The sequence below is a fragment of the Nocardia arizonensis genome (assembly GCF_001310275.1).
Taxonomy (GTDB): domain Bacteria; phylum Actinomycetota; class Actinomycetes; order Mycobacteriales; family Mycobacteriaceae; genus Nocardia; species Nocardia arizonensis.
In genome coordinates this window covers 115344-172721 of sequence record NZ_LGYZ01000088.1, presented here as the reverse complement: position 1 = coordinate 172721, position 57378 = coordinate 115344, and the positions used below count along the sequence as shown (strand labels likewise).

Below are 57378 nucleotides of genomic sequence, written 5' to 3'. Positions count from 1 at the left end.
GCATTCCCGAGGTACGGGCGCTCGGTGCACGCCGATCTGGCCGCGGAGGCGCTGCGCGGCGGGCACGGCGATCTGGTCGACTCCGTGCACGGTATGGCGTTGATGTTCGCTCTCGACCGGGCCGACGCGCTCCCCGAGCTGTCGAAACTGCTGGCCGACAACGACATCGTCGTACTGGATCGCTACGTCGCCTCCAATGCGGCGTATTCCGCGGCGCGCCTGAAGGAGTCGGCGGACGGTGAGATCATCTGCTGGGTGGGCGAATTGGAATTCGACCGGTTCGGCTTGCCGGTGCCCGCGTTGCAGGTGTTGCTCGAGGTGCCCACCGAGGTGGCCGCCGAGCGCGCGCGCCTGCGGGGCGAGTCGGATCCGACTCGCGCGCTCGACGCCTACGAACGCGATGGCGGACTACAGGATCGAACGGCGGCGGTATATCGTGGCCTGGCCGATCGGAACTGGCGCGGACCGTGGTGGGTATTCCGCTCCGGTGACGATCCGGCATCACTGGCCGCGCGTTCGATCGAAATTATTGCCGGATAAGGTTGGATGTGCGGCGGGTTCGCACAATTAATGGCGTGGCGGCCCGATCCTGGCCTGGGAGATGACAACATAGTAATTATGAAGCCGAAGATTCTGGTCGTCGACGACGATATGGCGCTCGCGGAGATGCTCACGATCGTCTTGCGCGGGGAAGGGTTCGACCCGCATGTGGTCGGCGACGGCACACAGGCCCTGACGGCGGTGCGCGAGATCAGGCCCGATCTCGTCCTGCTCGACCTGATGCTGCCAGGTATGAACGGTATCGATGTATGCCGTGTACTGCGGGCCGACTCCGGGGTTCCGATCGTGATGCTCACGGCCAAGACCGACACGGTCGACGTCGTGCTCGGTCTGGAGTCCGGTGCCGACGATTACATCGTCAAACCCTTCAAACCCAAGGAGCTGGTCGCCCGGGTCCGCGCTCGATTGCGCCGCACCGAGGAAGAACCCGCCGAACTGCTGTCCATCGCCGATATCGTCATCGACGTGCCCGCGCACAAGGTGAGCCGGGCGGGTTCGCAGATCTCGCTGACCCCGCTGGAGTTCGATCTACTGGTCGCCCTCGCGCGTAAGCCGCGCCAGGTCTTCACCAGGGAAGTGCTGCTCGAGCAGGTATGGGGCTATCGGCACGCGGCGGACACCCGCCTGGTGAACGTGCACGTGCAGCGGCTGCGCGCCAAGGTCGAGAAGGATCCGGAGAATCCCGAGATCGTGCTCACCGTCCGCGGGGTCGGCTACAAGGCCGGACCACCGTGACCGATGGCTCGGAGCGTCCGCGGGACGTTCGGGGGGACCAAGACCGATCTCGCGCGCCGCGTGGGGTCGGTCGTCACGTCGAACACGCGTTGACCGCGGTCGCGACGTGGTTCAAGGACGTGGGAACCGCCCTGGGGCATCTCTGGCGGCGGTCCCTCCAGCTGCGGGTCATCGTCTCGACGCTGACCCTGTCGCTGATCGTCATCACCATTCTCGGCGTCGTGCTGACCAGCCAGATCACCGATCGGCTACTCGATGCCAAGATCAACGCGGCCGTCGAGGAGATGGACCGCGCCCGCAATACGGTGGAGAGCCAGCTCTCGGGCGTGCACGACGTCGGTACCCAGCAGCAGCGCCTCGCCGATGCGCGCAACGCGCTGTCCAGTCGCGGCGGCACCGGACAATCCAGCGGGGTGGCGGGCAGTTTCGATTCCGCGCTGACCATCGTCGGCGGTACGCCGCAGCAGCAGACCTCGGTGGGCCCGATCGACGAGATTCCGGAGGAGCTGCGCCGGTTCGTGCAGCGCAATCAGGTCAGCTACCAGTTCACGACGGTCGCCGATCCCGACGGCTACCACGGTCGCGCTCTGATCATCGGCAGTCCGAGCGCCGAGATCCCGACCTTGGAGATCTATCTGATCTTCCCGCTGGCCAACGAGGAGCGCAGTCTCGCGCTCATGCGCGGCACCATGATGATCGGCGGATTGGTGCTGCTCGTCCTGCTGGCCGCGATCACCGCCCTGGTCACGCGGCAGGTCGTGCTGCCGATCCGCTCGGCCGCGCGCATCGCGAGCCGTTTCGCCGACGGCAGGCTCAAGGAGCGCATGCTGGTCCGCGGCGAGGACGATATGGCGCGGTTGGCGCAGGCATTCAATGAAATGGCCGAAAGTCTGTCGAATCAGATCACCCAATTGGAGGAATTCGGCAATCTGCAACGTCGATTCACCTCCGATGTGAGCCATGAATTGCGCACCCCGCTGACGACCGTGCGTATGGCCGCCGACCTGATCCACAGCAGCAGCGACGAACTCGATCCGGCATTGGCGCGCAGCGCCGAACTACTCGTCACGGAATTGGACCGTTTCGAAGGTCTGCTCAACGATCTGCTCGAGATCAGCCGCCATGACGCGGGTGTGGCCGAATTGCAGATCGAATCACTGGACGTGCGGATGTGCGCGCGGGCGGCCATTTCCACCGTGCGCCATCTGGCCAAGGACGCGGGCATCGAAGTGGTCGTCGACCTGCCCGAGGAACCGCTGGTCGCGGAGGTCGATCCGCGCCGCGTGGAACGGGTGCTGCGCAATCTGCTCGCCAACGCCATCGACCACAGCGAGGGCAAACCCGTGCTGATCCGCATGCGCGGCGATGTCGAGGCCAACGCGGTCGCGACGGTGGTGCGCGATCAGGGGATCGGCCTGCGGCCGGGCGAGGAGAAGTTGGTATTCAATCGCTTCTGGCGATCGGATCCGTCGCGCATGCGCCGCTCCGGCGGCACCGGACTCGGGTTGTCCATCAGCGTCGAGGACGCGAACCTGCACGAGGGCAGGCTCGAGGCGTGGGGCGAGATCGGCCTCGGCGCCAGTTTCCGGCTGACGCTGCCGCTGGTGCGCGGCAAGAAAATGGGCGTGAGCCCGCTGCCCCTGGAACCGGTCGCGCGCAAGTCCTCGCGTCCGGTCGAACCGGACCTCACCGACGCCGAGGCGCCGGCGATGCCGTACCGATCCGCGGGCACGGAGTCCTCGGCCGGAGCCGGCGACGGGATGCTCACCCCGGCGGCGGAGCCCCCGCGGGCGCCCGAGTCCGACGGCGGTGACCGTATCCGCGAATCCGGAGACGTACAGTCATGACCGTGCACCACCGACAGCCGCGCCGATTACCCCTGCTCGTAGGCGCGTCGATACTCATCGCGGCGGTGCTGAGCGGCTGCGCGAGCCTGCCGGAGTCCTCCGCGCCGCAGGCGCTCGGCACCATCAACCAGCAGCCGACCTCCGAGGGGCCGCTGCCGCCCGCGACCGGGCGCGACCCCGGTCCGCTGCTGCGCGATTTCCTCCAGGCCACCGCCGATCCGGCCAATCAGCACGCGGCCGCGCGCCAGTACCTCACACCCGACACGGCGCAGCGCTGGGACGACACCACCGGCACCGTCATCGTCGACCGGCCCGACACCCTGCTCGAGTCGCGGGTCGGTGACACCGCCACGTACCGCATCCGCGCGCAGAAGGTCGCCGAGATCGCCATGGACGGCGGCTACCGGGCCATCGAGGGGCCGCCGCTGGAGTACAAGATCGAGATGAGCCGGGCCGGCGGAGAATGGCGCATCACCGACCTGCCCGACGGCGTGGTCATGGACGAATCGGCCTTCGCCAAGTCCTACCGGCGCTACGTGCTGTATTTCGGCGATTCGAGCAGTGCCTCGGTGGTGCCCGATCTGCGGTGGGTGTCCGCGCCGAAGAATCAGCTGACCCAGCGTCTGCTCGGGCTCATGGCCGACGGACCGCAGCCGGGACTGGCCTCGGTGGTCCGCAACAACCTGGCGCCTCCGGTCTCGCTGCGGGGACCGATCACCAAGGCCAATGGCGATCCGGCGGAGGTCGGCGTCGGACTCGGCGGCGTACGACTGGATTTCGCGGGTGCCTCCGCGCTCGCCCCGCGCGACAAGGAATTGCTCGCCGCACAGGTCGTGCTTACCCTCGCCAAGGCCGACGTGCTCGGCCCGTACGTGCTGCTCGGCGACGGCAAACCACTCGACGACCGGTACGCCGCCAATGGGTGGTCGGCGGCCGACGTGCAACAGTTCAGTCCCGAGGTCCTTGCCCAGAACCGGGTCGGTCTGCACGCCCTGCGCGAGGGCGGGCTGGTCCAGGTCGGCGCCGACGTCACCGCGGCCCCCGGTTATTTCGGCGCGGTCAGCAATCTCCAGTCGGCGGCCCTGACGCCGGACGGCCAGTTCGTCGCGGCCGTGGCCGACGCGGGCCGCCCGGCCCCCGAGCCGCCGCGCACGCTCATGGTCGGCAACTACGGCGGCACCCAGTTCCCGGTCGCCGAGGGCACCACCATCAGCCGACCCTCGTGGGCGGCCGACGGCAGTTCGGCCTGGGCCGCGATCGACGGTGAACGAATCATCCGGGTGGTCAACGACCGCAGCACCGGCACGGTCTCGCTCCAGGACGTCGACATCTCGGGTCTGACCGGCGGCTCGAACGCGCTGCGGCTACCGATCACCGAGGTCAGGGTCTCCCGGACGGGGGCGCGCGCGGTCCTCATCGCCGACGGCAAGGTCTACGTGGCGATCGTCGTGCGGCAGCCGGACGGCAAGTACGCGCTGACCTCGCCGATTCCGGTCGCGGTGGACGTCAGCACGCCCGCGGTCTCGGTGAACTGGCTGGCCGGGGACACCATCTTCATGGCCTTCCAGGGCAATGTCGACCCGGTGCGCACGGTGCAGATCGACGGGTCGGGGCTGGTGCCGCTGACCGGCCGTAATCTGACCGCGCCGGTGCGCTCGGTGAGCGTCTCGCTCGAGCACCAGTACGTCGCCGATTCGCGGGCCGTGCTCGAGCTCACCAGCAATCCCGACGGCGGCGAGCCGTACTGGCGGGAGGTGCCCGGTCTCGGTGCGAACGCGGTGCCGGTGTTGCCCGGCTGAGGTACGGATGTCGGTGCGCGGGCGCAGACTCGGGCGATGCGAACGCTACTCGACCTGATTCTGCCCGTGACCTGCGGCGGCTGCGCCGCGGCGGGCACGCCGTGGTGCGCGGACTGTGCGGCGGCGCTCGGCCGCGGCCCGATGCGCGTACGGCCGCGGCTCGATCCCGGAATTCCGTGCTGGGCACTGGCTCCCTACCGGGGTCCGGCCCGACGCGCGGTGCTCGCGGCAAAGGAGCGTGGCCGCCGGGACCTGAGCGAACCGCTCGGCCGTGCCACGGCGCTCGCGCTCGCGCGTCTGCGGTCACCGGACCGAACGCTGGTGCTGGTGCCCGCGCCGAGTCGGGCTTGGGCAGCGCGGCGGCGCGGAGGTGATCCGGTACTGCGGGCGGCGGCGGTCGCGCGGCGGTGGCTACCCGATAGCCAAGTGCTGTCGATCCTGCGTATGCGGTCCGGGACACGCGATTCGGTCGGCTTGGGAGCGGTGGCGCGCCAACGTAATCTCCGTGACCGGATCGAGGTGCGCGCACCCCGCTCACAGGTGCCGACACACGGCGGAAACATCGAGGTAGTCCTGCTCGACGATGTGCTGACCACCGGGGCGACGGCGTGCGAATCGGTGCGCGCGCTCGGCCGTGTCGGGATGGTTCCTCGTGGCCTGCTGGTGACGTGTGCCGCATGAATCCGGGAAATTTGCGTGAACACTGGCGGACTGTCCGTCTGCGTACTAGCGTCGCGGTCACACATCCGAACCTGGAGTTGGGAGGTGGCGCCTCGGACAACAACGTGCCGGGCACCGCCGCACGGCGGACCACGATACGCGCCCGAGCACGGCTCAACCCCCGCCGCACGTGACGTCGATCGGTGCGGCCAGATCCGGGAGGTACGCGTGACGACTTCTGCACGACCTTCAGTGAATGACGCAGTTCCCGCCGCACCGTCGGTCGGCGTGGTGGAGACTACGGAACAACCGGCGGCGGAACCGCCCCGGGCCACGCGCGCCGATGTTGTGGTCAAGGGCCGCAACGTCGAAGTGCCCGATCACTTCCGCGTATACGTCGCGGAGAAACTCTCTCGTCTCGAACGATTCGACCCATTGATCTTCTTGTTCGACGTCGAGCTGTTCCACGAACGCAATCGCCGTCAACGCAAGAGCTGTCAGCGCGTCGAAATCACCGCGCGCGGTAAGGGTCCCGTTGTTCGGGCCGAAGCCTGCGCCGACAGTTTCTACGCCGCGTTCGAATCGGTCACCTCGAAGCTGGAGAGCAGGCTGCGCCGCACCAAGGACCGCAGGCGCGTCCACTACGGGGAGAAGACCCCGCTCTCGGTGGCCGAGGCGACCGCGGACCTGATCGATGATCGGCTGTTCGCTCTGACCGACGGCGCGGGCCCGGCCCACCAGCACCCGGGTGAGCGCGCCGCCGATTCCGCGGGATCGCCGGACTACGCGGCCGGACCCGGCCATATCGTGCGCACCAAAGTGCACTCCGCGACCCCGATGTCGGTCGACGATGCCCTCTACCAGATGGAACTCGTCGGCCACGATTTCTTCCTATTCCAGGATCGTGAGACCGACCGACCCTCGGTCGTCTACCGCAGACATGCCTTCGACTACGGCCTGATCAGGCTCGCCTAGTCGCGCGTACCCGAACCCGGCCGGATCCGATGTCCGGCCGGGTTCGCCCTGTCCGGGCGGTCCTTCGCATGCCACGGCGTCGTCGGGTCACCCGGCGGTCGATCGCGTATTTCCGTGGACCTTGAACTTACTTTGAAGTAAGTTGGGGGCAGGTCTCTCGGAAGGAATTCGCATGGCTACCAAGGGTGCTCGCCGTGCCGTCGTCGTCTCCGGTGCTCGCACGCCGTTCCTGCGGGCCTTCACCGACTACACGCGGATGGACTCCATCGCGTTGGCGGGCGCCGCCGTGCGCGGTCTGCTCGATCGGACCGGATTGGCGGACGAACGGGTGCAGGCCATCGTCTGGGGCGGGGTGATCCTGCCCAGCGCGGCGCCGAACATCGCGCGCGAGATCGCGCTCGATCTGCGACTCGATCCGGGATGCGAAGGCTACACCGTCACCCGCGCGTGCGCCTCGGGTCTGCAAGCGGTGACCTCCGCGGTCGCCGCCATCGAACGCGGCGAATACGACGTCATGATCGCGGGCGGCAGTGATTCGACCAGCAACGCCGAGGTGAAACTGCCGCAGAAACTCGTGCACGCGGGCGCGCCGCTGGCACTGGGCAGGCCGAAACCGGGCGACTACCTGTCCGCGATCCGGCAACTGGCCCCCTTCACCGATCTGCTGCCGACCAGGCCGCGCATCGCCGAACGCACCACCGGCGAGGTGATGGGCGAATCGGCCGAGAAGATGGCGCGCATTCACGGGGTGACCCGCGCCGAACAAGACGAATTCGCGGCGCGCTCGCATCGGCGGGCGGCCGCGGCCATCGATACCGGACGCTTCGACGACGAGGTGCTGCGGGTGCGTACCCCGCAAGGCGTCGATATCGACCGCGACGGATTGGTCCGCGCAGACACGAGTGTCGAGAAGCTGGCACGGCTCGCGCCGGTGTTCGCCGCGGACGGCAGTGTCACCGCGGGCAATGCCAGTCCACTCACCGACGGCGCGTCGGCGGTGCTGCTGATGAGCGAGGACGCCGCGCGCGCCCTAGGTTTCCGCCCGTTGGCCGCATTCCGCTCGTGGAGCTACGTCAGCGTCGACCCCGCCGATCAGGTACTCATCGGCCCGGCCATCTCCATGCCGAGGGCACTGGACAAGGCCGGGATGTCGCTCGCCGACGTCGATCTCGTGGATATCCACGAGGCGTTCGCCGCCCAGACCCTTGCGGTGCTGCGCGCGCTCGGCAGCGACGAGTGGGCCAAGAGCCGCCTCGACCGGGATACCGCGGTCGGCGAAGTGGATACGGAGATCCTCAATGTGCACGGCGGCTCGGTAGCGCTCGGTCACCCGTTCGGCGCCACCGGAGCCAGGATGGTCACCACCGTCGCCAACGAATTGGCGCGCGGGGACAAGTCCGCCGCACTGCTCGGCATCTGTGCGGCGGGCGGCATCGGCGCCTCCGCGGTCATGGAACGCGTCTGAACGCCTAGCCGGTCCCGCGCGGACCGAAGGTCTCGCGGTGTACCGCGTCGGTCAGCGGGCGACCGGCGCGCCACCCGAAGCGTTCCAGATCGGGCACGGTGCGGAAACCGTGCACCGGGCCGACGCACAGCCAGGCGACCGGGCGGATGTCGGCGGGCAGCCCGATCAACTCGGCCAGGAACCGCGGATCGTAGAAGGACACCCAGCCGACGCCGACGCCTTCGGCCGTCGCGGCCAGCCACAGATTCTGGATGGCCAGAACCGCGGAGTAGACGCCGGTTTCGGCGACGGTGGCGCGACCGAGCACATGTGGACCGCCGCGCGCGTCGTCGTAGGTGACCACGATGCCGGTGCCGCTCTCGGACACACCCTCGATCTTGATCGGCTCGAAGGTCGCGGCGCGCTCGGAAGGCAGCGCGTCACGGAAGGCGACGCGCTGTTCGCCCACGTGCGCGGCGAATCGGCGCAGCGTCTCCGGTTCGCGAACCACCACGAAATCCCACGGCTGCGAATTGCCCACGCTCGGCGCGCGATGGGCGGCATCGAGTATGCGCCACAGCGTGGCCTCGTCCACGAGTTCCCCCGTGAATTCCGCGCGCACGTCGCGGCGCGTCCGAATGGCTTCGTAGACGGTCATCTGATCGGCATACACGCGCCAAGTCAATCAGGCGCGGGTGCGGATCAGCCGATGGGGACCGCGCGGGCGATGCGGCGGCGGCCCTGCGCCAGCGCCGTGCGCAGTCCGCGCCGCTTGCCGGTGACCGGATCGAAACTTGGGGCGGTGTCGCCGCCGAATCTGCGTTCCGAGGCGGTTTCGGGTGCGTCGTCGGCGGTGTGGTGAAGGTACTTATTCGGCAGGGCCAGTTTGAGAATCGTGCGCCATGCCTTGAAGTACTGCACCGGCAACGATCCGGTGGTGTAGGGCAGATCGTATTTCTCGGCCAGTGCCCGCACCCGCACCGCGATATCGGCGTAGCGATTGCTCGGCAGGTCGGGGAACAGGTGGTGCTCGATCTGGTGGCTGAGATTGCCGGTCATGAAATGCATGACCGGTCCGCCGGAGATATTGGCGCTGCCCAGCATCTGACGCAGGTACCACTCGCTGCGCGTCTCGCCGTCGATATCGGCCTTGGTGAACTTCTCGGCGCCGTCCGGGAAATGACCGCAGAAGATCACCGCGTTGGTCCACACATTTCGCACCATATTGGCGGCGATATTCGCGGTGAGGGTGGTGAAGAAGGCCGGTCCGGTCAGCAGCGGGAACAGCAGGTAGTCCTTGCCGACCTGCTTGCCGATCTTGACGAGCACCTCACCGCGCTTACGTTCGAATTCGGCGCGTTCGGGCGACCCGTGCGGGTACCGGCCGGCCGCGAGCTTGCCCAACTCCAGATGCTGGATGGCGACGCCGTATTCGAAGAACAGTTGCAGCAGCAGGTTGTAGACCGGGTTGCCCAGGTTGAACGGCTTCCACCGCTGGTCGCGGGTGACGCGCAGCAGGCCGTAGCCGATGTCGTCGTCCATGCCGAGGACGTTGGTGTACTTGTGGTGCAGGTAGTTGTGGGTCTGCTTCCAGTGCTTGGCCGGGCCGGTGTTGTCCCATTCCCAGGAGCTGGAATGGATTTCGGGATCGTTCATCCAATCCCATTGACCGTGCATCACATTGTGCCCGATCTCCATGTTCTCGATGATCTTGGCGGTGCTCAGCAGGGCAACGCCCGCCAGCCAGGCGGGCGGGAGGAAACTGGCGAAAAGAACGGTGCGCCCACTGATCTCGAGTGCGCGCTGCAATCGGATGACATTGCGGATGTAACGCGCGTCCCGCGCGCCGCGCGAGGATTCGATCTCTCTCCTGATCGCGTCGAACTCCGCACCGAGCGCCTCCACATCGGCCTCGGTGAGATGCGCGTACTCCTTGACATCGGATATCGCCATGCCGGTTACACTACCGTAGGTTACGGTGGCGTAGGTAATGGCGTGGCAATCACCGCGCCTTGCGCCGGCCGCCTGATTTCCGGCGCCGGGCGGCCTGCTCGGTCGCCCGCTCCTGCCAGGCCGCTCCTGCCTCGCGCAGCAGCTCGCCTTCCTGGCGGGCCTTGTCCTTCAGCGCCTGCTTCGCCTCGCGAAGTACCTGCTTCTCGTGCTCGGCCTTCTCACGCAGCACCGCCTTCACCTCGGCCAGCGCCGAGCGCAGCCCGCGCCGCCGCCCGGTCTCGCCATCGACCACGACCCGGTGATTGTCCGACAGCGAGGGCAGGGTGATCCCGGCGAACTTGCGTTCGGAGGAGGTCTCGGGGGCGTCGTCGGCGGTGCGCTTGAGGAAGCGATCCGGCAGGGCCAGCTTGTGAATCGTGCGGAATGCCAGCAGATACTGCTTGCCGAGGGACCCGGTGGTGTAGGGCAGATCGTACTTGTCGCACAGTTCGCGCACCCGCGTCGAGATCTCGGCGTAGCGGTTGCTGGGCAGATCCGGGAACAGGTGGTGTTCGATCTGATAGCAGAGGTTGCCGCTCATGAACGCCATCGCGGGGCCCGCGTCGAAGTTGGCGCTGCCGAGCATCTGCCGCAGATACCATTCCGCCTGGGTCTCGCCCTCGAGTTGCTCGACGGTGAACTTCTCCGCGCCGTCGGGGAAGTGGCCGCAGAAGATGACCGCGTAGGCCCACAGATTGCGCACCAGGTTCGCCGTCGCGTTGGCCTTGAGCGTCGACTTCCACGCCGGACCCGTCAGCGCCGGGTAGATCACGAAGTCCTTGCCGACCTGACGGGCGATCTTGCGGCCGAACTCACGATTCGGCACGGACAGCAGATCTCGGCGAGGCACGTTCGACAGGTCCTTGTCGATGCTCCAGTCGTGCAGCGCGATCCCCCACTCGAAAGTCGCGGCGAGCACCAGATTGGCCACCGGCTGCGCCAGGTGCAGCGGGCGCCACTGCTCGTCGCGGGTCATGCGCAGGATGCCGAAGCCGAGATCCTCGTCCTTGCCCAGCACATTGGTGTAGGTGTGATGGGAGTAGTTGTGCGCGCGCCGCCACTGCGCCGACGGGCCGGTCTGGTCCCACTCCCAGGTGCCCGAGTGGATCTCGGGATCGTTCATCCAGTCCCACTGGCCGTGGCTGATGTTGTGGCCGAGCTCCATGTTCTCGATGATCTTGGCCACCGACAGCATCGCGGTGCCCGCCAGCCAGGCCCAGCGATTGCGGCTGCCGAACAGGATCGCGCGCGCGGCCACTTCGAGTCCGCGCTGCGCCGCGATGGTGCGGCGGATGTATCTCGCGTCGCGTTCGCCTCGCGACAGTTCGACCGACCGCCGGATGCTGTCGAGTTCCTGCCCGAGGGTCTCGATGTCGGCGGCCGTCAGGTGGGCGAATGCTTTGATGTCGGTGATGGCCACCGGAGTCCCTTCTCTGGCTCGGATACCACGAGGGTACCCGTGGTCACGGTCGACGGCGGGTCGCGCGGGCACGGTGTCCCGCGGCAGGCCCGGCACCCGGCGATCGGTGTCAGATATCGAGAGCGCAATCACCCGCGGCGGCGGAGATGCAGGTCTGGACCTTGTCGCCCTCCCTGCGCTCGTCGCCGTTGCGCAGGTCGCGCGTATGGCCGGAAGTGATTGTGACCACACAGGTTTGACAGATGCCCATGCGGCAGCCGAACGGCATCTGCACCCCCACCGATTCGCCGGCCTCGAGCAGACTCGTCGCGCCGTCGACCTCGGCGGTGCGCGCGGAGCGGCCGAAGGTGACCGTACCGCCCTCGCCCGCCGCGGAACGTTCGATCTCGAAGCGTTCCACGTGCAGCCGCTGCGACAGATCCGCCGCGCGCCAATGCGATTCGATGTCATCGAGCATGGCCGCGGGACCGCAGGCCCAGGTCTCGCGGGCACGCCAATCCGGGACCGTGGCGTCCAGGTCGCTCAGCGCGAACTTGCCCTGCTCGGCGGTGAGATGCACATGGGAGGTGAAACTCGGATGCCGGTCGTGCAGATCTCGCAGCTCGCGGCCGAACATCACGTCGTCGGCGGTGCGGGCCGAATGCAGATGCACCACATCGGTGACCTGATCGCGCCGGTCCATCGCCCGCAGCATCGCCATCACCGGGGTGATACCGCTGCCCGCGGTGAGGAACAGCACGCGCGACGGCGGGGGATCGGGCAGGACGAAGCCGCCCTGCGGGGCCTGGAGCCGCACGATGGTGCCGGGCTTGACGCCGCCGACCAGATGCGAGGACAGGAAACCCTCCGGCATGGCCTTCACCGCGATGGAGATCAGCCGCTTACCGCTGCCGGGATCGGTCCAGTTCGGTGGACAGGTCAGCGAATACGAGCGCCAGTGCCAGCGCCCGTCCACCAGTATGCCGATGCCGATGTACTGGCCGGGCCGGTACTTGAAATCGAAACCCCAGCCCGGCTTGATCACCAACGTGGCCGAATCGGCGGTCTCCTCGCGCACGTCCACGATGCGCCCGCGCAGTTCCCGCGCCGACCACAGCGGGTTGGCCAAGTGCAGGTAGTCGTCGGGCAGCAGCGGCGTGGTGACCCGCGCGACAGCGCCGCGCAGGACGTTGAGCCGACCGCCGCGCTCGGCGACACTCGCGGCCGGGGCCTCGAGCCATTCGCGGACATTCTTGAAGACCATGCGATGCCGTTCGTCTCTCTGTTCCGGCGGCCGCCGTCGGAGGCCGTCTCGCACGCTAGGTTACGGCATCGTAGGTTCGGGCGGAGCGTGGCAGGCCGGTGCCGACCGGCCCGTCAGAGCAGTTCGAGCAGGAACGGCAACTCCTGGGCGGCGTACCAGGCCAGCTGGTGGTCCTCGGCGTCGCCCAGCACGAATTCGGCATCGGTGTCGCCCAGGTCGGCGGCATCGACCACGTCGACGGCCTTGGCGACCTCCGGTTCGGCCTCGGCGAGGTCGACATGGACCGAGGCGATCTGGCGGTACAGCAGCGGGCCGGACAATTTGACCACGGCGTCGTCGAGGTCCGGCCGCGGTTTCACCCCGGGCACGTCGGCCGCGATCACCGCGCGCCGGTACACCGGGCTCGCGGCCGCGGGCTCGTCGCCCTCGGGTTCGGCGGCCCTCGCGTAGTCCTCGCGGTCGGCGGCCAGCAGTCGCAGCGAGGCGCGGGCGGCCTCGATCATGGCGACCTCGGCCAACTCCTCGTCGTCGCCGGAGGCGTATGCCTCGCGCAGCGCGGGCGTCACCGCGAAGGCGGTGCCGCCGAGCGGGAACATCTCCCGGTCGGCGACCAGACGGCGCAGCAGTGGCACCGTCGCCGGGATATAGACCCGCGTGGTGCGGTGGTCGGACGTGCCGTTGTCAGGCGCAGGCACCGAGCATCTCCTCCATGGATTCGTGCACCGACGCGGCGAGCACGTCGATATCGGCCATCGCGTCGCGGTCGGCGTTGAGTCCGTAGAAGACGTGCCCGTCGTAGGACGTGATCCCGATACTCGACGCCTGATTGCGCAGCAGCGGCGACACCGGATACATCTCCAGCATCCGCGCACCGCCGATGTACATCGGCGCCTGCGGACCCGGCGCGTTGGTGATGACCAAGTTGAACATGTGCTCCGCGAACGTACTCGCCGCGCGCACGCTCATCGCGTGCAGGCTCGCGGGCGCGAAGCCGGCCAGATGCACCAGGGTCCGGGCGCGCACGCCGCGGCGCTGTTTGCTGTTGGCCTCGGTGGCGTGCTTGATGTGGGACAGCCGGATCACCGGATTCGATTCGCCGACAGGAAGATCGAGCAGGAACGAGGACACCTCGCCCGCGGGCTTGGCCTGCTCGCCCTCGAGATCCTCGACGTAGACCGACATCGGCACCACCGCGCGCAGGGTTGTCTGTTCGGTGAGCGCCTCGTCGCGCGAGAGCAGCCAGTTGCGCAGCGCGCCGGTGACCACGGCCAGTATCGCGTCGTTGATCGAGCAGTCGAAGCGTTTGCGGATGGTGCGGTAGTCCTCGAGATCGGTGCGGACCACGTCGAAGCGGCGGCTGCGCGAGGTCTTGGCGTTCAGGGGGCTATCCGGCGCGCTCGCGGTCGCGGCCCGCACCGCCGAGACGACCGAGTCCACCGCGCGGCCCGCCGCGGCGACCATGGCGAAGGCGTCGGCGCCCGCTCCGCGCACCACGTCGATGGCCTCGCGCGGCTGCGCTGCCAGATGGCCGAGCGCGCCGACCAGCAGTTCCATCTCGTTGGGTTCGCGCGGCGCGACCCAGGCGTCGTCGGCGAGTTCGCGCGGCGACGGACTCGTATCGAGGATCACATGGCCGATCTCGAGCGCGCTGTCACCGTCGACCAGCGCCGAATGGGTCTTGGTGAAGACGGCGCTGCGCCCGTCGGACAGGCCCTCGATGAGATACATCTCCCACAGCGGTCTGCTCTGGTCCAGCGGTCGCGAGGCCAGCCGCGCGACCAGCTCGTGCAGTTGCCCGTCGGTGCCCGGACTCGGCAGCGCGGAGCGGCGGATGTGATAGGTGATGTCGAAGCGGCTGTCCTCCACCCAGACCGGTCTGCCGAGGCCGAGCGGGATTTCGCGTACCTTGCGGCGATAGCGGGGGACCAGCGCGAGGCGGCTCTCGACCAGGTCGACGAGACGGTCGTAGTTCAGCGGCGGTTCGTCGTCGGTGTCGCGGACGATCGCGAGTGACCCGATATGGATCGGGTTGCTGCTCGACTCGAGTCGATAGAACGCCGCGTCCTGCGGCGTCAGTCTCGTGATCACGCTGCCAGGTGCTCCTTCCGCCGCCCGCCGTCTCGGCCTCATTGTGATGCGTTGCAACGAACCGTAGGCGCTCTTGTGGCATATCAAGCGAAATGGGCGCATTCCCTCATCCGCGCCACCGGCGCGGCGGTTCCGCGGACCGCCTCTGTCGTACATCGTATGGGAGCGGGCCGCGATCGGGTATGGGCAAGCTGGGGTCGCGCCGTCGCCGGTGACGAGTACCGTGAGGGAAAGCCCGCCCGCTCGGCGCGATGACCACTCGGGCGCGCGGCACCGCGCTGGTCACCGCCGCCTAGCATGGGTGCCGCATTAACATGGCAACCAGATGACACCACGACCAGAGGACTGACGAGACCCGTGCCTGCGCTGACACTGACGAGGTTGCTACGGATTGGTGAGGGCCGCATCGTCAAGCGGCTGGCCCACCTCGCGGACGAAGTCCTCGCCCTCGGGCCGGAGATCGAACTGCTCACCGACGCCGAACTGCGCGCCAAGACCGAGGAGTTCAAGGAGCGCTTCGCCGACGGCGAGACCCTCGACGACCTGCTGCTCGAGGCGTTCGCCGTGGCCCGCGAGGCGTCGTGGCGGGTACTCAACCAGAAGCACTACAAGGTACAGATCATGGGCGGCGCGGCGCTGCACCTCGGCAATATCGCCGAGATGAAGACAGGTGAGGGCAAGACCCTCACCTGTGTGCTGCCCGCTTACCTCAACGCGCTCTCCGGCGACGGCGTGCACGTCGTCACGGTCAACGACTACCTGGCCAAGCGCGACGCGGAATGGATGGGCCGCGTGCACCGCTTCCTCGGACTCGAGGTCGGCGTGATCCTCGGCGGGATGAATCCGGCGCAGCGCCGTCAGTCCTACGCCGCCGACATCACCTACGGCACCAACAACGAGTTCGGCTTCGACTACCTGCGCGACAACATGACCCACTCGCTCGACGATCTGGTCCAGCGCGGGCACAACTTCGCCGTGGTCGACGAGGTCGACTCGATTCTCATCGACGAGGCGCGTACCCCGCTGATCATCTCGGGTCCGGCCGACGCATCCTCCAAGTGGTACGCCGAATTCGCGCGCATCGCGCCGCTGCTGAAGAAGGACGTGCACTACGAGGTCGACATCAAGAAGCGCACCATCGGCGTGCACGAGGCGGGCGTCGAGTACGTCGAGGACCAGCTCGGCATCGACAACCTCTACGAGGCGGCCAACTCGCCGCTGGTCAGCTATCTGAACAATGCCATCAAGGCCAAGGAACTCTACATACGCGACAAGGACTACATCGTCCGCGACGGCGAGGTCGTGATCGTCGACGAGTTCACCGGCCGCATCCTCGTCGGGCGCCGCTACAACGAGGGTATGCACCAGGCGATCGAGGCCAAGGAAGGCGTCGAGATCCAGCCGGAGAACCAGACCCTGGCCACGATCACCCTCCAGAACTACTTCCGCCTCTACGAAAAGTTGTCCGGTATGACCGGTACGGCCGAAACCGAGGCGGCCGAGCTGCATTCGATCTACAACCTCGGCGTCGTCCCGATCCCGACCAACCGGCCGATGGTCCGCGCGGATCAGTCCGACTTGATCTACAAGACCGAAGAGGCCAAGTTCGCCGCCGTGGTCGACGACGTCACCGAGCGGCACGAGAAGGGCCAGCCGGTGCTCATCGGCACGACCAGCGTCGAGCGCTCGGAGTACCTGTCCAAGCAGTTCACCAAGCGCGGCATTCCGCACAACGTGCTGAACGCGAAGTTCCACGAGAAGGAAGCCGAGATCATCGCCGAGGCCGGCCGGCCCGGCGCGGTCACCGTCGCCACCAATATGGCCGGTCGCGGTACCGATATCGTGCTCGGCGGCAACCCGGACATCATCGCCGACATCCTGCTGCGCAAGGAGGGCCTCGACCCGGTCGAGACCCCCGACCAGTACGAGGCCGCGTGGCATTCCGCGCTGGAACAGGTCAAGGCGCAGACCGAGCGGGACGCCGAGGCCGTGCGCGAGGCGGGCGGGCTCTACGTGCTCGGCACCGAGCGGCACGAGTCGCGGCGTATCGACAACCAGCTGCGCGGTCGCTCCGGCCGTCAGGGCGACCCGGGCGAGTCGCGGTTCTACCTCTCGCTGGGTGACGAGTTGATGCGGCGGTTCAACGGCGCGGCGCTCGAGGCCATCATGACCAGGCTCAGCCTGCCCGACGATGTGCCGATCGAGGCGAAGATGGTCTCCCGCGCCATCAAGAGCGCGCAGACCCAGGTCGAGCAGCAGAACTTCGAGATCCGCAAGAACGTCCTCAAGTACGACGAGGTCATGAACCAGCAGCGCACCATCATCTACGGCGAGCGGAACCGGATTCTGCGCGGCGAGGACATGGAGGGCCAGGTCCAGGAGATGATCACCGACGTGATCACCGCCTACGTGGACGGCGCCACCGCCGAGGGCTACGTCGAGGACTGGGATCTGGACAAGCTGTGGACCGCGCTCAAGACGCTGTATCCGGTGAGTCTGGACGCCAGGGAACTGACCGGTGAGACCGAGGTCGGCGAGGCAGGCGATCTCACCAAGGACGAACTGACCGAGGCTTTGCTCGACGACGCGCACGCCGCCTACGCCAAGCGCGAACAGGAGATCGACGGTCTCGCGGGCGACGGCTCGATGCGCAATCTGGAACGTCAGGTGCTGCTTTCGGTGCTCGACCGCAAGTGGCGTGAACACCTCTACGAGATGGACTATCTCAAGGAGGGCATCGGCCTGCGCGCCATGGCGCAGCGCGATCCGCTCGTCGAATACCAGCGCGAGGGTTTCGACATGTTCTCCGCGATGCTGGAGGGGTTGAAGGAGGAGTCGGTCGGCTTCCTGTTCAACCTCCAGGTCGAGGTGCAGCAGCCGCAGCCGCAGGGCGTTTCGGTCGATCCCGGTCTGCGGTCGCCCGTTGGGGCGGGCGCGCCGCGTCCGCTGCCCACCGAGGAGGCGCCCGCCACCAATGGCGCCGTGCCCGCGGCCCTGCGCGCCAAGGGAATCGACGATTCGCGCCCGCACGGTTACAGCTACTCGGGTCCCGCCGGTCCCGACGACGGCGGTCGTGCGGAGGTCCACAACGACGCGCAGGAGTACGGCGGAGAATCCGTCGGCACCACCCGCCGCGAACGCCGGGAAGCGGCGCGCGCGCAGGCCAAGTCGAATCGGCCGCCCAAGAGCCGCCGCCGCGGCTGACCATTCGGCCGGAGGCGCCCGCGACCACGGTCCGGGCGCCTTCTGTCGTATTCGCGGGTGTTGATCAGAGGCGGTTCCACGGGCAGATCGCCCGTACCGCCGCCTCCAGGAACAGGTACGGGTACCGCACCGCGCGTCGGGTGATCTCGGCCAGTCGCGTCCGGTTGTAAGGTGTGTTGCCGTGCGAGTCGAGGAACGCGCATTCGGCACGGGCCAATTCGATGGCGGCGTCCTGGGTGGCGTAATCCCTGTCGTCGTAGTCGATCTGCTCGAGGAATTGCAGGTCGGCGGGATTGCGCGGGGTAGCGGAATCGGCAGCGCCCGCGGCATTGCCGGTGGGCGGATGCGGCGCGGCGACTCCATCGTGCGTCCCGCCCACAACGAACGCGGCGGTGGCGAGGGCGGTGACCAGAATCGTGCGCATTCTTCCTCTGCGGGTCGATGGGACTCGACGGAGCCGGGATGAACCGTCGCGTTCAGGCGGGCGAGACGTTAGCGGAAAGTGCTGGTCAATAGCTGATTTCGCGGCGGCGTCGGAAATCGTTGGGGCTCGGGCGGGCGAATGGTCGGGACTCACCGAGTCCACATCGATTCGAAGTCGGATAGACGCCATCCGTACCGGGCGGTCCCCATACCGATCGCGCGAGGAAGTACCTTGCATGACATGGTTGCGAAGGACTCTCGGCGCGACGACCCCCCGTTCACCGAGCAGGGCTACTGGATCTGGCGCGACCGGCTGGAATCCGCGCTACCGGTCGAGAATCCCGAACGCGCCGACATCCTCGTCGGCGAGGCCGAGTCATGGTATGCCATCTTCCGGCGAGCCCACCGCCGCGCCCTGATCCTGCGCACCCTCGGCTATCTCGGCTGGGCGAGCGTCGTCGCGGCCACCCTGGTCGCCGCGTGCGTATTCGTCGCGCTCCGTTGGCACGAACAACGCTGGCTCATCGCCGTATGCGCGATCGTGGCCCTGCTGGTCCTCTACCGCTACATCAGCACCCTGGCCGCCGCCCGCGCCGCCCACCGTCTCGAATCCCGCACCCTGACACGCCAATTCCCCGATCCCCGCGTCGTCTGGGCAGATATGGCCCGCAAGCACGGCTTCGAACCCACGCTCTGACCGCGCGGACTCACCAGGGGTCGTTGGAGTTCAGCGCGGTCAGCAGCAGGCGGATGGCCGCCACCCGACGTTGCTTGCCGGGCAGGTTGTCCAGTGCGCATTCCGGGTCGGTGGGCGGGCCGAGGTGAGTGCAGCCGCGCGGGCAGTCCTCGATGGCGGCGGACAGATCGTCGAAGGCGGCGATGACGTCGTCGGGGGTGATGTGGGCCAGGCCGAAGGATCGCACGCCGGGCGTGTCGATGACCCAGCCGCCGCCGGGCAGCGCCAATGCCACGGACTGGGTCGAGGTGTGCTTGCCCTTGCCGACGCCGGACACCACCCCGACCGCCCGGTCCGCCTTGGGCACAAGACGATTCACCAATGTCGACTTGCCGACCCCGGAGTGGCCGATGAAGGCGGTGAGCGTGCCGTCGAGCAGATCGGTGACGGGACCGATCGGGTCGTCGATGCCGCCGTAGACGATGGTGAGATCGAGATCATCGAAGGCGGAGGCGAATTCGGAATCCGCCGCCAGATCGTGTTTGGTCAGGCACAGAATCGGTTGCAGCCCACCGGCGTAGGCCGCGACCATGGCCCGCTCGACGAATCCGGTGCGCGGCGGCGGATCGGCCAGCGCGACCACGATGAAGAGCTGTTCGGCGTTGGCGACCACGATTCGCTCGAAGGGATCGGTGTCGTCGGCGGTACGGCGCAGCACCGTGGTGCGCTCGGCCACCCGGACGATGCGCGCGAGCGTGTCGGTGGCGCCCGACAGATCGCCGACCACGTCGACCCGATCGCCCACCACGATCGGGGTCCGGCCGAGTTCGCGGGCGCGCATGGCCACGAGGTGGCGGTTCGGGTCGCCGTCGAGCACGCATCCCCAGCGTCCGCGGTCGACCGAGACCACCATGGCGGATTCGGCGTCGCCGTGCCGGGGCCGGGTCTTGGTGCGCGGACGTGAACTCCGTCCAGGACGGACCCGTACGTCGGACTCGTCGTAGCTGGCCGCCGCCCGCCCCCGGCTCACGGTCGGCGGCCCCCGGCGCGCACCGTGCCGTGCTCGCTCAGCGGCTCGCTCCGCGCCCGGATAGCGCCGGGTCGAGCATCCGCTCCCACAGCGCTACGAAATTCGGCAGTGTCTTGGCGGTGGTGCCGATGTCCTCGATCTCGATTTCGGGCACCCGCAATCCCAGGATCGCGCCCGCGGTCGCCATCCGGTGGTCGGCGTAGGAGTGCCAGCGGCCGCCGTGCAGCGGGGCGGGCACGATCTCGAGGCCGTCCTCGGTCTCGGTGACCTTGCCGCCGAGTCGGTTGATCTCGGTCGAGAGCGCCGCGAGCCGGTCGGTCTCGTGGCCGCGCAAGTGGGCGATCCCACGCAGCCGGGACGACGAATCGGCCAGCGCGGCCAGCGCCGCCACCGTCGGGGTCAGCTCACCCACGTCGTGCAGGTCGATATCGATGCCCGCAAGGCGTTCGGGGCCGCGCACGGTCAGCACGCCGTCGAAGACGCGCGCTTCGGCGCCCATGCGCACCAGTATCTCGCGGATGACGTCACCGGGCTGGGTGGTCAGGCGCGGCCAGTGCGGAATGCTGACCTCGCCGCCGGTGACCGCCGCCGCCGCGAGGAACGGTGTCGCGTTCGACAGGTCCGGTTCGACCTCCCAGTCCACCGCGCGGATCGGTCCGGGGCTAACGACCCAGGTCTGGGCCTTGCGGCTGTCGGCGGGTGACTGCACCTTGACGTCGGCGCGGCGCAGCATCTCCACGGTCATCTCGATATGGGGCATCGACGGCAGCGCCTTGCCGTCGTGGTGCACGGTCAGGCCCTCGTCGAAGCGGGCCGCCGAGAGCAGCAGTCCCGAGACGAACTGGGAGGAACCGGAGGCGTCGATGGTGACCGCGCCGCCGCGCAGGCCGCCCGCGCCGTGGACGACGAAGGGCAGTGTGTCGCCGTCGATGCGCGCGCCGAGTCCGCGCAGGGCGTCCAGGATCGTGCGCAGCGGGCGCACCCGGGCCTGGGCGTCGCCGTCGAAGGACACCTCGCCGTGGGCCAGCGTGGCCACAGGCGGCAGAAAACGCATGACCGTGCCCGCGAGGCCACAGTGCACCGCGCCGCCGCCCAGCGGCGCGGGAGTGACCGTCAGTTCGTCACCATCGCCCTCGACTCGCGCGCCGAGGGTGCGCAGCGCCGCGATCATGAGATCGGTGTCGCGGCTGCGCAGCGCCCCCGTGATCATCGAGGGCCCGTCGGCGAGCGCCGCCAGGATCAGGGCGCGATTGGTGATGGATTTGGATCCGGGCAGGGTGACGGTCGCGTGGACGGGGACATCGACGTGGGGCGCTGGCCAAAAAGTCACAGGTCCATCTTCGCCCATCGTCGGACCGGACACGCGGGCGGTCGTGAACCGGTGGGTATTCGAGACCTACGGGGGGACCCGTGTCCCCCGTAGGCGCGGCGATCGGACTACTTGTGCCGACCGTGCAGGAACGGCACCATCTTGCGCAGCAGGTTCATCGTGGAGTCGGTGCGCGCGTAGCTCATCAGCGCCATGCCCGGGATGGCGAACCTCTGCACCGCGATGGAGTGCAGGCGGGTGAACTCGCGCAGCCCCGGCTCGCCGTGGATGCGGCCGATACCGGAATCGCCGACGCCGCCGAAGGGCAGACCCGCGATGGCGCCGAAGGCCAGCACCGAGTTGACCGAGGTGGCGCCAACCCGCAGTCGCCGCGCGATCTCGAGTCCGTGGTTCTTGGAGTAGACCGCCGAGGACAGGCCGTACTTGGAGTTGTTGGCCAGTTCGACGGCCTCGTCCACGCCGTCGACGGTGCGGATGGTGACGGTCGGGCCGAAGGTCTCCTCGGCGACGGCCTCGGAGTTCTCGTCCACGTCGACCAGCACGACCGGCTCGATGAAGGGTCCCTTGATGGAGTCCGGGCCGCCGAGGACCGCGGTGCCGCCGTTCTTCAGCGCGTCGTCGATATGGCGGCGCACGATGTCGATCTGGCTCGGCATGGTCATGGGACCGTAGGAAGCCTTGCCGTCGGAACCGGGCTTGACGTCGGACAGGATGCGCTTGACCTCGGCGACGAACTCCTCGCGCACCGCGCGGTCGACGTAGACGCGCTCCACGCCCGCGCAGGTCTGGCCGCTGTTGGCGGTGGCGCCCCAGGCGACGGCGTCGGCGGCGGCCTTCACGTCGGCGTCGGCGGCGACGATGACCGCGTCCTTGCCGCCGCATTCGAGCAGCACCGGGGTCAGGGTCGCGGCGGCGTCGGCCATGATGCGCTTACCGGTCGCGGTTGACCCGGTGAAGGCGATCTTGTCCACGCCGGAGCGGACCAGTGCCGCGCCTGTCGCGCCATAGCCGTTGATGGTCTCGAAGACGCCGTCGGGCAGGTCCGGGTTGGCCTTCTTGAAGGCGTCGGCGAGGAAATTGCCGATGCCGGTGGAGTATTCACTCGGCTTGAACACCACGGTGTTGCCCGCGGCCAGCGCGTAGGCGATGGAGCCGTTGGGGGTGTAGACGGGGTAGTTCCACGGTCCGATGACGCCGACCACGCCGAGCGGGCGCTGTTCGAGGCGGGCGGAGAAGTTCGCCATCATCGCGCCGGGGGAGATCTTCTTCGGCGAGAGCAGCTTCTTGGCGTTCTTGGCCGCCCAGGCGATGTGCTCGAGGGCGAGCATCAGTTCGAGGAAGGCGTCGTCGATCGGCTTGCCGTTCTCCTTGTGGATGAGTTCGCAGAACTCCTCGGAATCGGCGACCAAGCGGCTCGACCAGCGCAGCAGGTACCTGCGGCGGTCGTCGAAACTCAGCGAACCCCAGGTGGCGGCGGCCGTGCGCGCCTTGGCGACGGCCGCGCGCACCGCGTCCTCGTCATCGATGGTGTATGTCGCGATGACCGCGCCCGTTGCCGGATCGACCGACTTCAGAGCCGTGTCCGGTGCGGCGGGTGTGGTCTCGGTGGTTGTCACGGTGGAAATCTCCTCTAGCCTTGGTTCGACCGGTCGGTGCGCATTTGAGAGAATGTTAGGCCAAAACTCTCAACAGGTCACCACAATGGCGTCAATTTTCCCGGGGTCGTCGGTGCGGGATGGCAGGATCGAATCCATGTGCGGACGTTATGCCACCACTACGAATCCCGGCAGGCTGGCGGTCGAACTGGACGCCGTCGACGAGACCGGGGAATCCGGCGGCGCGGCCTTCACCAACTACAACGTCGCCCCCACCACCCAGGTCCTCACGGTCGTGCGACGCCACGACCGCGACCACCCCGACGACGCGCCCACCCTGCGGATACGGCGCATGCGATGGGGCCTGATCCCGGTCTGGACCAAGGTCGCCGAACCCGGTGTGCCGGTGAAGGGCAAGCCGCTTTTCAACGCGCGCGCCGACACCGCGGCCACCACCCCCTCCTTCCGCGACGCCGTGAAGTACCGGCGCTGTCTGGTGCCCATGGACGGCTGGTACGAATGGCTCGTCGAGCCCGACGCGGCGGCAACGGGCGCGGGCAAGGGAAAGGGCAAAGCCGTCAAGTCCCCCTACTACATGTCCAACGCCGACGGGTCGCGGCTGTACATGGCCGGACTGTGGTCGATCTGGCGCGACCGCGCACTGCCGGACAGCGCCCCATTGCTCTCGTGCACGATCCTCACCACCGACGCCGTTGGCGAACTCACCAGGATCCACGACCGCATGCCGTTGCCGATGTCACGCGAACACTGGGACGCCTGGCTCGATCCCGACCATCCCGCCCCCGCCGAACTGCTGCGCACCCCGGCGCCGGAGGACGTGGCCGATATCGTGTCCCGGCCGGTCTCGCAGCTGGTGAACAGCGTCAAGAACAACGGACCCGAACTATTGGCCCCCGCGAGTGGTTCCGGCGGCGGAGCCGAGCGGGCAGGGCAGATCAGCCTGCTCTGACCTGCCCGGCCGCGCACCGGCGGGTCAGAGGCGGCATTTCACGCTGTCGGTCGCGATATTCAGACCGCAGGTGACCACGCCCGTGATCAGGTCGATGACCTCGGTGACCAGTTCGCCGCCGAATTTCTCGGCCTTCTCGGCCCGCTTGTCGTGCGGCTCGGCGTCGGGCGCGCCGCCGTCGAGTCCGTCGAACGGGCCGCTCACCGGGATCCGCTCGACCGGTGCGGCGGCCGCGGGTACCAGCGTCGCCGGGCCGAATCCGAGCGCCGCCGCGGCGATCGCGGTGACGGCGGCGGTACGCAGGCATCGGTGCGGGAACGTCATGTCGCATCACTCCTCGGGTCGGCCGACGATGGATCTCGCTGAGCGGGTGACGCCCCGGCGGCGGCGCCGTAGAGCCATTCGGCGCGACCGCGGTTCTCGGATGGTTCAGGCCGTGATCGGCGCGGTCACCGCACCGGTGAGGCGGATCAGGTCCGCGGGGGCGAGGTCGACCTCGAGTCCGCGTCGGCCCGCACTGCACAGAACGCGATCCCAGGTCGGAGCCGAGGCGTCGACGACGGTCGGCAGACGCCGACGCTGACCAAGCGGCGAGATGCCGCCGAGCACGTAACCGGTCGCGCGTTCGGCCGCCGCGCGATCGGCCATCGCGGCCTTCGGCGCGCCGAGCGCGGCGGCCGCGGCCTTGAACGACAGCGAATTCGGCACCGGTAACACGGCCACCGCGAGCGCGCCGGTGGACAGCTCGATCACCAGGGTCTTGAAGACCTGGGCGGGCGCTACCCCGAGCCGGGCGGCGAGCGCGTCGACGGCCTCGGCGCCGTAGGAGTCGCTGCGCGCGTCGTGGGTGAAGGTGTGCACGCGGTGCGCGATCGCGGCCGCGTGCAGCGCGCGGATCGCGGGAGTGGAAGCGCCTGCCATGCGGGTCACCCTAGCGAGGTGGGCCGCGGACGGCCCCGTCGCCGAGGGAACACAGCGGGAGCCGCACATGTTGCATGCGGATACAGGACGCGCGGAAATCCGTCCCCGAGAAAGCCGGTGGGGTTTCCGGCCGCGCACGACGTGAAGGAGAGATGTCGGTGCCCGTACTGCTCGAAGAACATCCGGTATCGACCGCGACGGGGCCGTCGTACCCGCGCGTATCCCTCGATTCGCACTTGCCGGTAGATTTGGCAGGTACGCCGATCGAAGGGACAGGTGTGACGAGCGATGACGACGTGGTGACCGAGGGCACGGTCGGCCCCGCGCTCGACGAGGGCGTGGCGGCGGCGCCTGCCGACGACGCAGAGTTGGCTCGCCGCTTCGAGCGCGACGCGCTCCCGATGCTCGACCAGCTCTACGGCGCGGCCCTGCGCATGACCAGAAATCCCGCGGACGCCGAGGATCTGGTGCAGGAGACCTACGTCAAGGCTTTCCAGGGCTTCAAATCCTTCAAGGAGGGCACCAACCTGCGTGCCTGGCTCTACCGGATCCTGACCAACACCTACATCAACTCCTATCGCAAGAAGCAGCGCCAGCCCGCGCAGTATCCGACCGACGAGATCACCGACTGGCAGCTCGCCGCGACGGCGGAGCACAGTTCGACGGGTCTGCGCTCGGCCGAGGTGGAGGCGCTCGACGCGCTGCCCGACGACGACATCAAGACCGCGCTCCAAGAATTGCCCGAGGAATTCCGCATGGCGGTGTATTACGCCGATGTGGAAGGTTTTCCGTACAAGGAAATCGCCGACATCATGGGCACTCCGATCGGTACGGTGATGTCCCGGCTGCATCGCGGCCGTAAGCAGCTGAAGGGTTTGCTCGCCGATGTGGCGCGCGAGCGCGGGTTCAACCGGAGTGATCGCCAGGAGGTCAAGCAGTGAGCGAGCGGGACCCCGATATGGAACTCGATTGCACGGCGGTGCTCGCGGATGTGTGGCTGATGCTCGACGGCGAATGCGACGAAGCGACGCGGGCTCGGTTGCGCCATCACATGGATCACTGTTCCCCGTGTATCGAGGCATACGGTATCGAGGAGAAGATCAAGGGTCTGCTCAGCCGCAAGTGCGGCGGCGACCGCGCGCCCGACGCGCTGCGTGATCGGCTGACCCTGGAGATCCGCAAGTCGATAACCGTGCGATTCGAGTCCACCGAAGGCTGATACCGGCCGCGCCCCGAACACCGAGCGGCCCGCACTTCCGGGTGGAAGGGCGGGCCGCCCGGTCTGTCGACGGCGGCGAATCAGGCGTTGGGCCGCTTGCCGTGGTTCGCCGCATTTCCCTTGCGGCTACGCTTCTTCCGTCCGCGCTTACCCATTCGGTAGACCTCCCGATCCTCCCCGACGGTGCGGGGACCACATCTGAACGAAGGACATTCTTTCACGTGTGGTTGGCTGTACCGTCAGCGGATACAGGCCGAACGGAACGAATGGGGTGTCATGGCTGAGGAAGTGCGCGCGGAGATGGTGTCGACCGTCCTCACGGTCGAGGTCGCGGTGGGGGACACGGTGCGGATCGACCAGACTCTGGTGCTGCTCGAATCGATGAAGATGGAGATCCCGGTGCTCACCGAGATCGAAGGCGAGATCACCTCGATCGCCGTCGCTCCGGGACAGGTCCTACAGCAGGGCGATCTCATCGCCGTCATCTCCTGAGTCGGCGGCGCATCGACCGTGTCGACACTGAGTGAGCTACTCGCCGAACACACCGACCTACCCGGCGTCGCCGTCGACCACTTACAACGGGTGGTGGGGGACTGGCAGTTGCTCGCGGACCTGTCCTTCGCCGATCTTCTGCTGTGGGTCGGCGCGGGACCGATCACCGACGGCGCCGATGTGGTCTGCGTCGCTCAGTGTCGTCCCACCACCGCGGCGACGGTGCACATCGAGGACAAGGTCGGCACCACGGCCTCGCACGGCGATCATCCCCAGGTCTTCGACGCGCTGACCAGCGGGCAGATCGTGCGCGCCGACAGCGATGGCGAGACCAAGGGCGTCTATCACCCGTACCCGGTGCACGCCATTCGCGAGGCCATCCCGGTGCGCTGCGGCGACGACGTGATCGCGGTGCTCAGCCGCGACACCGACGTGCAGCGTTCGCGGGTGCGCAGCACGCTCGAGATCGCCTACGTGGCCTGCGCCGACGACCTGTGCCAGATGATCGCCGACGGCACGTTCCCGACGACCGAGGATCGGGCCGCCACGCATTCGAGTCCGCGGGCGGGCGACGGTTTCATTCGGCTCGACACCGACGGCACCGTGGTCTACGCCAGTCCCAACGCCCTGTCGGCCTATCACCGCATGGGATTACAGGCCGATCTGGCCGGACAGGACCTGGCCGTCACCACCCGGTCGTTGATCACCGACCCGTTCGACGCGCAAGAAGTGGTCGGCGACATCCAGGCCGCGCTGGCCGGGCGCACCGGCAGACGCATGGAGGTGGAGGCGCGCGGTGCCACGGTCCTGCTGCGCACGCTGGTGCTGCGACCGCACGGTGAACTGGCCGGCGCGGCCGTGCTGGTGCGCGATGTCACCGAGGTCAAGCGCCGCGATCGCGCGCTGCTCAGCAAGGATGCGACCATCCGGGAGATCCACCACCGGGTCAAGAACAACCTCCAGACCGTGGCCGCGCTGCTGCGCCTGCAAGCCCGGCGCACCGAGAACGAGGAGGCGCAGGTCGCGCTGACCGAGTCGGTGCGCCGCGTCACCTCGATCGCCTCGGTGCACGAGATGCTGTCGATGTCGGTGGACGAGGAGGTCGACCTCGACGAGGTCGTGGACCGGCTGCTGCCGATCATGGCCGATGTCGCCACCGTGCACACCACGCGGATCAAGGTGCGTCGGGCCGGATCGCTCGGGGTGTTCTCGGCCGAACGCGCCACCCCATTGGTGATGGTGCTCACCGAATTGGTGCAGAACGCCATCGAGCACGCCTTCGATTCGGGCGAAAACGGCACGGTGACAATACGTTCCGAGCGTTCGGCGCGTTGGCTGGACGTCATCATCAGCGACGACGGCCGCGGTCTGCCGCCCGGTTTCAGTCTCGAGGCATCGGATCGGCTCGGATTGCAGATCGTGCGCACGCTCGTTACCGCCGAATTGGGCGGTTCGATCGGATTGCATCCCGGCGCCGATGTCGGAACGGATGCGGTGTTGCGCGTTCCGCTCGGGCGTCGTTCCGCGCGCTGAACCGGAACTCTCCGCCCCCGCGGTATTCGCCGCGTGCCTTTCAGGAATTGACGTGGCCACTGGGGCAATTGAGGGCATTGAGAACAATTGAGCCCGGCACCCAAGGGATGCCGGGCCGAAATGCGTTGCCGGGCCTGAATGGTCCGGCAACGCTCGTCGTCGAATCAGACGACGGTGCGCGTGCGGGTGCGCGCGTTGCGACGCTTGAGCGCGCGACGCTCGTCCTCGCTCATACCACCCCACACGCCGGCATCCTGCCCGGACTTCAGGGCCCAGGACAGGCAATCGGCAGTAACGGGGCAGCGAGCGCAGACCAGCTTGGCATCGGCAATCTGCGCGAGCGCGGGACCGCTGTTACCCACCGGGAAGAACAGCTCGGGGTCCTCGTCGCGACAGATGGCCTTGTGGCGCCAGTCCATTCCTCTGCTCCTTTGCTGGGCGCCGCAAAGGGCGCCGATGGTTTGTGGTTCGTTCACTTGTGCGACTCGAATGTTTCCGCACGGTTGCTTGTGAATGCTTTCACGAACACCGTAGATGTCAATAGGTCTACAGCGCACCGTGGGGAAGCTCACGCTCTGAAGGCGCCCGCATGGGGAGCCTGCCCGGTCCTTTGTACTCGGTCTACCGGGTTTTCGCAGCACAACTCCGATGTTTTCGGGGGTGTTTCCTCACCGTCGCGGACGCGGGGCGACAACCTCGAGTACCTCGGGTACCGACGTGAAATCCACCACGTTTCGCTTCCCGATAAAGTCGCCGTCGATTTGCAGTCCGATGGGTTCGGTGGCCTCGACGCGCACCGAGGGCACATCGTCTTCCCGAAACAGGTTGCTCGCCTTGGGATTTCCATCGGCGGACAGGAGTTGGCGGGTGAGCGACAATGTGGGCAGGATGGCCATCGACCGCACGGCGAACACGCCGAGGCCGGTCTCGAACGTCGTGCCCGGGTTCGTGTGCACCGGGGTCGAGTTCAGGTAGGTCCACGGACTCGCGTTCGTTATGAAGGCGTAATACACCTCGTCGACCGGATCGAATCCGGGTATTTCGATCCGTACGGTCGGCGCCTTCCCTTTTGCCCGGAAAAATTGTCGCACAGTTGTTCGAATATAACGCCCGGGAGTGGCGGCGTGACCGTTGGCGCGGCCGGCGTCGATGGCCTCGCACACATCGGCGTCGAGCCCGACACCCGCGCTGAAGGTGAACCAGCGGTCATCGGCGAGGCCGAGTCCGATTCGCCGGTCGCTGTCGAGGGTCAGCAGGTCGATCAATTGATTCGTCGCGGTCACCGGATCGGGGGAGATGCCGAGCGCCCGCGCGAACACATTCGCCGACCCGCCCGGAATGACGCCGAGGCGCGGCAGCCAGGCGCCGCCGTCGTCGACCTGCGGCAGCGGCAGGAATCCATTGATGGTCTCGTTCACCGTGCCGTCACCGCCGTGCACGACGATCAGATCCATTTCGTTGGTCGAGGCCCACTGCGCCAATTCCGCCGCGTGGCCGCGGTGCTGGGTGTGCGCGACCGTGAGCTGAGTGCGGCTCTCCAGCGCGTGGGCCAGCAGATCCCTGGTCGCAGGCGTGGTCGAGGTGGCATTCGGATTCACGATCAACAGGGTCCGCACGCTTGGAAGCCTAATCGGCGCGGGCCGGTCATCTGAAAAGCCGTTGCTCGGGCGGCGGGATAGGCCCACATCCCCGGGGCGGCGCGGTCCGTGCGCGTACTCGTAGGCTTGGCGCGTGGTCGACAGTGGCGAGAAGGCGGGCGGTGCGCCCGCGACGGTACGTGGCGCGGGTGGACTGGTCGCGCTGGAAGGCGCGGTCGCGGTGATCGTCGCCGTGGTCCTGGTGGTGCGCGGGCTGCTCGGCCACGACCAGAGCCAGACCAGCGGATACGGCACCGCCGCGTGGTTCGGCCTCCTCGGCGGCGCGGTGCTGGCCGCGGGCCTCGGACTGCTGCTCGGACGACGGTGGGGACGCGCCATCGCGACCATCGCCCAGATCCTGCTGCTGCCGGTGTCCTGGTCCCTGCTCACCGATTCCCACCAACCGGTATACGGCGCGCTACTCGGCGTGGTGGCGATCGCCACGCTGGTACTGCTGTTCACCCCCGCCTCCAACCGCTGGATGGCCCAGGAATACGGCGTCGAACCGGATTAGGCGGTCACGGGGTCGCGCCGAGCCGGTCGCGGCGCGCCACCGCCTCGCGCAACGCGCGGCGGCACATCTGGTCGGCCTGCCGGGTGGTCTCCGGCTGGCGATAGTGCGGGGTCAGCGCCAGCACCTGGTCGCACGCGGTGTCGAGATCGATGAGGTGGCCCACCGAGACGAACAGCGGCTTCACCCCGGACCGGGTCCGAAGCACCCGCCCGACCACCTCACCGTCCATGCGGATATCGGACATCGCGCCGCGATCGGGTCCGGGTTCGGCGTAGTCGCCCCAGGCGTTCTTGGCCACCCCGATCGTCGGGATGCCCACCAGAATGCCCAGGTGGCAGGCCAGACCGAAGCGGCGCGGATGCGCGCGGCCCTGACCGTCGCAGATCAACAGGTCGGGGGTGCCGTCGAGCCGCTCCAGCGCCCGCAGCGTGGTCGGGAGTTCACGAAAGGCCAGCAGTCCGGGTACGTACGGGAAGCTCGTCGTGCCATGCGCGACGGCCGCGGCGACGGTCTGGAGGGTCCGCCCGTCCAGCAGCACCGCGGCGGCCGCCACCACACCCGACTGGTCATAGGCGGAATCGACGCCCGCGACGGTACGGAAGTCCGGCGGTCGCGGATCGGTGGGATCGACCAGCGGACGCAACGTGTCCTGGAGGGCGATCGCCGCCGACTCGGTTTCCGGCCAGCCGTCCGGCACATTCACACGCATGGTCTTCCCAACTCGCCCGCGGGTCAGGATGTTTCCGCAGCCAGCGCGCGCAGGGCGGGACCGGTCAGCCGGTAACCGGTCCACTCCCGCTGGTGGACGGCGCCGATGGATTCGTAGAAGGCGATCGACGGGGCGTTCCAGGTCAGCACCGACCAGTCGACCCGACCGTAGCCCCTGTCCACCGCCTCCGCGGCGAGGGCCGCGAGCAGGGCCTTGCCGTAACCGCGCCCCCGGCACTCCGGGCGCACGTACAGATCCTCCAGATAGATGCCGTGCACGCCCTTCCAGGTCGAGAAGTTCAGAAACCATATGGCACAGCCCACAATTGCCGACTCCGCGCGCACCACGTGCGCGAAAAGCGCGGGGGCGGAGCCGAACAGCGCGGTGCGCAACTGCTCCTCGGTGAGAGTGCAGTCGGCGGCGGCCTTTTCGTACTCGGCGAGGTCGTGGACCAGCCCGACCAGGGCGGGCACGTCGGATTCGGCGGCGCGCCGGATCTCGGCTCCCGAGGTCGGTGACATCATGCCGGACATCCCTTCGGCCTCGGAATCAGATTGTGCGTCAAGATGGTTCGGCCGCCATGCTCGTAGCCGAGCACACTGCTGGCCCCGGTCGACATGGTGAAGCGGCGTCCGTCGCGCACCTCGAATTCGGCCCAGCGGGCGATCAGGACCCGAGAGAAATGCCCGTGTCCGACGAGGATCACATCGCGTTCCGGCAGTACCGCCGAGACCCCGGCGAGTACCCGGTCCGCGCGGTCGCGCACCTGCGCCGCCGACTCGCCGCCCGGCACCGCGCCGGTGAAGATGGTCCAGCCAGGATCACGTTCGCGGATCTGCGGTGTGGTCAGACCCTCGTACTCGCCGTAATCCCATTCCGCCAGATCCTCATCGATCTCGGCGCCGACGAATCCGGCCAGTTTCGCGGTGTGCACGGCGCGGCGGCGCGGACTCGTGCGCACCAGCGGATCACGCAGGCCGAGAGCGGCGATCAGCGGGCCGGCCGCCGCGGCCTGCTCCTCACCCACCTCGGTCAGCGGTACATCGGCGCGTCCGGTGTGGCGGCGCACCTTGGACCAGGCGGTTTCCCCGTGCCGCAGCAGGACAACCCTCGCAGTGTCGATCGCGGACATGCCCTCCATCATGGCGGGTCCGTTCCCCGGCCGCGGCGGCCAGGTCCGCATTCGGTCTCAGCCCAGTGCGTACAGACGCGATCCGCGCTTCTCCAGGATGGTGTCGCCGAGGACGGCCAGGGAGACCGGGGAACCGCCGTCGTCGGCGCGGTCGACCCGGACCGTGGTACTCGCCGTGGCCGAACCCGGATCGATCGCGGCGATGCCGCCCACCACCGGGACCAGCAGCGAACCCGCCATCAGCGCGGGCGTGCCGAGTACGTCGGCGACATTCCAGATCGGCTCGAACGCGCTGCCGCTCAAGGCGATCAGCGTGGCGCCGGTGAACAGGTAGAAGGTCGAGCCGAGCTTGACGACCTCCGCCGTCTCGGCCAGGGGAGCGAGGAGTCGATGGGTCGTGAGCGGATTGCCGTTCGCGTCGTAGACAGCAAGGCGCGGCGCGCCTGTCTCCTCGCCGCCTTGTGCGCCCGCCCCCGGCAGGTAGACGAGGATGCGGTTGTCGGAGACCGCGAGCACCCGCGCGTCTCGGGAATCCGCGCCCGCCCCGGACAGCACGTGCGAGCCGTACTCCTCGGGAACCGTATTGTCCTTCGGCACCGGGTTGAGCACCGTCAGCCGATCGGCTTGATCGCCGGGACAGCGTTCCAGCACCGCCAGCCGGGACGGATTGGACGCCGAGGACAGCAGGTCGCAGTCCTTGCGCGGCTGGGTCTTCACATTCACCTGCGCGTCGACGAATCCGTATTCGACCGTGCGCACCAGATCCGAACGCCACATCTCGAGCCGCCGCGGTCCCTGCGCCAGCGCGTAGGTGCCGTCGACGCTCAATCGCACCCGCGGATCCATATAGCTGCTGCGCGCGGTGCGCCGCTGGCCGGACTCACCGGCCAGCAGCGTCGCCTGACTGCATCCGCGCTGATCCTTGTACACCGCGAGCACCATGGAGAACTGCGCCTCCACCCCGCACAGCGGCATATCGCGGCGATACCGCCACACCTGCGCGCCGGACCGCGGATCGCGTCCGGTGACCGTGCCGCCTTCGGCCGTGACCACCACACCGGCCGAGGTGAGGGCACGCCGGGACGCGTCGTCCTCGGCGTGCCACAACTCACGCAGGGTGGTGGGGAGCCGGTCCGCGCTCGGCGGCGCCGACAGCGGTGTCGACGCCGTGACCGATTCGGTACCGGTCGCATCCCCCCGCGCCCACACGACGAGCGCGGCTATCGACACGACCACGGCGATCGCGACTGCGGTGATGATGTCGGCGCGCGTTCGCCGCTCCGGTGCGAGCACGATTGCGAGAGTAGCGGATCCGTCGAACTAAGCCGAAGCGGTCGCCGCCCGAGCCGGCTCGACCGCCTCCACCTCGCCGCCGACCTCCGCCTGACGCTTACGCCCACGCCGCGGAGCCTCGGCCGCCTCCAGCCCCTCGGCCTGCGGCTGCGCCGCTTTCCGGGTGCGCTTACGAGGTGCGGTGGTTTCGACGGCCGCCGTTTCGGTCGTGGCTTCCACGTCGAGGGCATCCGCTTGCGCTGTTTTGCGGGTGCGCTTGCGGGGTGCGGTGGTTTCGACGGCCGCTGTTTCGGTCGTGGCTTCCACGTCGAGGGCATCCGCTTGCGCTGTTTTGCGGGTGCGCTTGCGGGGTGCGGTTGCTGCCTGCGAGTCGTCGGCCGCTTCCACACCGTCGGCGACCTTGCGGGTCCGCCTGCGGGGTGTGGTCGTCTCCGAGGGTTCGTCGGCGGTCGCTTCCGTGTCGTCGGCGACGGCATCGGTGGTCTTGCGGGTTCGGCGGCGGGTTGTGGTCGCCGCCGAGGACTCGCCCTCGGCCGCGACAGCCGCGCCGTTCGTGGCCGCGGTCCTGCGTGTGCGACGAACCGGCTTGTCCTCGACATCCGCCGATGCGTCGACGGCGTCGGCCGCACCGGCGGTCTTCCGCGTCCGCTTGCGGACCGGCTTCTCACCGGGATCGCCCGCCGAAGCGGCAGCACCATCGGCGCCACCGTCGGCAATGCCGTTCGCCGAGTCCGTTTCCGCGGCGGCCGGTACGACGCCGGTCGCGGTGCCCGCTTGCGGTGTGGCGGCATCCTCGGTCGCCGCCACAGCCTTTCGCGCCCGTCGCCTGGTCGGCGCCGGGACGTCCGCGGCGTTCGCGGCGCCGGGGGCACTCGCGGGGGCCGCCACGGCCTTGCTCGCACGCTGTCTGGCCGGCTTCTCGGTGTCGTCGGATCCGTTCGAAGCATCGGAGTCGGCATCGGCCGTGATGTTGACACTCACGGCCTTGCGCGCACGTCGCGGCGATTTCGACCCGGACCCGGTGGTAACGCCCGCTGCCGCGGAGTTCTCGGCCGCCGTGGTGGTGGTGTTCTCGGCCATTGCCTCCGGTCGTCCCTCGGCGCCGGCCTCTGCCGTCCCGGCGCGGTCGGCGGTGCCCGACTCGCGCCCACCCACGGCCTCCGCATGACCCCCGACACCGTTCGGTACCGCATCGGACGCCCGCACGGATGCGGCCGATTGAGCATCGACTCGATCGGTCGTCGCGTCGACGGGTGCGTCGGGAACCGTGTGTGTCCCGTTCGTGTTGCGGGTGCCCCGACGAGGTGGTTTCACGCGGGTGGCGATCTCGTCCTCGTCGCGGTCGCCCGCCACCGTGTCGCCGTTGGCGATATGGGCCGTCGCGGGCGCGGTGGAATCGGCGACGGACTCGGATGCGTCCGCGTGCGCCTCCGTACCGTTCGACCAGATCCCGGCGTGCGCGGCGGTGGTCTCCACCGCGACCACGCCCGTGGATGCATCGGCCGCGTGGGCGCCGTTGGTATTCACCTCGGGGTGCGACCCCGGGGACTTGCGGCGCCTGCGCCTGCGGCGTCCGGGACGATCATCCCCGGACTCGTGATCATCGGTTTCGGAGGTCTCGGTGGTCGCCAGGGTTTCGGTGGTTGCTGCGGTTTCGGTGGTTGCTGCGGTTTCGGTGGTTGCCGAGGGCTCGGTCACCGTCCCCGCGTCGGCCGCGGCTTCGGCGCCCGAGCGGCGGCGACGCCTGCGGCGACGGGAGCGGCCGCCCTCTTCGGTCACCGCGGGTGAGTCGGTATCCGATTCGGCCGAATCCTGGATGACGCCGTCGACGGGCCGACCGCCCCGGGTGCGGCGGCGATCACGCTTGCGGGTATTGCGGGCGGGGCGGTCGACGACCGTGTCGTCCTCGTCGCGCACCCGGGGCGCCTTGCGGACCGTGCCGGTGGCGTTCTCGGGAATGCCGAGGTCGGTGAACAGGTGCGGGGAGCGCGAATACGTTTCGACCGGGTCGGGGATGCCGAGGCCGAGGGCGGAGTCGATGGCGGCCCAGCGGTTGAGTTCGTCCCAGTCGATGAGCGTGACCGCGACACCGGTGCGGCCGGCACGGCCGGTGCGGCCGATCCGGTGCACATAGGTCTTCTCGTCCTCGGGGCACTGGTAGTTGACGACGTGGGTCACGTCATCGATATCGATGCCGCGCGCGGCCACGTCGGTGGCGACCAGGACGTCGATCACGCCCTTGCGGAATTTGTCGAGCGCCTTCTCGCGCGCGATCTGCCCGAGGTCGCCGTGTACCGCGCCGACGGCGAAACCGCGATCGGCCAGCTCGTCGGCGACCTTCTGCGCGGTCCGCTTGGTGCGGGTGAAGACCATGGTGGCGCCGCGGCTCTCGGCCTGGAGCACCTTGGCGATCAGTTCGCTCTTGTCCAGCGCGTGCGCGCGGTAGACGAACTGCGCGGTGCGATCGTGTACGGCCGAATCGTGCGCTTCCTCGGCCCTGATGTGGGTGGGACGGGTGAGGAACGTGCGGGCCAGGGTGATGATCGGGCCGGGCATGGTCGCCGAGAACAGCATGGTCTGGCGCTTGGCCGGAACCATGGTGAGGATGCGCTCGATATCGGGTAGGAATCCGAGATCCAGCATCTCGTCGGCCTCGTCCAGGACCAGCACGCCGATCTTGCCGAGGATGAGGTGGTTCTGATTGGCCAGGTCGAGCAGGCGGCCGGGCGTGCCGACCACGACGTCGACGCCCGCGCGCAGCGCCGCGATCTGGGATTCGTAGGGCCGCCCGCCGTAGATGGAGGCCACCGTGAGCGGCCCCTGGTGGTTGGTGAGGTACTTGCCGGCGTTCACCAGGTCGGCGGTGACCTGGATGCACAGCTCGCGGGTCGGCACGATGACCAGTGCGCGCGGCGTGCCGTCCAGCGGTGTCGTGCCCGTGTCGGCGGTGGCGATCCGATGCAGCAGCGGAACGCCGAAACCGAAAGTCTTGCCCATACCGGTGCGGGCCTGACCGATGAGATCCTCGCCCGCCAGTGCGAGCGGCAGGGTCAGTTCCTGAATCGCGAAAGTGCGTTCGATTCCGATCTCGCCCAGTGCCCGCACGATTTCTGCGCGGACACCCAATTCGGTGAATGTGGGTGCGGTATGCGTTCCATCCAGTTCGGCGGTCAACAGGGTGTCGGTGAGCCCCGGTTCCTGTTCGACAGTGATCTTGCTCAGGTTCGTGCCTTCCTCGTCATCGCGTCACGCGCGCACGAGGCGTGGGGCGGACCGGCTGGTCCACGATGACCACGTATCCGCCTGTGATACTCACCCGTGCCACTGCCTGACGTCACCCGGGCGCCGTGGTGAAACGGCAGCTACCCGGGACATCGGCGCGGCGCAACGGTGATGCGGATCTGGTGCGCGCACATTTTCCCTGACTGCGGAAATTCCGTCCCGGTACCCGATCGAGTGCCCTTCGCGTAGCCGCCGTGACGGCGGTGCGAACGCGGATCGAGCAACTCCGGTCGGACGAAATCTTCCGTTGTCCGTGGCGATTGTAGCGTGATATTGTGCACGGCTCGAATTGCCGCCGCCGCAATTCGCGAATCGAAGTGCGGTTTCCTTCGTCGCTGCCTCGACGTACGCTGCGCGACATGGTAATTCATGTCGCTCGCCGAATCTGGACCACACTCGAACCCATCCACGATGTCATCTATTTCGGCGCCGGAATCAAGGAGGCCGGTGTCGGGATCGGTCTGCGCGGATACTGGCAGACCTACTTCGCGTTCCGGGCGGCGCCGATGGGGCCGGTGTCGGCGGGTGCGGTCACGGCCGTCTTCGCCGGATTCCATCCGGCGATGGTCGCCAAGGCGGTGCCGGATGCCTGGTCGCGCGCCTCGGCACGGCGGTGCCTCGAGGCGCGTTCGGCGGTCGCCACCCGGTTGCTGCGCACGGCCGGCGCGGCCGAGGACGTATGCGCCCGAGCGGTGGAACTGCTGCTGCCCGCGATGCGCGGCGCCGACGCCACGGGCCGTCCGCTGTTCGCGGCCAATGCCGAGATCGCACTGGACGACGATCCGGTGTCGGCGCTGTGGCAGGTCGCGACGAACGTACGCGAACATCGCGGTGACGGACATGTCGCGGCGTTGCTGGCTTCGGGGGTATCCGGCGCGCACGCGCTGGCTTTGCAGGTGGCGGCGGGCAAGGTGACCGAACCGGTGCTGCGTGGCGCGCGGGGATGGTCGGTGCCGGAGTGGGCGGCATTGGTCGAGGATCTGCGCGGTGCCGGTCTGGTGACGGGGGAGCCGGGCGCGCCGGTGCTGACCGGGGCGGGCGCGGCGCTGTTGGAGAGTGTGGAATCGGTCACTGACGAGGCGTCGTGGCGGGGCGCGCTGTCGGCGTTGACCGAGGAGTCGGTGACCGAGCTGGTGGCCACGTTGACCCCGTTGGCGCGGACCGTGCAGGCGTCGCTGGTCCCGGCGGACAATCCGGTCGCCATGGGCCGCTGAGCCGGCGGCAAGGTTGCCCGTTACCGTCGGTACCGTCAGGTGTGAGAGATTCTGAGCGTGAGTCTCGCCGACATTGTCACTCTCGCCGCCCGCAACGCCTGGGCATTGACCTTCGGTTCCGGTGTGAGCACCCCCGTCCCCGCGCCCTCGACGGTGCTCTGGGACGAACCGCATCGGCAGCTGCGCCGTTTCGAAAGGGCCGAATCCGGCGTCACCGCAAGTGAATCGGCGGTGCTGCTGGTGCCGCCGCTGGCCGCGCCCGCCTCCTGTTTCGACCTGCGCCCCGAACAGAGCCTGGCCCGCTTCCTGCTCGAGACCGGCCGCCGTCCCTACGTCATCGACTACGGCGAGATCACCTTCGCCGACCGCCGCATGGGCTTCGAGGACTGGATCGACGACATCCTGCCCGAGGCCATCCTGCGTGCCTCGGCCGATCGGGACGGACAGCCGGTCGACCTGGTCGGCTGGTCTCTCGGCGGCACCCTCGCGCTGCTCACCGCGGCCGCGCACGGGTATCTGCCGGTCCGTTCCATCACCGCCGTCGGCTCGCCGCTCGACTACGACAAGATGACCGGCGTACCGCGGATTCGCGCCGTCGCCGGACTCACCGGCGGATACGCCACCTCCACCGCCATCCGCGCGGCGGGCGGGGTCCCCGCGCCGCTGACCCGCTTGGCCTACCGTGCCACCGCCTGGGATCGGGAACTGCGGCGTCCCTGGTTCGTGGCGAGCAATATCGCGCGCACCGAGACTCTGGCCCGCATGGAGGCCATCGACCGCTTCATGGCCGATATGCCCGGCTATCCCGGCCGCTTCTACGGCCAGCTGTGGGGTCGGCTCATCCTCAACAACGACATCGGCCGCGGTGTCGTGCGCCTGGGTGAGCGCGCCATCGCCCTGGCCGAGGTGACCTCGCCGGTGCTGCTGGTCGGCGGGTCGAACGATGTCATCACCCCGGCCGCCGCGGTGGAGGGCGGACTCGTGACGCTGACCGGAGCGGCGTCGGTGCGATACGAAACCGCGCCGGGCAGCCATCTCGGCATACTCGCGGGCGACACCGCGCGGGATACCACCTGGGCCTATCTGGACAAATTTCTCACCGAAGCCGGGTGATCGGAAATTCCGACGCCGAGAATGCGCGGGTTGGAAAGGCTGCGTTCGGAATACCGGACTAGGCTTGGCTGACATGGGAACACAGACTTCTGCCGCGCTTGGCGTATCGCCGATCGCCTCCGCGATCCTCGCCGCAGACCACCCCGGTGTGACCGATCTGTTCGCGGTACTGGCCTACGGCGAGATATCCGCGTTCTACCGGTTGACCGAGGAGGCCAAACTGTCGCCCACTTTGCGCGGCAAGGTCGCGGTCGCCAAGATGGCCGCCGCCGAAATGGCGCATTTCGAAACCCTGGAGGCGGCGCTGGCCGCCACCGGGGCCGACATCTTCGACGCCATGGCGCCGTTCGTGCGGGCACTTGACGCCTATCACGCCTCCACCGATCCCTCGACCTGGCTCGAGTCGATGGTGAAGTTCCACGTGGGTGACGGAATCGCCGCCGATTTCTACACCGAGATCGCGGGCGCCCTCAGCCCCGAGGTCGCGACCGTCGTCAAGGACGTGCTGGCCGAGACCGGCCACTCCGAATTCGTGATCGAGGAGGTGCGCACGGCCGTGGCCGCCAGCCGCTCCGAGCGCGACCGACTCACCCTGTGGGGCAGGCGGCTGCTGGGTGAGGCCATCACCCAGGCCCAGTACGTCATGGCCCAGCGCGACGAGCTGACCGATCTTGTCCTCACCGCCACCGGCGACCTCAACGGCATCGCCGCCCTGTTCGAGCGCATGCAGACCAGCCACGCCCAGCGCATGGCGGTACTCGGTCTCTAGTTCACCAGGCGCAGTCCGGGCGCCTGGGCGACCGTCCTGTCGGTGAGCCAGATCACCACGCTCTGATCGCGCTCGGTGTCGAGGGTTTCGTAGGGCACGTCGAGCCTGCCGTGCACGGGATGGTCGAATTCCAGCGTGCCCGACCCCTGCGCGCCGATATTGTGCGGTTTCCAGCGGAGCTCGAATTCGGGCTCGCGGCGCAGCGTCTCGATGAACTCGCGCAGCGAATCATCAGCGGGCCAACGAAGTTTCGCGCGATTGAGGTAGGCGGTGAAACTGTCCGCCGCGCTCGGCCAGTCCCGCAGCACCCGCTTGGCGGCCGGATCAGTGAAGACGAACCGGGCCAGGTTCGTGTGGTGATGCTCCTCGAGCAGACCCATCGGCGCCGCGAAATCGGCCCAGGCCGGATTCCAGTCGAGAATGTTCAGATAGCGTCCGATCACGAACGCGGGCATCGGTTGCAGCGCCCGCAGCACGGCGCGCAGGGATTCGGCGACCTGTTCCTGCGGCGACTCCGAGCCGGGACAGTCGTACTCGCTGCCCGAGGCCAGCGCCAACATGGTGAAGTGACGGCGCGCCGCTCCGCTGAGCAGTAGCGCGTCGGCGAGCGCGTCGATCACCGCGACCGAGGGATTGGTATCGCGGCCCTGCTCCAGCCGGGCCAGGTAGTCGACGCTCACTCCGGCGCGCACCGCGACCTCCTCGCGCCGCAGCCCGGGAGTGCGGCGGCGCCCGCCCGCGGGCATGCCGAGATCGGCCGGACGCAGTTCGGCGCGGCGGGCCACCAGGAACTCCGCGAAAGCGTTTCGGTCCATCACCCCATGGTGCCCTGTCCGCGGATACATAGCCGCGCCCTGAGAGGTCCAGGATAACGGCGGTCTGGTTAACCGGCGATCACCCGACGATTGTCGGGGCATGACTGAAACATCCGAAACCGCGCTCGCCACAACGACTCTCACCCCCGGCACCTGGGCACTGGATCCGCTGCACTCCTCGGTCGCCTTCACCGTGCGGCATCTCGGCATCGCCAAGGTCCGCGGTGGCTTCACCCGCTTCGAGACCGAATTCGTGGTCGACGAGACCGGTGCGGCACGTATCGGCGCGACCATATACCTCGACTCGTTCGACACCGGAAATGCCGACCGCGACAACCACATTCGCACCGCGGACTTCCTCGACGTCGCCAACCGCCCGACCATGACCTTCCGGGCGCCTGCCCCGGTGCGGATCGCCGAGACCTTCACCGTCGAAGGCGAGGCGACCATCGGCGCGGTCACCAAACCGGTCACGCTCGAGGTCGAGTGGGGCGGCGTCCGGGAAATGCCCGGCAAGGGCGAGCGGCACGCCGGATTCTCCGCCACCGGCACCGTCAAGCGCACCGACTTCGGCGTCGGCGCCGCGATGCCCGGCATGCTCAGCGACGCGGTCAAGATCGAACTCGAGATCGAATTGGTCGAGCCGAAGTGAGCGGGCGTGTCGTTCGCTGACAGCGCAGGCGGCCGTCTGCCGTGCCACCCCCGCCCTGGACTAGCCTTGATCCGACAAGCACAGGACTCTAGTTCGGAGGTTGGCCGTGGAGGTCAAGATCGGTATTTCGGATAGCCCGCGGGAGCTCGTGATCAACAGCGCGCAGACCCCGGACGAGGTCGAGGCGCTGGTCTCCGGTGCGCTGGCCGGCGATTCGGGCGTGGTCTCGCTGACCGACGAGAAGGGGCGCAAGTTCCTGATCCAGGCGTCCAAAGTCGCCTACGTCGAGATCGGCACCCCGGCCGCGGGTCGCGTGGGATTCGCCGCGATCTAGCCTCCGCCACAACGAACGAGAGCCCCTGTGCTCGACCTCGCGGTCGGGTTCAGGGGCTCGCTCGTTTCGGGCCGCGGTTTCGGCGGCGCCCGAGACCGACCCGGGTCAGGAACCGAGGGTGCGCGGGATTCCGTCGATGGGATGCAGCGGTACGTGCGACAGGCCGCCCCAGGCCAGGGCGACGGTGGTGTCCACGGCCTCGTCCTTGGGGATGGGCCGATCCGCCTCCAGCCAATAGCGGGCGGTGAACTGGCTCGCGCCCACCAGGCCGACGGCGAGGATGCGGGCCCGGTACGGATCGAGGCCGGAATCGTGCGCGACCACGTCGAACACCGCGTCGACGCAGGCTTCGGTGGCCTGCTCGACCCGACGCTGGACCTGCGGCTCGCTGGTCAGATCGGATTCGAAGACCAGGCGGAAGCCCTGCATCTCGTTGTCCACGAAGTCGAAATAGGCCGCGACGGCCGCGCGAACGCGCTGACGGTTGTCGGTGGTCGAACGCAGCGCCTGGCGCACGCTCGACACCAGCATGTCGACGTAGTTCTGGAGCACGGCCAGGTACAGTTCGAGTTTGCTGGTGAAGTGCTGGTACAGCACGGGCTTACTCACACCGGCGCACTGGGAGATCTCGTCCATACCCGCGGCGTGATAGCCGCGTAGCACGAAGACCTCGCTAGCCGCATGGAGTAGCTGTTGGCGACGTTCGTCGCGCGGTAGACGGGTACCGCGTTTCGTCGGTGCCATGGCCTCGGACGACGTTTTGCGGGGCGTCATCCGGTCCACGAGGTCGGTCATTTCGGTCTCCCAGTCGATTCCCCGATGAAAAAGTGATGTCGTGCACCGGGTATCCCATGAACGATACCCGGTCGTGGCCTTCATGCCGATCCGGGTCGCGCATGATGTCCACACCGTGAGGTATATCGCAGACGGTCACCGGATGTGTCACCGATGACACCACTATCTTGCGCACACGCGGGCACACGCTATTGCCGGGGGTCGCTTTGGACCGTGAGAACCCCCGGTGTGGTGACCCGCGACGTCCGGGCGCGACGGCCGTCGCATTTGTGACCCCATTCGCTCCCGCGCCGCCGGAACCGTAATGTCGGACTCCGTGGCAAGCTCCGACCCGCACTCCGACTCCGCGAAAGGCCGGCCGCGTGCCGGTCGAGGGAGGCGGACCCGGGGCGGCTCCGAAGGCATCGGCGCGGAGTCGGCGACTTCCGCGTCTTCTGCGACCCCTGCAACCGCTGCAACCGCCGCAACTCCGGCGGGGGGCGATATCGAGCTCTACCGGTCACCCGATCTCTATGCCCCGCCCGCTCGGTCCCATCAGCCGCTTCGCGCCCGCTGGGACCCCACCGACCCCGGCGAGGGCAGGTCCCGGTCCCCGGAGCGGGAAGTCAAGAAGCAGAGCGCGCTCGGCCGGTTCATCTCCACCTACGGCTGGCGCGCGTACGCGCTGCCGGTGCTGTTCGTGGTGACCGTGCTGGTGATCGTGGACGCCGTCAACGGCGGACCCGAGCCGATGGGCGCGGCAGGCGCACCCGGATTCGGCAGACTCAGTCCGCGGGCCGCCTCGGCGGGCATCATCGGCGCCCCGCCCGGCGACGGACACTTCCCGTCGGATCTGCCCACCGGCGCACTCCCGGACGGCGGGCCGTTCACCGAATTCGGCGCGGGCACCTGGCATGTGGTGCCGGGGACGGGCGCGGAGATCGGCGAAGGAGCCGAGCTGCGTTTCAGCTATACGATCGAGATCGAGGACGAGGTCGACACCTCGGGATTCGGCGGTGACGCCGCGGTGGCCGCGATGGTCGACAGCACCCTGGCCAATCCCAAGAGTTGGTCGCACGACAAGAAGTTCGCCTTCCGCCGCATCGATCGCGGCGAACCCGATTTCCGCATCTCCCTGACCTCGCGCGATTCCACCCGCAAGGCGTGCGGATTCGAGATCCCCATCGACTCCTCGTGCTTCAACGCCGATCTGCGCCGCGTGGTGCTCTCGGAGGTGCGCTGGGTGCGCGGCGCGCCCGCCTACGAGGGCGATATCGGCTCCTACCGGCAGTACCTGATCAACCACGAGGTCGGCCACGCCATCGGCTACCACCAGCATCAGCCGTGCGAGACCGACGGCGGACTCGCCCCGATCATGATGCAGCAGACCTTCGGCGTGAAGAACAACGACATCGCCGCGCTCGATCCCGACGGCGTCGTGCCGATGGACGGCAAACGCTGCCGCTTCAACCCCTGGCCGTATCCGCGCGGGTAGGGGCCGGATTCGGCGGTCGGTCGCCGGTGCGCGACGATATTCGGGAAGAACGGTTCGGTTCCCGGCGTTGCACATCTGGCACATGCCGCGCCGTCATCGGCCAATTTCGATTCGAGGAGTCCTGGACGTGTCATCAGCGAGGTCCCTGCCGCCGCTCGTCGAGCCGGCCGCGGAGCTGACTACCGAGGAGATCGCCCGTTACAGCCGCCATCTGATCATCCCGGATCTGGGCGTGGATGGGCAGAAGCGGCTCAAGAACGCCAAGGTTCTGGTGATCGGCGCGGGCGGTCTCGGCTCGCCCGCCCTGCTTTACCTGGCCGCCGCCGGGGTGGGCACCCTCGGCATCGTCGAATTCGACGAGGTCGACGCCTCGAATCTGCAACGGCAGATCATCCACGGCGAATCCGATATCGGCCGCCCCAAGGCCGACAGCGCCCGCGACTCGATTCTCGAGATCAACTCCGGCATCACCGTCGAGCTGCACAAGATCCGGTTGGAGCCCGACAACGCCGTCGACCTGTTCGCCCGGTACGACCTGATCGTCGACGGCACCGACAACTTCGCCACCCGCTACCTCGTCAACGACGCGGCGGTGCTGGCGGGCAAGCCGTACGTGTGGGGTTCGATCTACCGCTTCGAGGGTCAGGTCTCGGTGTTCTGGGAGGACGCCCCCGACGATCGCGGCATCAACTATCGCGACCTCTACCCGGAGGCCCCGCCGCCCGGCATGGTGCCCTCCTGCGCCGAGGGCGGCGTTCTCGGCGTGCTGTGCGCCTCGATCGGTTCGATCATGGTCACCGAGGCCATCAAGTTGATCACCGGCATCGGCGACCCGCTGCTCGGCCGTCTCATGGTCTACGACGCACTCGACATGAGCTACCGCACCATCAAGCTGCGCCGCGATCCGCAACGGCAGTCGATCACCGAACTGATCGACTACGAGGCGTTCTGCGGTGTGGTCTCCGAGGAGGGCATGGCCGCGGCGGCCGATTCCACCATCACCGCCCGCGAGCTCAAGGAACTGCTCGACGCCGGTAAGGAGATCGAGCTCATCGACGTGCGCGAACCCGTGGAGTGGGAGATCGTGCACATCGAGGGCGCCAAACTCATCCCCAAGGACCGCATTCTGTCCGGGGAGGCGTTGGCGGAGTTGCCGCAGAACCGCCAGATCGTGCTGCACTGCAAGACCGGAATCCGCTCGGCGGAGGTGCTGGCGGCGCTGAAGAAGGCCGGTTTCGCCGACGCCTCGCACGTCCAGGGCGGCATCGTCGCCTGGGCCAACCAGGTGGACAAGTCACTGCCGGTCTACTGACCCGACGGCGAGTCCGCGCACCGGGTCACGGGTGCGCGGACCGTCGGTGTGGCTCCGTTGGGGCGCTGCGGACCGGCGGTACCGTACGGCCGTGACCTCTGTGGAACCTCCCGAGCACGTGCGTGCCACCTTCGGTCTGCGCGAAGTGGTCCCGGTGTCACTCGGGGACTGGGACGGCGGGTGGCGTCTGGGCGATGTGGTGCTGAGTCCGGTCGCCGATCACGCGCGAGCGGCCTGGTCGGCCAAGATCCGCGAGACGCTGGAGGTCGACGGCCTGCGACTGGCGCGCCCGGTGCGGGCCACCGACGGCCGCTACGTGGTCTCCGGCTGGCGCGCGGACACCTATCTGGACGGCACCCCGGAACCGCGTCACGACGAGGTGGTCTCGGTCTCGCTGCGCCTGCATCAGGCCACCGCCGGACTCGAGCGCCCGCGCTTCCTGGTGCAGCCGCCGGTCGCCCCGTGGGTGGATGTCGACGTATTCGTGGCGGCCGACCGCGCCGCCTGGGAGGCGGTGCCACTGCGCAGTCTGCGCGGCGGCACGCCGCCACCGACGAGTGCGGACGGTCAGCGCAGTATGGAGATGATCGGTCAGCTCGCGACATTGCGTAAACCCGTGCGGACACCCGCCCAATTGGTGCACGGCGATCTGTTCGGCACGGTCCTCTTCGAAGGGGCCCATACGCCCGGATTGTCTGACATCACGCCGTATTGGCGGCCCGCCCCGTGGGCGGCGGGCGTGGTGGTCGTCGACGCTCTGGCGTGGGGCGGCGCCGACGACGGACTGCTGGACCGATGGGCCGATCTGCCCGAATGGCCCCAAATGCTCTTGCGCGCGGTCATGTTCCGGCTCGCGGTGCACGCACTGCATCCGCGGTCGACGCCGCGGGCCTTTCCCGGGCTCGCGCGAACCGCGGATATGGTCCGGTTGATGCTGTAGCGGCTGGTCCGTGTCGGACCCGCCGCGAGTCCGTGTCGGACCCATATCGGGTTCGTGAAGTCCCCTCGCCGACACCGAAATTCAGCTACCGTTGACGCAGGGAGCGCGATTGTGTTCCGGTACTGTGCTGCGCTCGACACAGTGATATCTTGTGCGCAACATGCCGCCGGGTCGCATTTTCGGACAAGGGGACCAGCGCGGCCCGCTACGAGGGGATTCGAGGACGGCGGCAGGTGAGAATCCAACCGAGAGAACAGATTCTGAAGGTCTGGGAGGCGATGCTCGCCTCGTGTCTCGACAACGGCCGAACGTGGCGGTGGGGCGGTCAGGGCGGGGTCAATTCGATCAGCGACTCCGAACAACTGCTGTGCCTGCTCTACCCGGCCACCGAAATCGATACCTTCGCCGTGCACAACCCCGATCGGATCGAGAAGGACGTCGAAGAGGTTCTCCAAGTCGTCGGCGGCCGCACCTTGGGCGGTGCGTTCCTGGTCAAACTCCTGACCGAATACATCGACAACAACACCGACGCGGAGGGTGAACCGTCGTTCGCCTCCGGCGATTATCTGCGCTCGTCGGACGAGCGGCCGGTGACGGCGGCACAGCGGCAGGTGCAGGTCGTCGACTCGTATTCGATGTCGTTGACCGTCTGCATGGCCGGACTGCGTTTCCTGCGCGACCATATCACCGCCGTGTGGCAGGGCAGGCCGGATGCGGAGATGGAGCGGTTGCAGGCCGGCGTCAGCGCCCGCTTGACCGCGGCCATGACCGGTCTGGTACGCAGCTTCGTCGTCAATACGATGTTTCCGAAATCGCCTGAGGGACAGGCGATCATCAAGATGCTCAATGCCGAGGGCCGCTCCGAGGCCTCGGTGGTCGACGGCATCAAGTCCAGCCTGGAACGGGTGCGGGCGAGGCTGCGCAGCGATGTCGTGCTCGGGCAGGAGAATTCGGTCCTTTCGCTGGAGAACGACAATCTGCTGTTCGAATGCGGTTGGAGCTGGGGCATTCCCACCGATGCCTCGCCGGTCGGGTTCATCAAGGCGCCGATAGCCTCCTCGGAGGGTATCGCCGAATCCCGACCCTATCTCTATTTCACGATGGTCGCCCTCGACGGCATCAACGACCTCTTCTCACCGCGAGCCGGTGAGATGGGGATGCTGGACGAACACCAGCACCGGCTGGCCCAGGCATTGCGTACCCGCTGGGAACTCACGCAGCTCTACTGGTCCACCGTCGCGCGTTTCGGCGACGGGAAATGGCCGCTCGAAGACATTCCCTGGCGCACCTCCGACGGTCTGCAATCGGATTACTACAGTCTCATCGTCTCCGCCGTGCTGATCCAGGATCTGGTGGAGCGCACCGCGTCCGACGACGATCTGACCCGCGCCGTGGCGATCTTCGACGAATTGGCCGGACGCGGCCGGATCATCCGCCGTCCCACCGCGGACGATCCGGCCGTGGGGCTGCACATGCCGGGTGTGCGCCTGCGGCTGCGCGGTACCGAGAAGATCGGCGACGGCCCGCTGCTGGTGTGGGAGGTGTCGGACTACGCGCCCGTTCTGCTCAAGCGCATGCTCCAGGCGGCGCGGTTGTCCAACAACGTCGCCGCTCGCGACAGGCTCATGGACCTGTGCAAGGAGACGATGGACCACCTCTTCCGCAGGCGACTCGATGTCGGCGCGCCGGGCCTGTGGGACGATCCGGGCAAGGTCTTCGGTGGTCGCGACACCCCGCGCGAGACCGTGCCGTCGTGGTATATGACCGAGCGGCTCATCGAGTGCTTCGTCGCCGCCGAGCGCACCTACCGCTCCTCGCCGCCGAACTGGCCGGAACTGCAAGCGGTCGCGCGTGTCATGCTCGACACCGCCGAGCACCGTTTCGACCAGGAGTTGTTGAGCATCACCGTCGGTGTCGGCCTGCGCAGTACCGGGACGATGCAGCGGGTGGAGAACCTGATCGACGAATCGCGGCGGCTGGTCCGCAACGACGCCGCCGCCGCGCTGGTGCGCACCCTGGAAGCCCTGCGGGAACTCGACAACCTCACGATCGGACGCCACGACGCGGACAGGAACGTGTGAGGACATGATCGTATTCGCGACATCGGACAAGGGCGGCACCGGCCGGTCGGTGACCAGCTGCAATGTGGCCTTCCGATTGTCCTCGAAAGGGAACAGCGTCGCCTATCTCGACTTCGATTTCGGCTCGCCGACCTCGGGCGCGCTCTTCGAGATCACCGGTCTGGAGCACGGGCTCCCGCCCCGCGAGGATGCCGCGCCGGGCGTGGAACGCGCCCGCGGTATGCATTCCTATCTGCTGGGCAAAGTGGACACTCCCGAGCGCGTCAATGTGCGTGAGGAGACCAATCGCCAGGAGTTGCGCAAGCTCGGCGGCCGCGGCGGTCAGTTGGTGCTGTACCCCGGCGACAAGGGCGGCGCGGAATTCGACCACCGCAAGAACACCGATATCGTGGACCGTTGCGCCGACCTGTTGCTGACCGTCGACCGCGAATTCGATATCTGCATAGTCGATCTCAGCGCGGGCCGCTCCGCCGCGATGGAGATCGTCCTCAAGGCCACCGCGGGCGAGGCATTCCGTACACGTACGGCGCGATGGCTGGTTTTCCATCGTTGGACCCGCCAGCACATCCACGCCGCGCAAGGTTTGGTGTACGGTGCGAACGGTCTGCTCGATTGCGGTGAATGGGCAGGTCACGACCGGCAGGCACTGCTGGCCAATATCCGATTCGTGCGTACCGCTATTCCTGATCTGAACAAGATCTATCGGGACGGGTCGACCGCGCTGACGGCGTGGCTGGACCGTCAGGATCGCCAGCTGAGCAAGTTGGCGGGCGATCTGAAGATCGGCGCCAGTTCGGTTCTCGGATCGATACTGGTCGAACCCGTGTTGCAGATGCGAGAGCAGTTGATTCTCGATGTCGACGTGGACAAGGAGATCGCGAATCAGTCCACGGTCGACGCGATCAATCAACTCGCGGACCGATTAACGGATGAGCGGAGCTGGCGGCCGCTGAGCAATGTGCGCTGGGGTCAGTAGCCACTGATTCGGGCATATCCCACAACCACTCTCCTGAAAGGTATTCCCCCCAACGTGGAGCACGCGCCGGGCTACACCGAGGCAACCGAGCACGCGCGGGTGAGCGCCGTGCCGTTGTCGCATCTGTCGATCGAGGTCGGCCATTTCTACATGCACGATCTCACCGCCGGTGTCGATCGCATCCGAGCGCAGTTCCGTCGGATCGCCCCGCTCGTCAAGGCATTCACCGAGATCGCCGCGGTCGAGTTCGGGCCCAATCCTCGGGTGAGCACCTGCTTTCTCATCGACGACTATTTCCGGCGCGACTCCGATCCGTCTCGAATCATCACCGAACTGCTCGCGGCCGCCGAGGAATCCGATCTGCGCATCGACTATCTCGCCCGGGAGGCCGGGTGCTGGGAGGTCCCCGAGGTGGTGCGCAACGGGGTGATGTCGACCCCGCGCATACCGCTGGCCGAACACGTCCGCGGATACATCGTGCACGAGCCGCAGGTGGGGCAGAACGGCACGGTGCGCCCGCCCGCGAAGAAGTCCGGCTGGCTGTGCAACGGCAAGCGTGAGACCGGCGGCGATGCGGGACAATCGATGCACCGCGAGGAGGAATACGAATACCCGGAGGAATTCGGCCGCCGGGAACATTCGATATTCCTCGACGTCGAGATGTGGAACGTGGAGAAACGCAGACGCGGCGAGACCGCCACGAAATGGTCGTGTCCGTATCTGGCCACGATCTGGCAACTGCTGCGGTTGGGTTTGCTCCGCTACGAGGGCAAGCCGGTCATCGAGCCCCAACCGTGGTCGCCCGACGAACCGTGGGACGACAATTGGCTGGAAATGCCGACGGTTCTCCAACTCAACCCCTCCGCCAAGCCGTTCGCGGCCTACCGGTCGCTGTCCATCCTGCCGCAGCGCTACCTCGGCATCGAGCACGCGGTGCGCGTGATCATGGATCACATCAAGCTCGACGACGAGGTCGTCGATCAGGTGGTCGCCCGCGGGATGCTGGAGAACGTCACGGTGCCGCGGCGGGCCGCCGAACGGCTCAGCCACCATTTGTTGTCGGGTTCCTGACATGTCCGACACCGGGTTCTCACGGCAGAGTGGAGTGTCGGTCGCTCGCGCCACCGCACAGGACCGCGCACGGCGCGGCGAACGCGCGCGACGTCTGATGGCCCGCGGTGCGGGGGCCCAGCCGCGTACCCCCACCCCGGTCTCGCCGACATTGGCGGCCTTCGGCGAGGTCGGCACCGCGTTGTTGCCGACCGCGACCGCGTTGCGCCGCAGCGAGGTCGAGGAACTGCTCGAATTCCATCCGGGCCGCCGCGCGCACTGGCGCGAACGACCGGTGTCGCTCGGTATCTCGGCCACGACGGCGGAAGGCGTCGACTGCGTGCTCGCCGCACCGGGCCATCCCGCGGTGCGCGCCATCGGCACGGTGGCGCTGCGGGCGCTGGTGATCGGCGGCCGGGTGGCGCAGAGTTCGGCGCAGAGTTTCGTGACCCGCGCGGCCTCGGACAAGCGCATGCCGTGGTCGCACTATCTCACCAAGGACGGTGTGCTCGAGGTGATCACCAAGGTCACCGAGGAGACCGGCGGCAGGCTCAGCGAGGGGTTCCTCGCCGCGCAGAGCAGTGCGCAGACCCTGGATCTGACCTCGATCACCGACCGCCTGCTGGTACGGATCAGGATGGACGAGCGACTGGGCGGTGAGCCGCCGCTGAAGGTCGGCTCGACGCGTCTGCGCTGGGTGGCGCGCGTTGGCGCGGTGCCCGCGTCGCAGATCGCCTTCCGGGTGCACGACGATACCCGCAGGACGGTGCTGCTGCTGGTGCCCTCGGAGCAGGATCTGGCCGTGGCACAGCGATTCTGCGAGGATCTCGCCGTTCACGACTGGTTGCTGTCCGCGGTCGCCTCGGTGATCGAACGCGCGGATCTGGCCGGACCGGGCAGTCCGGCCTCGGCCGAGATCCTCGCGCCCTTCCTTCAGCATCTGGCGCACCTGTGGGTGCCGGGCGTCCACTCGCCCAGGCAGCTGCGGGCGCCGTGGCGGCAGCTACAGGACGATCCCGATTTCACCGCCGATTGGCGCCGGTCCATCGACCATCTACGCAATCGACTACTCGTGGCGACCTGGAACAGTGCGCGATCCGGCAGCGCGGTTCGCGATCAGGAGCGCTAGGGCCGTTCAGAATCGGAACCACTTGCGGACCAGGAGCGCGAAGAACACCGACATGGACACGGCGCCGGTCCATGCCTCGATGATCAGCACCACCCGGCCCGCGGTGCCGATATCGGCCAGGTCGCCGAGGCCGACCGGATTCAGGTAGTTGATCAGGCTCATGTGCAGTGCGGTGGAAAAGTGCTCGTGTTCCACCTGCCACAGCACACCGGTGAACAGCGCCAGCTGCACGCCGATCCACACCAGCATGCGGAAGGGCCGGAAACCATAGCCGCACAGCAGATCCGAGACGTAGCCCGGGGTTCGCCGCCACACCGGGAAGGTCGCGAGCCGTTTGGCGCGGGCACGGGACAGTCGGCAGCTGTCCTGGGCGTCGAAATCCTCGTTCGCCCCGAACAGCGAAGTCGCGCGCTTGAAGGCCAGCGCCGCGTGGGCGGGCAACTCCTCTCTGACCAGTATGTGGCCCAGCATTTCGTAGATGCCCGCCAAGCGCGTGCTCTGGGTGCCGCTCAGCCGCCGTGGACCCCGGAACTCGGTTTCGGCGGCGAGCAGTGCGGCCAGCACCTTGCGTTCGGTGTCGAGTTTGTCATCGATCTCGCGCTGGATTTCCTGATCGTTGTCCGCCAGGGGTTCGGCGACGTGGTAGACGTGGGCGAAGATGAGTTCGTCGCCCCGTGGCGGAACCACGGCGGCCGCGTATTCGATCACCAATTGCTCGACCCGGCTGTGGAATTCGCTGAGCAACTCGCGCTCGGTCGGCCGCGTCAGGGCCGAACGCGGTGACTCCAGGAACCCGGCGATGCCGGGGTTGGTGTACTCGTCGGCGTTGCGCTCGATGAAGTCGGTGAGAGACCGCACCACGTGCGGTAACTCGGCGTGGTCCACATGGTCGATCATCTCGGTTCCCCCCGGGTGCGATCCCGCGTCGATGTGACGTGACTCCCACCATACCAACGGAGTTCGGCTATGGCCGTGGCCCTCGGGGCCGCTTGATCCAGTGCGGATCGTCCGGTCCGGGCAGGCCCCGTGGCTCGCGTTCGAGTTCACGTTCCAGTACGTGGCGCGGTTCGCCGAGGCCGAAGTAGTGGTCCTCCTTGGAGATCACGGTGAAACCGACCTTCGTGTACAGGCTCGCGGCCGCGTCGTGTCCGGGCCGCACGGTGAGTTTCACCCGTTCGGCGTGGGCGAGACGGCAGTTCTCCACCGCGCTTTCGAGCAGTTCGCGTCCGATGCCGTGGCCGCTGTACGCGGCGTCCACACCAAGCCCCATCACCCAGGCGCAGCGCTGGGTGTCAAGGCCGACGAGCGCGTAACCGCGGACGATGCGGTCGACCTCGGCGACGACCCAGTGCGCGCCGTGCAGATCGTAGAGTTGCCGCAATACCACGTAGGAGTAGGCCAGATCCGCGAACAGGTCGTGTTCCAATACCGATATGGTCGCCAGATCGTCCAGCCTCGCCTTTCGTAACATCCGAATTCCCGCCCCGCCGTCTATGGTTTCCACCGCTCGCCCCCGATCGAACTGCCGTGTGTCTCATTTCAGCGTAGAGGTATACCGCCGGGGCGGGATCGAAACTTCACGACCGCGTAGGATGCGTGAGATTTGCTGCGCCGCCGTGTATTCCGGTGTGACGTCGGCCGCGTGGAGGTCGGACGCGCGCGGCGCTACCGCCGCGCGAATGGACCGTGGCGTTTCACGACCCGTCCAGGATCAGGTGCGACAGCCGGTCGCTCAGTGGCCGCGGCACCGGCACGCCGTCCTGGGCGCCGCAGGCGACGATCTGGTCGACCACCTCGTCGTCGAGGTCGAGATGTTCGAGCACCATCCGTACCGCGTGTTCGACGCCGATATGCCGCGCGGGCAGGATGGACAGCGTGCGGTACGCCGCGAACGGCATGGCGTTCGGATTCACCCGCATGACCGCGGGCAGTTCGTCCCAACCGAGCGGCGCGGTTCGCGGACGTGGTCGCGGGTGTATCACCGGGCGGCCGTGGTAGCGGAGCATGCCAAGTCGCAGCAGGTACCAGACGGCTCCGAGAAAGGCCCGCGACCAGCGAGTCCGGTTCTCCTGACGGCTCCAGAGCTGGACGTCGAGAAAGACCGAGTGATCGTCGCCGCCGAATTCCTCGGGCGGCCGAAAGCCGCTCTCCGGCACGGGCCGCGCGGGATCGTGTTCGGAGGAGCGACGGCCGTTGCACAGCCATCCCGAGTCCGCGGTGGCCCGCCTGCCGCCGGCGTCCGGCGGCAGGGGTTCGGGCACGATCGTCGCCGCCACCATGTCCGCCACCGGAATCGGCTCACGGTCGGCGTCCCGCGGAATCCGGTCGCAGCCGGATTGGCGTGCCAGATAGTCGATCGGCGTACCGGCCTGCTCGGCCGCACCCAGTAGATTCTCGATGAGCTCGACGGGATCGGTCTCGGGCCGGAAGTAGTCGTCGATCAGATAGCAGGTGCTGATCCGCACACCGGGACCGTATTGCTGCCGAGCCGATTCCACGAAGGCCGCCACCACCGGAGCCAGCCGCGCGAATTCCGCTCGCACCCGGTCGGTCTGGCGCATGACGTCATCGAGATAGAAGTGTCCGACCTCGATCGACAGATGCGACAACGGAATCCGCTCGACGCCGGGCCGCCCATCGTCCTCGCTGTAGCCTGCCGCCTCACCGATCACGCGTCACACCCGGTCTTCTCGGCGCGAACGTCCCGTCGCCGACCCGGTACCGGCCGATTTCTCATACGCGCCCCCGCCACTACCCGACAATCCACACCCGAACGCCGTCCGTACCCAGTGTGCCTCGCCCACCCGCCGCCGGTCCACGAAATGGCGAAGGCCGCCCGGGTGGGGTCCGGGCGGCCTTCGTCGGGGTGATGGGAATCAGACGTTGGCGTGGGCGAGGGAGGAGATTCGGGTCATGGCGAACGAGGAGCGGAGATAGAAGAACCAGGTGACGGCGGCCATGACGAGGAAGGCGACGGCGTAGCCCCAGAAGGCGGGATTCATGCTGCCGAGATGGATGTTCGACAGGCGGAGCGCTTGCTGGAGGATGTAGCCGCCCGCGGCGCCGATCGCGCCGATGACGCCGATGGCCGCGCCCGCTTGGCGTTTGGCCGACGCGGTGGCCTCGGTGAGGTCCATGCCGTGTTCGGAGGCGTACTTCTTGGCCTCGGCATTGAAGATCGAGGGGATCATGCGGTAGGTGGAGCCATTGCCGATGCCGGTGAGCACGAACAGGATCAGGAAGGCGGCCAGGTACAGCGGGAAGCTCTTCGTCTCGAGGCCCGCCATGATCAGGGCGACCGCGACGGCCATGCCGCCGAAGATGCCGATGGTGACCTTGGCGCCGCCGACCCGGTCGGAGATCCAGCCGCCGAAGGGACGGCTGAAGGAGCCGACGAGAGCGCCGAGGAATGCGAGATTGCCGAGCGTGGTGATCCAGCCGATCTTCGCCAGGTCCGGGAAGTTGGCCTTGATCAGGGTCGGGAAGGCGAAGGAGAAGCCGATGAAGGAACCGAAGGTGCCGATGTAGAGGAAGGACATGATCCAGGTGTGGCGGTTGGTCAGCGCCCGCTTATAGGATTTGCCATCGGATTTCGCGGTGGCGATGCTGTCCATGTAGCGCAGCGCGCCGAAGGTGGCGATCAGGATGAACGGCACCCACACCAGCACCGACAACGTGATGCCGAAACGGTAGCCCGCGGGGTCCTTGGCCATGATGTGCGTGCCGAGGGTGATCAGCAGCGGAAGCACCAATTGCGTCTGTGCCACACCGAGATTGCCGCCCGCAGCGTTGATGCCGAGTGCCGCGCCCTTCTTGCCCTCGGGGAAGAAGAAGTTGATGTTGGCCATCGAGGAGGAGAAGTTGCCGCCGCCGACGCCCGCGAGCGCGGCCAATATCATGAATACCCACATCGGCGTGCCGGGCTGGTTGACGAAGTAGGCCAGGCCGAGGGTCGGTATGAGCAGCATGGCCGCGCTGAACACGGTGAACGCGCGTCCGCCGAATTTGGGGATGGCGAAGGTGTAGGGGACGCGCAGTGCCGCGCCGACCAGGGTCGGGGTGGAGGTGAGCAGCAGGGCGTTGCTGACCGCGACCGGATTGCCCTTGCCGAGTCCGGCGAGGAAGTCGAATCCGGCCAGGCCCATGCTGGTGACGACCGTGCCCCAGATCACCCACACGCTGAAACCGAGGTTCTCGGCGAATACCGAGAACACCAGATTTTTGCGTGCGGTGAGTTTGCCGCCGGATTCCCAGAATTCGGTGTTGTCGGGCTCCCATTTCTCGAGCCAGCGGCCCCGGCTCTGGTGGGTGAAGGTCTGAGACCCCGACTGTGTGTCGGGGGTGGCTACGGTGGCAGTCATCGGCTTCCTCTCGATTGCCTCGCTGCGGTCGAGACAAAGGTAGGAGTCGGTTGTTGCGCCACGATGGCGCTCGGTTGCGCTCACGGCAAATCGGACTCACACGCGGCGGGCGCGGCCGGTGACGACTTGGTTACCGCGATTTCGTACGGCCGGATCGGCTATCGCGGTTCGGGATATTCGGCGATGAGCGATCCGAGGAAGCAGTGGGTGGCCTGTGCGGCGCGCTCGGGGTCGCCGTCGATGACGGCCTGTACCAGTGTGCGGTGTTCGGTCTCGTAGGACTCGTCGGACTTCGCGGTCCGCGAGTGGATGACCTGTTCGATGGTGGGCAGCAGCGAATCGTAGAACTCGAGGTAGATCGCATTGTGGCTGGCGACCACGATCGCGCGGTGCAGTGCCACGTCGGCGGCGATCGCGGTGTGGTTGCCCTCGCCCCAGGCGTGCTCGCCGCGTTCGGCCAGCAGTTGACGCAGGGTGGCGATATCGCTGTCGTCGCGGCGGCGCGCGGCCAGTGCGGCGGCGGTGGTGTCGAGAGCCTGGCGCAGTTCGAGAACGTCGCGCTCTTCCGCGTCGGCGAAATATTTGGCCAGCGTGCCGCCGACTTCGGAGGCGGCGATCACATAGGTGCCCGAGCCCTGGCGGCGCTCGAGCATGCCCGCGTGGACGAGGGCCTGGACCGCTTCGCGCACGGTGTTGCGGCCGGTGCCGGTGAGTTCGGTGAGTTCGGGTTCGGTCGGTATGCGGGATCCGATGGACCAACGGCCCGAACGGATTTCGGCACGCAACTGTTCGGTGACCTGAGCGATGAGGCTGGTTCGCCGGACTGGTTGCACGGGATAAGAGTACCGCCGATCACGTATTCACGCCCGATGACATCCGGTCATCCTATGATTTCTCCCGTTCGGGTCGCCTCCTCGTCGCTTTCGTGGGGTCGCTCGAGTCCGGCCGGGCGTGACCGGACCCGACTCGCCGCGAACTCACAGCTCGACTTGCGCCGCGGTGCGGAGGGCGTCATTGTGTTCCGAACAGGTTGTGCATATCACACCTCACCGGTGTTTTCGTCCGCGGACGGCCACTTCGTCACGCGCGGAAACCGTTGCGTCACATCGGCGAAACATTGGTACGGAACTCACCTCGGCAATTCGGTATTCGTGAGCAACCGTTGATTCGGGCGACATTTCGCGCAGCATTTCGGCAATACCGGTTTCCTACCGTTGGGCCCAACCGATTTTGGGAGGCCCTTGTTGAGCACGCTGACGCGCAACCGCAACATCGAGCACTGGGACGCCGAGAATGTCGAGGCATGGGAGGCGGGCGGTAAGGATGTCGCCCGCCGCAACCTGATCTGGTCGGTCTTCGCCGAACACGTCGGATTCTCGGTGTGGTCCATCTGGTCGGTCATGGTGCTGTTCATGCCCACCGACAAGTACGGCATCGACCCGGCGGGCAAGTTCTTCCTGGTCGCGGTGCCGACCCTGGTCGGGGCGATCCTGCGGATTCCCTACACCGTCGCCACCGCGCGCTTCGGCGGTCGCAACTGGACCGTCTTCAGCGCGCTGCTGCTGCTGATCCCGACCCTGCTGACGCTGTACTTCGTCAACCAGCCGGGCACCTCGTACACCACTTTCCTCGTCGTGGC

The 57378-nt window shown here is 67.8% G+C and carries 54 protein-coding genes and 1 pseudogene (2 of these 55 running past the window's edge); 28 read left to right on the top strand and 27 right to left on the bottom strand.

Annotated features, from left to right (window positions below; translation table 11 throughout):
* The 7 genes from APZ21_RS21610 to APZ21_RS21580 all read left to right on the top strand — a co-directional run.
* Positions 1-540, top strand: the 3' portion of a protein-coding gene (locus tag APZ21_RS21610; protein ID WP_082393335.1) for a dTMP kinase. Its footprint begins 108 nt before the window's first position; the window shows 540 of its 648 coding nt (coding positions 109-648); the start codon falls outside the window, past its left edge; its stop codon occupies positions 538-540.
* A gap of 78 nt (positions 541-618) precedes the next feature.
* Positions 619-1296 carry an MtrAB system response regulator MtrA gene (gene mtrA, locus APZ21_RS21605; RefSeq protein WP_054815096.1) on the top strand — a complete coding sequence of 226 codons (678 nt, stop codon included), beginning with the start codon at positions 619-621 and terminating at the stop codon, positions 1294-1296.
* Between the two features lie 89 nt (positions 1297-1385).
* Positions 1386-3143 (top strand): MtrAB system histidine kinase MtrB, encoded by a 1758-nt coding sequence (gene mtrB / locus APZ21_RS21600; RefSeq protein ID WP_054815095.1) that lies wholly within the window; start codon positions 1386-1388, stop codon positions 3141-3143.
* Positions 3140-4942: an MtrAB system accessory lipoprotein LpqB gene (gene lpqB, locus APZ21_RS21595; RefSeq protein ID WP_054815094.1), complete on the top strand. Its 1803-nt coding sequence runs from the start codon at positions 3140-3142 to the stop codon at positions 4940-4942. The genes mtrB and lpqB overlap by 4 nt, the downstream gene beginning before the upstream one ends.
* A 36-nt stretch (positions 4943-4978) precedes the next feature.
* Positions 4979-5623, top strand: coding sequence for a ComF family protein (locus tag APZ21_RS21590; protein WP_054815093.1), 645 nt, complete (start codon positions 4979-4981; stop codon positions 5621-5623).
* A gap of 267 nt (positions 5624-5890) precedes the next feature.
* Entirely contained in the window at positions 5891-6577 is a 687-nt protein-coding gene (gene hpf / locus APZ21_RS21585; RefSeq protein WP_054815160.1) for a ribosome hibernation-promoting factor, HPF/YfiA family, read from the top strand.
* 172 nt (positions 6578-6749) lie between these two features.
* A complete protein-coding gene (locus tag APZ21_RS21580) occupies positions 6750-8042 on the top strand; it encodes an acetyl-CoA C-acyltransferase (RefSeq protein ID WP_054815092.1) in 1293 nt (430 codons plus the stop codon).
* 4 nt (positions 8043-8046) lie between these two features.
* On the opposite strand, the gene bluB is transcribed toward APZ21_RS21580, so the two are convergent.
* The 6 genes from bluB to APZ21_RS21550 form a co-directional block, all read right to left on the bottom strand.
* Positions 8047-8679 carry a 5,6-dimethylbenzimidazole synthase gene (bluB, locus tag APZ21_RS21575; RefSeq protein ID WP_054815159.1) on the bottom strand — a complete coding sequence of 211 codons (633 nt, stop codon included), beginning with the start codon at positions 8677-8679 and terminating at the stop codon, positions 8047-8049.
* Between the two features lie 44 nt (positions 8680-8723).
* Complete coding sequence (locus APZ21_RS21570) at positions 8724-9974, bottom strand: fatty acid desaturase family protein (RefSeq protein WP_054815091.1); 1251 nt, start codon at positions 9972-9974, stop codon at positions 8724-8726.
* Positions 9975-10023: 49 nt separating this feature from the next.
* The gene (locus tag APZ21_RS21565) at positions 10024-11433 is read right to left on the bottom strand and encodes a fatty acid desaturase family protein (protein WP_054815090.1); all 1410 of its coding nucleotides are present in this window, start codon (positions 11431-11433) and stop codon (positions 10024-10026) included.
* Between the two features lie 109 nt (positions 11434-11542).
* The gene (locus APZ21_RS21560) at positions 11543-12676 is read right to left on the bottom strand and encodes a ferredoxin reductase (RefSeq protein ID WP_054815089.1); all 1134 of its coding nucleotides are present in this window, start codon (positions 12674-12676) and stop codon (positions 11543-11545) included.
* Positions 12677-12789: 113 nt separating this feature from the next.
* Positions 12790-13272 carry a DUF6912 family protein gene (locus tag APZ21_RS21555; protein ID WP_239476754.1) on the bottom strand — a complete coding sequence of 161 codons (483 nt, stop codon included), beginning with the start codon at positions 13270-13272 and terminating at the stop codon, positions 12790-12792.
* Between the two features lie 85 nt (positions 13273-13357).
* Positions 13358-14764 (bottom strand): WS/DGAT/MGAT family O-acyltransferase, encoded by a 1407-nt coding sequence (locus APZ21_RS21550; RefSeq protein ID WP_156371248.1) that lies wholly within the window; start codon positions 14762-14764, stop codon positions 13358-13360.
* A gap of 357 nt (positions 14765-15121) precedes the next feature.
* Here APZ21_RS21550 and secA point away from each other — a divergent pair, with 357 nt between their 5' ends.
* Complete coding sequence (gene secA, locus APZ21_RS21545) at positions 15122-17968, top strand: preprotein translocase subunit SecA (RefSeq protein ID WP_054815086.1); 2847 nt, start codon at positions 15122-15124, stop codon at positions 17966-17968.
* A gap of 64 nt (positions 17969-18032) precedes the next feature.
* Here secA and APZ21_RS34830 read toward each other — a convergent pair whose 3' ends face one another.
* Complete coding sequence (locus tag APZ21_RS34830) at positions 18033-18392, bottom strand: DUF732 domain-containing protein (protein ID WP_054815085.1); 360 nt, start codon at positions 18390-18392, stop codon at positions 18033-18035.
* Positions 18393-18632: 240 nt separating this feature from the next.
* Between APZ21_RS34830 and APZ21_RS21535 the strand changes: the two genes are divergently transcribed.
* Positions 18633-19088: a hypothetical protein gene (locus tag APZ21_RS21535; protein ID WP_054815084.1), complete on the top strand. Its 456-nt coding sequence runs from the start codon at positions 18633-18635 to the stop codon at positions 19086-19088.
* A 10-nt stretch (positions 19089-19098) separates the two neighbouring features.
* On the opposite strand, the gene rsgA is transcribed toward APZ21_RS21535, so the two are convergent.
* From rsgA to APZ21_RS21520, 3 genes are all read right to left on the bottom strand, one after another.
* A complete protein-coding gene (gene rsgA, locus APZ21_RS21530; RefSeq protein WP_054815083.1) occupies positions 19099-20097 on the bottom strand; it encodes a ribosome small subunit-dependent GTPase A in 999 nt (332 codons plus the stop codon).
* Between the two features lie 37 nt (positions 20098-20134).
* Positions 20135-21445, bottom strand: coding sequence for a 3-phosphoshikimate 1-carboxyvinyltransferase (aroA, locus tag APZ21_RS21525; RefSeq protein ID WP_054815158.1), 1311 nt, complete (start codon positions 21443-21445; stop codon positions 20135-20137).
* 89 nt (positions 21446-21534) lie between these two features.
* Complete coding sequence (locus APZ21_RS21520) at positions 21535-23043, bottom strand: aldehyde dehydrogenase family protein (RefSeq protein WP_054815082.1); 1509 nt, start codon at positions 23041-23043, stop codon at positions 21535-21537.
* A 136-nt stretch (positions 23044-23179) separates the two neighbouring features.
* On the opposite strand from APZ21_RS21520, the gene APZ21_RS21515 reads away from it, so the two are divergent.
* Positions 23180-23992, top strand: coding sequence for an SOS response-associated peptidase (locus tag APZ21_RS21515; RefSeq protein WP_054815081.1), 813 nt, complete (start codon positions 23180-23182; stop codon positions 23990-23992).
* A gap of 24 nt (positions 23993-24016) precedes the next feature.
* Here the strand turns inward: APZ21_RS21515 and APZ21_RS21510 are convergent, their stop codons facing one another.
* The gene (locus APZ21_RS21510; RefSeq protein ID WP_054815080.1) at positions 24017-24316 is read right to left on the bottom strand and encodes a hypothetical protein; all 300 of its coding nucleotides are present in this window, start codon (positions 24314-24316) and stop codon (positions 24017-24019) included.
* 105 nt (positions 24317-24421) lie between these two features.
* On the bottom strand, positions 24422-24913 hold the full coding sequence (ybaK, locus tag APZ21_RS21505) for a Cys-tRNA(Pro) deacylase (RefSeq protein WP_054815079.1): 492 nt from the start codon (positions 24911-24913) through the stop codon (positions 24422-24424).
* A gap of 152 nt (positions 24914-25065) precedes the next feature.
* On the opposite strand from ybaK, the gene APZ21_RS21500 reads away from it, so the two are divergent.
* Positions 25066-25854, top strand: a complete 789-nt coding sequence (locus tag APZ21_RS21500; protein ID WP_443093695.1) for a sigma-70 family RNA polymerase sigma factor — start codon at positions 25066-25068, stop codon at positions 25852-25854.
* The gene (rsrA, locus tag APZ21_RS21495) at positions 25851-26132 is read left to right on the top strand and encodes a mycothiol system anti-sigma-R factor (protein WP_054815078.1); all 282 of its coding nucleotides are present in this window, start codon (positions 25851-25853) and stop codon (positions 26130-26132) included. Before APZ21_RS21500 ends, rsrA begins: the two co-directional genes overlap by 4 nt.
* Before the next feature lie 80 nt (positions 26133-26212).
* Here the strand turns inward: rsrA and APZ21_RS36455 are convergent, their stop codons facing one another.
* Positions 26213-26287 carry a 50S ribosomal protein bL37 gene (locus tag APZ21_RS36455; RefSeq protein ID WP_022597109.1) on the bottom strand — a complete coding sequence of 25 codons (75 nt, stop codon included), beginning with the start codon at positions 26285-26287 and terminating at the stop codon, positions 26213-26215.
* Positions 26288-26408: 121 nt separating this feature from the next.
* On the opposite strand from APZ21_RS36455, the gene APZ21_RS21490 reads away from it, so the two are divergent.
* Positions 26409-26624, top strand: coding sequence for a biotin/lipoyl-binding carrier protein (locus APZ21_RS21490; protein ID WP_054815077.1), 216 nt, complete (start codon positions 26409-26411; stop codon positions 26622-26624).
* Positions 26625-26642: 18 nt separating this feature from the next.
* Positions 26643-28157 (top strand): sensor histidine kinase, encoded by a 1515-nt coding sequence (locus APZ21_RS21485; RefSeq protein WP_054815076.1) that lies wholly within the window; start codon positions 26643-26645, stop codon positions 28155-28157.
* 164 nt (positions 28158-28321) lie between these two features.
* Here APZ21_RS21485 and APZ21_RS21480 read toward each other — a convergent pair whose 3' ends face one another.
* Together APZ21_RS21480 and APZ21_RS21475 are read right to left on the bottom strand one after the other, a co-directional pair.
* Positions 28322-28576 carry a WhiB family transcriptional regulator gene (locus APZ21_RS21480; protein WP_011211115.1) on the bottom strand — a complete coding sequence of 85 codons (255 nt, stop codon included), beginning with the start codon at positions 28574-28576 and terminating at the stop codon, positions 28322-28324.
* A 249-nt stretch (positions 28577-28825) separates the two neighbouring features.
* Positions 28826-29773 (bottom strand): diacylglycerol/lipid kinase family protein, encoded by a 948-nt coding sequence (locus APZ21_RS21475; RefSeq protein WP_054815075.1) that lies wholly within the window; start codon positions 29771-29773, stop codon positions 28826-28828.
* A 115-nt stretch (positions 29774-29888) separates the two neighbouring features.
* Here APZ21_RS21475 and APZ21_RS21470 point away from each other — a divergent pair, with 115 nt between their 5' ends.
* Positions 29889-30308, top strand: coding sequence for a hypothetical protein (locus APZ21_RS21470; RefSeq protein WP_054815074.1), 420 nt, complete (start codon positions 29889-29891; stop codon positions 30306-30308).
* 4 nt (positions 30309-30312) lie between these two features.
* On the opposite strand, the gene APZ21_RS21465 is transcribed toward APZ21_RS21470, so the two are convergent.
* From APZ21_RS21465 to APZ21_RS21445, 5 genes and pseudogenes are all read right to left on the bottom strand, one after another.
* Positions 30313-31017, bottom strand: a complete 705-nt coding sequence (locus tag APZ21_RS21465; RefSeq protein ID WP_054815073.1) for an endonuclease V — start codon at positions 31015-31017, stop codon at positions 30313-30315.
* Positions 31018-31040: 23 nt separating this feature from the next.
* Positions 31041-31538 carry a GNAT family N-acetyltransferase gene (locus tag APZ21_RS21460; protein WP_054815156.1) on the bottom strand — a complete coding sequence of 166 codons (498 nt, stop codon included), beginning with the start codon at positions 31536-31538 and terminating at the stop codon, positions 31041-31043.
* Positions 31538-32149, bottom strand: a complete 612-nt coding sequence (locus APZ21_RS21455; RefSeq protein WP_054815155.1) for an acid phosphatase — start codon at positions 32147-32149, stop codon at positions 31538-31540. The genes APZ21_RS21460 and APZ21_RS21455 overlap by 1 nt, the downstream gene beginning before the upstream one ends.
* Before the next feature lie 57 nt (positions 32150-32206).
* Positions 32207-33442, bottom strand: a complete 1236-nt coding sequence (locus APZ21_RS21450) for an Rv3212 family protein (RefSeq protein ID WP_054815072.1) — start codon at positions 33440-33442, stop codon at positions 32207-32209.
* 1659 nt (positions 33443-35101) lie between these two features.
* Positions 35102-36684: pseudogene (locus APZ21_RS21445) on the bottom strand (DEAD/DEAH box helicase); the annotation flags it as partial.
* Positions 36685-37083: 399 nt separating this feature from the next.
* On the opposite strand from APZ21_RS21445, the gene APZ21_RS21440 reads away from it, so the two are divergent.
* The 3 genes from APZ21_RS21440 to APZ21_RS21430 all read left to right on the top strand — a co-directional run bounded on the left by APZ21_RS21440 (position 37084) and on the right by APZ21_RS21430 (position 39820).
* Positions 37084-37938: an SCO6745 family protein gene (locus APZ21_RS21440; RefSeq protein WP_054815071.1), complete on the top strand. Its 855-nt coding sequence runs from the start codon at positions 37084-37086 to the stop codon at positions 37936-37938.
* A gap of 57 nt (positions 37939-37995) precedes the next feature.
* Complete coding sequence (locus APZ21_RS21435) at positions 37996-39051, top strand: alpha/beta fold hydrolase (RefSeq protein ID WP_054815070.1); 1056 nt, start codon at positions 37996-37998, stop codon at positions 39049-39051.
* 73 nt (positions 39052-39124) lie between these two features.
* Positions 39125-39820, top strand: coding sequence for a ferritin-like fold-containing protein (locus tag APZ21_RS21430; RefSeq protein ID WP_054815069.1), 696 nt, complete (start codon positions 39125-39127; stop codon positions 39818-39820).
* On the opposite strand, the gene APZ21_RS21425 is transcribed toward APZ21_RS21430, so the two are convergent.
* The gene (locus APZ21_RS21425) at positions 39817-40635 is read right to left on the bottom strand and encodes a helix-turn-helix transcriptional regulator (protein ID WP_054815068.1); all 819 of its coding nucleotides are present in this window, start codon (positions 40633-40635) and stop codon (positions 39817-39819) included. The genes APZ21_RS21430 and APZ21_RS21425 overlap by 4 nt on opposite strands.
* Before the next feature lie 100 nt (positions 40636-40735).
* Here APZ21_RS21425 and APZ21_RS21420 point away from each other — a divergent pair, with 100 nt between their 5' ends.
* A complete protein-coding gene (locus APZ21_RS21420; protein ID WP_054815067.1) occupies positions 40736-41287 on the top strand; it encodes a YceI family protein in 552 nt (183 codons plus the stop codon).
* Positions 41288-41393: 106 nt separating this feature from the next.
* Positions 41394-41621 (top strand): DUF3107 domain-containing protein, encoded by a 228-nt coding sequence (locus APZ21_RS21415; protein ID WP_054815066.1) that lies wholly within the window; start codon positions 41394-41396, stop codon positions 41619-41621.
* 105 nt (positions 41622-41726) lie between these two features.
* Here the strand turns inward: APZ21_RS21415 and APZ21_RS21410 are convergent, their stop codons facing one another.
* On the bottom strand, positions 41727-42416 hold the full coding sequence (locus tag APZ21_RS21410; protein ID WP_054815065.1) for an HTH-type transcriptional activator FasR: 690 nt from the start codon (positions 42414-42416) through the stop codon (positions 41727-41729).
* Positions 42417-42900: 484 nt separating this feature from the next.
* Here APZ21_RS21410 and APZ21_RS21405 point away from each other — a divergent pair, with 484 nt between their 5' ends.
* From APZ21_RS21405 to APZ21_RS21375, 7 genes are all read left to right on the top strand, one after another.
* Complete coding sequence (locus APZ21_RS21405) at positions 42901-43890, top strand: DUF3152 domain-containing protein (protein ID WP_054815154.1); 990 nt, start codon at positions 42901-42903, stop codon at positions 43888-43890.
* 127 nt (positions 43891-44017) lie between these two features.
* Positions 44018-45202, top strand: coding sequence for an adenylyltransferase/sulfurtransferase MoeZ (gene moeZ, locus APZ21_RS21400; protein WP_054815064.1), 1185 nt, complete (start codon positions 44018-44020; stop codon positions 45200-45202).
* A gap of 91 nt (positions 45203-45293) precedes the next feature.
* Positions 45294-46142: a TIGR02569 family protein gene (locus tag APZ21_RS21395; protein WP_054815063.1), complete on the top strand. Its 849-nt coding sequence runs from the start codon at positions 45294-45296 to the stop codon at positions 46140-46142.
* A gap of 233 nt (positions 46143-46375) precedes the next feature.
* Entirely contained in the window at positions 46376-48223 is a 1848-nt protein-coding gene (locus APZ21_RS21390) for an SCO2524 family protein (RefSeq protein ID WP_054815062.1), read from the top strand.
* 4 nt (positions 48224-48227) lie between these two features.
* On the top strand, positions 48228-49199 hold the full coding sequence (locus tag APZ21_RS21385) for an SCO2523 family variant P-loop protein (protein WP_054815061.1): 972 nt from the start codon (positions 48228-48230) through the stop codon (positions 49197-49199).
* A 54-nt stretch (positions 49200-49253) separates the two neighbouring features.
* The gene (locus tag APZ21_RS21380) at positions 49254-50270 is read left to right on the top strand and encodes an SCO2522 family protein (RefSeq protein WP_054815060.1); all 1017 of its coding nucleotides are present in this window, start codon (positions 49254-49256) and stop codon (positions 50268-50270) included.
* A gap of 1 nt (position 50271) precedes the next feature.
* A complete protein-coding gene (locus tag APZ21_RS21375; RefSeq protein WP_054815059.1) occupies positions 50272-51378 on the top strand; it encodes an SCO2521 family protein in 1107 nt (368 codons plus the stop codon).
* 6 nt (positions 51379-51384) lie between these two features.
* On the opposite strand, the gene APZ21_RS21370 is transcribed toward APZ21_RS21375, so the two are convergent.
* From APZ21_RS21370 to APZ21_RS21350, 5 genes are all read right to left on the bottom strand, one after another.
* Positions 51385-52275 carry a potassium channel family protein gene (locus tag APZ21_RS21370; RefSeq protein WP_054815058.1) on the bottom strand — a complete coding sequence of 297 codons (891 nt, stop codon included), beginning with the start codon at positions 52273-52275 and terminating at the stop codon, positions 51385-51387.
* A 67-nt stretch (positions 52276-52342) separates the two neighbouring features.
* The gene (locus tag APZ21_RS21365; RefSeq protein ID WP_054815057.1) at positions 52343-52849 is read right to left on the bottom strand and encodes a GNAT family N-acetyltransferase; all 507 of its coding nucleotides are present in this window, start codon (positions 52847-52849) and stop codon (positions 52343-52345) included.
* 223 nt (positions 52850-53072) lie between these two features.
* Positions 53073-54050, bottom strand: a complete 978-nt coding sequence (locus APZ21_RS21360) for an SCO2522 family protein (protein WP_054815056.1) — start codon at positions 54048-54050, stop codon at positions 53073-53075.
* Between the two features lie 204 nt (positions 54051-54254).
* The gene (locus APZ21_RS21355; protein ID WP_054815055.1) at positions 54255-55739 is read right to left on the bottom strand and encodes an MFS transporter; all 1485 of its coding nucleotides are present in this window, start codon (positions 55737-55739) and stop codon (positions 54255-54257) included.
* Between the two features lie 158 nt (positions 55740-55897).
* Positions 55898-56572 carry a FadR/GntR family transcriptional regulator gene (locus APZ21_RS21350; protein ID WP_054815054.1) on the bottom strand — a complete coding sequence of 225 codons (675 nt, stop codon included), beginning with the start codon at positions 56570-56572 and terminating at the stop codon, positions 55898-55900.
* 408 nt (positions 56573-56980) lie between these two features.
* Here APZ21_RS21350 and APZ21_RS21345 point away from each other — a divergent pair, with 408 nt between their 5' ends.
* Positions 56981-57378, top strand: the beginning of a protein-coding gene (locus tag APZ21_RS21345) for a nitrate/nitrite transporter (RefSeq protein WP_054815053.1). The gene runs 1072 nt beyond the window's last position; the window shows 398 of its 1470 coding nt (coding positions 1-398); its start codon is at positions 56981-56983; the stop codon falls past the right edge of the window.

Bases quoted from the DNA above. Each gene is read 5' to 3' on its own strand.
- APZ21_RS21365 (WP_054815057.1), bottom strand. From the start codon at position 52,849: ATGTTACGAAAGGCGAGGCTGGACGATCTGGCGACCATATCGGTATTG.
- APZ21_RS21500 (WP_443093695.1), top strand. From the start codon at position 25,066: ATGTCGGTGCCCGTACTGCTCGAAGAACATCCGGTATCGACCGCGACG.
- APZ21_RS21385 (WP_054815061.1), top strand. From the start codon at position 48,228: ATGATCGTATTCGCGACATCGGACAAGGGCGGCACCGGCCGGTCGGTG.
- ybaK (WP_054815079.1), bottom strand. From the start codon at position 24,913: ATGGCAGGCGCTTCCACTCCCGCGATCCGCGCGCTGCACGCGGCCGCG.
- APZ21_RS21580 (WP_054815092.1), top strand. From the start codon at position 6,750: ATGGCTACCAAGGGTGCTCGCCGTGCCGTCGTCGTCTCCGGTGCTCGC.
- APZ21_RS21510 (WP_054815080.1), bottom strand. From the start codon at position 24,316: ATGACGTTCCCGCACCGATGCCTGCGTACCGCCGCCGTCACCGCGATC.
- APZ21_RS21355 (WP_054815055.1), bottom strand. From the start codon at position 55,739: ATGACTGCCACCGTAGCCACCCCCGACACACAGTCGGGGTCTCAGACC.
- APZ21_RS21515 (WP_054815081.1), top strand. From the start codon at position 23,180: ATGTGCGGACGTTATGCCACCACTACGAATCCCGGCAGGCTGGCGGTC.
- APZ21_RS21430 (WP_054815069.1), top strand. From the start codon at position 39,125: ATGGGAACACAGACTTCTGCCGCGCTTGGCGTATCGCCGATCGCCTCC.
- APZ21_RS21490 (WP_054815077.1), top strand. From the start codon at position 26,409: ATGGCTGAGGAAGTGCGCGCGGAGATGGTGTCGACCGTCCTCACGGTC.
- APZ21_RS34830 (WP_054815085.1), bottom strand. From the start codon at position 18,392: ATGCGCACGATTCTGGTCACCGCCCTCGCCACCGCCGCGTTCGTTGTG.
- APZ21_RS21375 (WP_054815059.1), top strand. From the start codon at position 50,272: ATGTCCGACACCGGGTTCTCACGGCAGAGTGGAGTGTCGGTCGCTCGC.
- APZ21_RS21455 (WP_054815155.1), bottom strand. From the start codon at position 32,149: ATGTCCGCGATCGACACTGCGAGGGTTGTCCTGCTGCGGCACGGGGAA.
- APZ21_RS21480 (WP_011211115.1), bottom strand. From the start codon at position 28,576: ATGGACTGGCGCCACAAGGCCATCTGTCGCGACGAGGACCCCGAGCTG.
- APZ21_RS21590 (WP_054815093.1), top strand. From the start codon at position 4,979: ATGCGAACGCTACTCGACCTGATTCTGCCCGTGACCTGCGGCGGCTGC.
- mtrA (WP_054815096.1), top strand. From the start codon at position 619: ATGAAGCCGAAGATTCTGGTCGTCGACGACGATATGGCGCTCGCGGAG.
- aroA (WP_054815158.1), bottom strand. From the start codon at position 21,445: ATGGGCGAAGATGGACCTGTGACTTTTTGGCCAGCGCCCCACGTCGAT.
- APZ21_RS21535 (WP_054815084.1), top strand. From the start codon at position 18,633: ATGGTTGCGAAGGACTCTCGGCGCGACGACCCCCCGTTCACCGAGCAG.
- APZ21_RS21460 (WP_054815156.1), bottom strand. From the start codon at position 31,538: ATGTCACCGACCTCGGGAGCCGAGATCCGGCGCGCCGCCGAATCCGAC.
- APZ21_RS21555 (WP_239476754.1), bottom strand. From the start codon at position 13,272: ATGTTCCCGCTCGGCGGCACCGCCTTCGCGGTGACGCCCGCGCTGCGC.
- bluB (WP_054815159.1), bottom strand. From the start codon at position 8,679: ATGACCGTCTACGAAGCCATTCGGACGCGCCGCGACGTGCGCGCGGAA.
- APZ21_RS21425 (WP_054815068.1), bottom strand. From the start codon at position 40,635: ATGGACCGAAACGCTTTCGCGGAGTTCCTGGTGGCCCGCCGCGCCGAA.
- APZ21_RS21410 (WP_054815065.1), bottom strand. From the start codon at position 42,416: ATGACCGACCTCGTGGACCGGATGACGCCCCGCAAAACGTCGTCCGAG.
- APZ21_RS21465 (WP_054815073.1), bottom strand. From the start codon at position 31,017: ATGCGTGTGAATGTGCCGGACGGCTGGCCGGAAACCGAGTCGGCGGCG.
- APZ21_RS21570 (WP_054815091.1), bottom strand. From the start codon at position 9,974: ATGGCGATATCCGATGTCAAGGAGTACGCGCATCTCACCGAGGCCGAT.
- APZ21_RS21560 (WP_054815089.1), bottom strand. From the start codon at position 12,676: ATGGTCTTCAAGAATGTCCGCGAATGGCTCGAGGCCCCGGCCGCGAGT.
- APZ21_RS21370 (WP_054815058.1), bottom strand. From the start codon at position 52,275: ATGATCGACCATGTGGACCACGCCGAGTTACCGCACGTGGTGCGGTCT.
- APZ21_RS21440 (WP_054815071.1), top strand. From the start codon at position 37,084: ATGGTAATTCATGTCGCTCGCCGAATCTGGACCACACTCGAACCCATC.
- APZ21_RS21420 (WP_054815067.1), top strand. From the start codon at position 40,736: ATGACTGAAACATCCGAAACCGCGCTCGCCACAACGACTCTCACCCCC.
- lpqB (WP_054815094.1), top strand. From the start codon at position 3,140: ATGACCGTGCACCACCGACAGCCGCGCCGATTACCCCTGCTCGTAGGC.